The following is a 57,671-nucleotide window of genomic DNA, read 5'->3' on the forward strand; positions in this document are numbered from 1 at the left end:
GGGCCTGTCGGCGAGGTGGGCGGCCGCGCCGGGGGTCGGGGCCGGGGGGGCGGTCGCGGGGGGGGCGTTGCGTTGGCCGGGCGGAGGGGACGTGAGGGGGGTGGGGGGGGCCGTGGTGGGCGGCCCCGACACGACCCAGAAGGGCTCCTAGTCCGTGCCAACGACACGCCTCAGCACCGAACCCACCGCCGTCCTCGTCCTCGAGGACGGACGACGATTCCGGGGACAGGCCTACGGCGCCCGAGGCCGCACCCTGGGCGAGATCGTCTTCGCCACCGGCATGACCGGGTACCAGGAGACGCTGACCGACCCGAGCTACGCCGGCCAGATCGTCGTGCAGACCGCGCCCCACATCGGCAACACCGGGACCAACGACGAGGACATGGAGTCGCGCCGCATCTGGGTCGCCGGCTACGTCGTCCGCGACCCCTCCCGCGTCGTCTCCAACTTCCGCGCGCAGCGCTCCCTCGGCGACGACCTCGAGACCGACGGCATCGTCGGGATCTCCGGCGTCGACACCCGGGCGATCACGCGCCACATCCGCTCGGCCGGCTCGATGCGCGCCGGCGTGTTCTCCGGCGAGGACCTCGCCCTCCCCGAGGAGGAGCAGCTCGCTCTCGTCCTCGGCGGCCGGCAGATGCAGGGGCTCAACCTGTCCTCCTCGGTCTCGACCGACGAGCAGTACACGGTGCCCGCCCGCGGCGAGCGCGTCGGCTCGGTCGCGGTCATCGACCTCGGGGTGAAGACCTCGACGGTCAACTACCTCGCGGAGCGCGGCTTCGACGTGCACGTGCTGCCCGAGTCCGTGACCGCCGAGCAGGTGCTCGCGCTCGACCCGTCCGCGCTCTTCTTCTCCAACGGCCCCGGCGATCCCGAGGCCTCGGACCGCCACGTCGAGCTGCTGCGCACCACCCTGCGCGCCGACCTGCCGTTCTTCGGCATCTGCTTCGGCAACCAGCTGCTCGGGCGCGCTCTCGGCTTCGGCACCTACAAGCTCCCGTTCGGCCACCGCGGGATCAACCAGCCCGTGCTCGACAAGCTCACCGGCCGCGTGGAGATCACCTCGCAGAACCACGGGTTCGCCGTGGACGCGCCGATCGAGGGCGAGCTGGACTCGCCCGAGGGCTTCGGCCGCGTCGAGGTCAGCCACTACTCCCTCAACGACTCGGTCGTGGAGGGCCTGCGCTGCCTCGACATCCCCGCCTTCTCGGTGCAGTACCACCCGGAGGCGGCGGCCGGCCCGCACGACTCCAACCACCTCTTCGACCGCTTCCGCGAGATGGTCGTGCAGCGCACGGCCGGACGCGGGGCCTCGGAGCCCACCGACATCCCCACGACCAGCAGCATCGGAGAGCAGAAGTAATGCCGCGCAGGGAAGACATCCAGAGCGTCCTGGTCATCGGCTCCGGCCCGATCGTCATCGGACAGGCCGTCGAGTTCGACTACTCCGGCACCCAGGCCTGCCGCGTGCTGCGTGCCGAGGGGGTGCGCGTGATCCTCGTCAACTCCAACCCGGCGACGATCATGACCGATCCCGACTTCGCCGACGCCACCTACGTGGAGCCGATCACGCCCAAGGCGATCGAGGCGATCATCGCCAAGGAGAAGCCGGACGCGATCCTGCCGACCCTCGGCGGGCAGACGGCCCTGAACGCGGCCATCCAGCTGCACGACCTCGGGATCCTCGAGAAGTACGGCGTCGAGCTCATCGGCGCGAGCTTCGAGGCGATCAACCGCGGCGAGGACCGCCAGATCTTCAAGCAGCTGGTGCTGGACGCGGGCGCCGACGTCGCGAAGTCCTACATCGCGCACACCGTCGACGAGGCGATCGAGTACGCCGAGGACCTGGGCTACCCCCTCGTCATCCGCCCGTCGTTCACCATGGGCGGCCTGGGCTCCGGCTTCGCCTACACCCGCGAGGAGCTGGTGCGGATGGTCGGCGACGGCCTGCACCAGAGCCCCACCACCGAGGTGCTCCTGGAGGAGTCGATCCTCGGCTGGAAGGAGTACGAGCTCGAGCTGATGCGCGACACGGCCGACAACACGGTCGTCGTCTGCTCGATCGAGAACGTCGACCCCGTCGGCGTGCACACGGGCGACTCGATCACCGTCGCACCGGCGCTGACCCTCACCGACCGCGAGTACCAGAAGCTGCGCGACATCGGCATCCGGATCATCCGCGACGTGGGCGTGGACACCGGCGGCTGCAACATCCAGTTCGCGATCGACCCGGCGGACGGCCGGATCATCGTGATCGAGATGAACCCGCGCGTCTCCCGCTCCTCCGCCCTCGCCTCCAAGGCGACGGGCTTCCCGATCGCCAAGATCGCCGCGAAGCTCGCCATCGGCTACCGCCTGGACGAGATCCCGAACGACATCACCAAGGTGACGCCGGCGAGCTTCGAGCCGACGCTGGACTACGTGGTCGTGAAGGTCCCGCGGTTCGCGTTCGAGAAGTTCCCGGCCGCCGACAAGACGCTGACCACCACCATGAAGTCGGTGGGCGAGGCGATGGCGATCGGCCGCAACTACGCGCAGGCGCTGCAGAAGGCGCTCCGCTCGCTCGAGAAGCGCGGCTCGTCGTTCCACTGGGGCGCGCAGGAGCGCTCGGTCGAGGAGCTCCTCGAGATCGCGAGGACCCCGACCGACGGCCGCATCGTCACCGTGCAGCAGGCGCTGCGCCTGGGAGCCTCGGTGGAGCAGGCGTTCGAGTCCACGAAGATCGACCCCTGGTTCCTCGACCAGATCGTGCTGATCAACGAGATCGCCGACCTGGTGCGCGAGCACGACGGCCTCGACGCCGGACTCCTCCGCCTGGCGAAGGACCACGGCTTCTCGGACGCGCAGATCGCCGAGCTCCGCGGGCTCGACGAGGCGGAGGTCCGCCGCACCCGCTACGCGCTGGACGTGCGCCCGGTCTACAAGACCGTCGACACCTGCGCGGGCGAGTTCCCGGCGCTCACGCCGTACCACTACTCCTCGTACGACGAGGAGACGGAGGTCGTCGCCGCCGACCGCCGCAAGGTCGTCATCCTGGGCTCCGGCCCCAACCGCATCGGCCAGGGGGTCGAGTTCGACTACTCCTGCGTGCACGCCTCGTTCGCGCTCTCGGACGCGGGCTTCGAGACGATCATGATCAACTGCAACCCCGAGACGGTCTCGACCGACTACGACACCTCGGACCGCCTCTACTTCGAGCCGCTGACTCTCGAGGACGTGCTCGAGGTCATCCACGCGGAGTCGCAGTCCGGCGAGCTCGTCGGCGTCGTCGTGCAGCTGGGCGGCCAGACGGCGCTCGGGCTCGCCGCGGGCCTCGAGGCGGCCGGCGTGCCCATCCTCGGCACCACCCCCGCGAACATCGACCTCGCGGAGGAGCGCGGCGCGTTCTCGCGGATCCTCGACGAGGCGGGGCTTCTCGCTCCGCGCAACGGCACCGCGACCGACCTCGACGGCGCTCGTGAGGTCGCGGTGGAGATCGGCTACCCGGTCCTCGTCCGTCCGTCCTTCGTCCTCGGCGGGCGCGGCATGGAGATCGTCTACGGAACGCCCCAGCTCGAGGACTACTTCGAGCGGATGGCCGGCGAGGGGATCATCGACGAGGCGCACCCGCTGCTGGTGGACCGCTTCCTCGACGACGCGATCGAGATCGACGTCGACGCGCTCTTCGACGGCGAGCAGCTCTACATCGGCGGCGTGATGGAGCACATCGAGGAGGCCGGCATCCACTCCGGCGACTCGGCGTGCACGCTCCCGCCGGTGACGCTCGGCCGCCGCCAGATCGACCAGGTGCGGGAGGCGACCCTCGCGATCGCGCAGGGCGTCGGCGTCCGAGGACTGCTGAACGTCCAGTTCGCGATCGGCCAGGGCGTGCTCTATGTGCTCGAGGCGAACCCCCGGGCCTCGCGCACCGTGCCGTTCGTGTCGAAGGCGCTGGGCATCCCGCTCGCGAAGGCCGCGTCGCGCCTGATGGTGGGCGAGACCATCGCCGCGCTGAAGGCCGAGGGCCTGCTGCCCGAGCGCGACGGCTCCGACGTCCCGATGGACTCTCCCATCGCGGTGAAGGAGGCGGTCCTGCCGTTCAAGCGCTTCCGCACCAAGGAGGGCCAGATCGTCGACTCGCTGCTCGGGCCCGAGATGCGCTCCACCGGCGAGGTCATGGGGATCGACCGCGACTTCCCCCGCGCCTTCGCGAAGAGCCAGGACGCCGCCTACGGCGGCATGCCGGCGAGCGGGACCGTCTTCATCTCGGTCGCCGACCGCGACAAGCGCTCGATCGTCCTGCCCGCGCTGCGCCTGCGCCAGCTCGGCTTCGACATCCTCGCGACCGAGGGCACGGCCGAGGTGCTGAACCGCAACGGGATCCAGGCCCGCGTGGTCCGCAAGTACAGCGAGACCGCCGAGGGCGACGCGCCCTCCATCGTCGAGCTGATCGCCCGCGACGAGGTCGACGTGGTGATCAACACGCCCAGCGGAGGAGCGACCCGCGCCGACGGCTACGAGATCCGCGCCGCCGCGGTCGCCGCGGACAAGCCGCTGTTCACCACGATCGCCCAGCTCGCGGCGGCGGTCGCCTCGCTCGACGCGGCGAACGAGCCCTTCGAGGTGACGAGCCTGCAGGACTACGCCCTGCGCCGCGCGGAGCGCACCGCGTGAGCGGCGGCGCGGCGGGCACCGCCTCCTTCGGCTCGCGCCTCGAGGCGGCGTTCGCCGCGCACGGCCGGCTCTGCGTCGGGATCGACCCGCACGCGTACCTGCTCGACGCGTGGGGCCTCGCCGACGACGCGGCCGGGCTCGAGAGCTTCGGCCGAACGGTCGTCGAGGCGGCGGCCGGCCGTGCGGGCGTCGTCAAGCCGCAGATCGCCTTCTTCGAGCGGCACGGCTCGGCGGGCTACGCCGCGCTCGAGCGCGTGCTCGCCGACGCCCGCGAGGCCGGACTGCTGGTGATCGCCGACGTCAAGCGCGGCGACATCGGCACGAGCGTCACCGCCTACGCCGAGGCGTGGCTCCGGCCGGGCTCGCCGCTCGAGGCGGACGCCATGACCGCGGCGGCCTACCAGGGGCTCGGCTCCCTCGAGGGGATGCTGACCCTCGCCGAGGAGGCGGGCAAGGGCGTGTTCGTCCTCGCAGCCACCTCCAACCCCGAGGCCCGCCCCGTGCAGCGCGCCCTCGTGCAGGACGGCGGCCGGGCGGGATCCACCGTGGCACGCGCGGTCGTGGCGGACGTGGCATCCTGGAACGACGCTCACGCTCGCGCGTCGATCGGCTCGATCGGCGTGGTGCTCGGCGCCACGGTCGCCCTGGGCGACTTCGGCATCGGCATCGACGAACCTCTGCACCCCGCACTCCCGGTGCTCGCGCCCGGCTTCGGCCACCAGGGCGCGGCCGTCGCGGACGCGCAGCGGCTGTTCGGCGCGCTGAGCGCCGCCACCATCGTCAGCGAGTCGCGGAGCGTGCTCGGCGCCGGCCCCTCGGGGATCGCGGCCGAGATCACCCGCCGCGCGACCGACATCCAGGAGACCCTTGTCCGCTGAAACCGTCAGCCCCGATCCCGGCGCCTCCTCGCGCCCGGAGGCCGTGCGCCGTCCCTCGCCGCCCGAGGTCGACCGGCGCGCCGCCTCCGAGGCCGCGATCGCGGCGCGCCGTGCCCGCGCCGCCGTCAAGAAGGCCGTCGCCGCCGGACGCCGCCCCGCGACCGCCGTGCTCGCGGCGGCCCAGGCCGAGCCGCTCGGGGTCGAGGGGCGGATGCGCGTCAGCGAGCTGCTCCGCGCCGTGCCCGCACTCGGCGTGGTGAAGACGCCCCGGGTGATGGACCAGCTGCGGATCGCCGAGTCGAAGCGCCTCGGCGGGCTCGGCCGGCGCCAGGTCGAGGGCCTGTCGTCGTTCCTGGAGGAGCGGGAGTCGCGGCAGCGCCGCCCCGGCCGCAACCGCCTGCTCGTCCTCGCCGGTCCGACCGCGGTCGGCAAGGGCACCGTGTCGACCTACATCCGCGAGAACTACCCGGACGTCCTGCTCTCGGTCTCGGCCACCACCCGGGCCCCGCGTCCGGGCGAGGTGGACGGCGTCAGCTACTACTTCGTCGACGACGCCGAGTTCGACCGGATGGTCGCGGCGGGGGAGTTCCTCGAGTACGCCGTCGTCCACAACGCTCACCGCTACGGCACGCCCCGCGGCCCCATCGACGCCGCGCTGGAGCAGGGCCGGCAGGTGATGCTCGAGATCGACATCCAGGGTGCCCGCCAGGTGCGCGAGCGGATGCCGGACGCGCGGCTGGTCTTCCTCCTGCCGCCGAGCTGGGACGAGCTGGTCCGCCGGCTGGTCGGCCGCGGCACCGAGAGCGCGGAGGAGCAGGAGCGCCGTCTGGCCACCGCGAAGGTGGAGCTGGCCGCGCAGGACGAGTTCGATTTCGCCGTCGTCAACAGCACCGTGCCCGAAGCGGCCCGCGAGGTCGTAGAATTGATGTCGCCTCGTGCCGACGGCGCGCCCGCTGACCCGGGCCGCTGAGACCGGGCCACCGACCACCTCCGGGCCGACGCCCCGGGTCCCACCGGGCACACGCCCCTCGGAGCCCGCGAGCCGTGTTGCTCCGGAGCCGCAGATCGGCGCTGATGCGCCTGCAAGGAGACACCCATGGCCAACAACCTCGGCATCATCGACCCGCCCATCGACGAGCTCCTCTCGAAGGTCGACTCCAAGTACGCGCTGGTGATCTTCGCCTCCAAGCGCGCCCGCCAGATCAACGACTACTACGCCGACCTCCACGAGGGCAGCCTGTTCGACAACGTCGGCCCGCTGGTCGACTCCACCATCGACGACAAGCCCCTCTCGGTCGCACTGCACGAGATCAACGAGGACAAGCTCGTCGCCAAGCCCCTCGCCGAGTAGTCCCCTCCGGGTGGGCTCCTCTCTCGAGGCCGGCCGACGGCTCAACGTCGTCGTCGGCATCACCGGCGGCATCGCCGCGTACAAGGCCGTCGGAGTCGTCCGCGCGCTGGTCCTCGCGGAGCACGACGTGCACGTCGTCGCGACCGAGGCCGCGCTGCGCTTCGTCGGCAAGCCCACCCTCGAGGCCATCTCGCGGAACCCGGTGCACACCGAGCTCTACGAGGGCGTCGCCGAGGTCCGGCACGTGGCCATCGGCCAGGCCGCCGACCTCATCGTGATCGCGCCCGCGACGGCGCACACGCTCGCCAAGCTCGCCGCCGGCCTCGCCGACGACCTGCTCGGCAACACGGTGCTCGCGAGCACCGCCCCGCTCGTGGTCGCCCCCGCGATGCACACCGAGATGTGGGCGAACGCCGCCACCGTCGCGAACACGGCGGTGCTCCGCTCCCGCGGCGTGCACGTCGTCGGCCCCGCGGTCGGCCGCCTCACCGGCGCCGACTCGGGCCCCGGCCGCATGGAGGAGCCCGAGACGATCGTGGCGGAGGCCCTCGCCGTCCACGCCCGCTCCGCCTCCGCCCGCCGCGACCTCGCGGGCGTGCGCGTCCTCGTGACCGCCGGCGGAACCCGCGAGCCCCTCGACCCGGTGCGCTTCGTCGGCAACCGCTCCAGCGGCAGGCAGGGCGTCGCGCTCGCGCTGGCCGCTGCGGCCCGGGGCGCGGAGGTCACCCTCCTCGCCGCGAACCTCGACGTGCCGGCGCCGGAGGGCGTCACGGTCCTCCCGGTGGGCACCGCGCTCGAGCTGCGCGAGGCCGCTCTCGCCGCGGCCACCGGCGCGGACGTCGTGATCATGGCCGCGGCCGTCGCCGACTACCGGCCCGCCGCGGTCGCCGACGCGAAGATCAAGAAGGAGCAGCAGGGCGACCGTCTCGTCCTCGAGCTCGTCAAGAACCCGGACGTCCTCGCCGAGATCTCCGCCTCCCGGCGGGAGGGGCAGATCGTCGTCGGCTTCGCCGCGGAGACCGAGCCGGACCGGGACGCGATGCTCGCGCTCGGCCGCGCCAAGATCGCCCGCAAGGGCTGCGACCTGCTCGTCCTCAACAGGGTGGGCTGGGCCGAGGGTTTCCAGAGCGACAGCAACGCCGTCGTGGTCCTCGATCGGGCCGGCGATATAGTTGGCGAGGCCTCGGGCAGCAAGGCGGAGGTGGCCGATCGCGTCCTCGACGCGGTCGTGCGCTAGCCCCGCCGGTCCGCCCGCCCAGGCGCCGATCGCCTGCCGCCCGGCATCGCGCCCGCCAGGCCACTCCCGGTACGAACGACCCCGGTCCGCACGAGCCGGGACGAGAAGAGAAGCATGACCTCCGGTCCCCTCCGCCTGTTCACCTCCGAGTCCGTCACCGAGGGCCACCCGGACAAGATCTGCGACCAGATCTCGGACCGCATCCTCGACGCCCTGCTCCGCGAGGACCCGCACAGCCGGGTCGCCGTCGAGACGCTGGTCACGACGGGGCTCGTGCACGTCGCGGGCGAGGTCTCCACGAGCGGCTACGTCGAGATCCCCAAGATCGTGCGCGACACGATCGTCGAGATCGGCTACGACTCCTCGGAGAAGGGCTTCGACGGCCGCTCCTGCGGCGTCTCGGTCTCGATCGGCCAGCAGTCGCCCGAGATCGCGGCGGGCGTCGACACGGCGCTCGAGGTCCGCTCCTCCGAGGCGGGCGAGGACGCCTTCGACCGCCAGGGCGCGGGCGACCAGGGCCTGATGTTCGGCTTCGCGACCGACGAGACCCCCGAGTACATGCCGCTGCCGAGCTGGCTCTCGCACCGCCTCGCCGAGCGCCTGGCCGCCGTCCGCAAGTCGGGCGAGCTCGACTACCTCCGGCCCGACGGCAAGACCCAGGTCACCATCGGCTACGACGGCACGACGCCGTCCACCATCGACACCGTCGTCCTGTCCACCCAGCACGCCGAGCACGTCAGCACCGAGACGATCCACGCGGACATCGCGGCGCACGTCATCCGCCCCGTGCTCGAGACGGTCGACCTGGACTCCTCCGCCGTGCGCCTGCTGATCAACCCGACCGGCCGCTTCGAGATCGGCGGGCCTCAGGGCGACGCCGGGCTCACCGGCCGCAAGATCATCGTCGACACCTACGGCGGAGCGTCCCGCCACGGCGGCGGCGCGTTCTCGGGCAAGGACCCGTCGAAGGTGGACCGCTCGGCCGCCTACGCCATGCGGTGGGTCGCCAAGAACGCGGTCGCCGCGGGGCTCGCCTCGCGGCTGGAGGTGCAGGTCGCCTACGCCATCGGCAAGGCGGCCCCGGTCGGCCTCTACGTCGAGACCTTCGGCACCGGCACCGTCTCGGACGAGACGATCACCGAGGCGATCCGCTCGGTCTTCGACCTGCGCCCGGCCGCGATCATCCACGCACTCGACCTGCTCCGCCCGATCTACGCGCAGACCGCGGCCTACGGCCACTTCGGCCGGGAGCTCCCCGACTTCACCTGGGAGCGCCTCGACCGGGTCGACGACCTGCGCTCCGCCGCGGGCCTCTCGTAGCGGGCGCGGCGGCGATGGCGACGAGCGGAGCCGTCGCGCGCGTGCTCCTGGACTCGCCCCTCCCGCAGCTCGACCGGCTCCTGGACTACGCGGTGCCGGAGGCGCTGCGCGGCGAGGTGGTCCCCGGCGTGCGCGTGCGGGTGCCGTTGCGGACCGGAGGCCGGATCGCCGACGCGTTCGTCGTCGAGACGGGGGAGGGGACCGAGCACGCCGGAGCGCTCAGCGGCATCGAGGAGCTGGTCTCGCCGCTCGTCGTGCTGACCCCGGAGGTCTGGGCCCTCGCCCGCCGGGTGGCCGACCGCGCCTCCGGAGGCGCGAGCGACGTGCTGCGCCTGGCCGTGCCGCGCCGCCACGTCCGCGTCGAGAAGGCGCGACTCGCCGCGGGTCCCGCTCCTGCGGCGCCCGCGGTCGAGGCGGGCGGCGTGACGGGCTACCCCGACGCCTCCTTCGCGGGACTCGCCGAGGGGGCCCGGCTGGCGGTCGGCGCCGTGCCGGCTCCGGTGAGGCTCGACTCGGGCGCGTGGGTCGGCGGCTGGGCCGTCACGCTCGCCGAGCTCGCCCGGGACACGCTCGCCGCGGGCCGCGACGCGATCCTGGCCGTCCCCGACTACCGCGACCAGGAGCAGCTGGAGCTCGCTCTCGCCGCCCTCGTCCCCGCGGATGCGGTGGTGCGCCTCGATGCGCGGCAGAAGGGCGCCGAGCGCTACTCCGCCTTCGTCCGCTGCCTCGATCCCGGGCCGCGGGTCGTCGTCGGCAACCGCTCCGTCCTCTACGCGCCCTCCTCCGCCCTCGGCCTGATCGCGCTCTGGGACGACGGCGATCCGCTCTTCGCCGAGCCGCTCGCACCCTACGCGCACGCCCGCGACGTCGCCCTGGTGCGGCAGGAGCAGAGCGGCGCCGGCCTCGTCCTGCTCGGCAACACGCGCACGGTCGAGGTCGAGCGGCTCGTCGAGATCGGCTTCGCGACCGAGGTGGAGCCGCGGCCGAGCCGCCGCCCGCACGTCGTGCCGACCGCGCAGCAGTGGGCGGCCGACGAGCACGACGCGGCAGCGCGCATCCCCTCCTCCGCCTGGCGGGAGGCGCGGAAGGCCCTCGACTCCGGTCCCGTGCTGGTCCAGGTCGCGCGCCCCGGCTACGCGCCGGTGGTCGCCTGCGCCCGCTGCCGGACCGTCGCACGCTGCAACCGCTGCCAGGGTCCGCTCGGCGTGCACTCCGAGGGCGGGCGGCCGAGCTGCGGCTGGTGCGGCCTGATCGCGGCCGACTGGACCTGCTCCGTCTGCGAGGCGACGGCTCTGCGCCTCGTCTCCCTCGGCGCGGGCCGCACCGCGGAGGAGCTCGGACGCGCCTTCCCGGGTGCCAAGGTGATCGTCGCCGACGGGCAGCGCCCCGTGCTCACCCTCCCCGACGAGCCCGCGCTCGTCGTGGCCACGCGCGGGGCGGAGCCGCGGGCCGACGGCGGCTACCACGCCGTCCTGCTGCTGGACGGCGAGCGGATGCTGGCCCGCGAGAGCCTGCGGGTCGCCGACGACGCGCTCCGCACCTGGTCGAACGCCGCGGCGCTGGCCCGCCCGGGCGCGCCGGTCCTCCTGGTCGGGGTCGGCGGTCGGCTCGCGACCGCCCTGGCGACCTGGCGGCAGGCCGAGTACCTCCGGGCCGAGCTCCAGGAGCGGCGCGCTCTGCGCTTCCCGCCCGCGGTGCGCCTGGCCACGGTGAGCGGCGACGCGCACGCGGTGGAGGAGGCGCTCGACGCGCTCGACGAGGACGACCGGCACGAGGTCCTCGGTCCTGTCGGGCTCGAGGACGGCTCCGTCCGGGCGATCGTCCGGTTCGACTACGCTCGCGGTGCGGATGTGGCCGCGCGCCTCCGCTCCGCCGTGATCCGCAACGCCACGCGCCGTCGTCGCCCGCCGACCACGCCCGGCCGCTTCCGGCCGGCCCCCCGGCTCCGGGTCCGTCTCGACGACCCCGACATCCTCTGACTCCCCAGGAGACCCCCGTGCGCCTCGTCTTCGCCGGCACGCCCGCCGCCGCCGTTCCGACCCTCCGCGACCTCGCCGCCTCCGCGCACGAGGTCGTCGCCGTGGTCACCCGGGAGGACGCCCCGGTGGGCCGCAAGCGCGTGCTCACCCCCTCGCCGGTCGCCGTCGCGGCCGAGGAGCTGGGGATCCCGGTGATCCGGGCGAACCGCCTCGACGAGGACGTGACCGATCGGATCGCGGGCCTCGCCCCCGACCTCGGCGTGATCGTGGCCTACGGCGGCCTCGTCCGGCAGCGCCTGCTGGCGGTGCCGCGCCTGGGCTGGATCAACCTGCACTTCTCCCTGCTGCCGCGCTGGCGCGGGGCGGCTCCCGTCCAGCGGGCGCTGATGGCGGGCGACACGCGGATCGGCGCGAGCGTCTTCCAGCTGGTCGCCGAGCTCGACGCCGGTGACGTGTACGCCGAGCTCGCCGTCGACGCGGGGGAGCGCACCGCGGGCGAGCTGCTGACGGAGCTGGCCGGGAGCGGCGCCGGCCTCACCCTCGGCGTGGTCGACGCGCTGGAGGAGGGCACGGCCGTCGCGACTCCTCAGACCGGAGAGGCGACCCCCGCTCCCAAGCTCGATGCCGCCGACGGCCGGATCGACTGGAGCCTCCCGACCGCGCGGGTCCTCGCGCTCGTGCGCGGAACGACTCCCGAGCCCGGGGCCTCGACCGCGGTGGGGGACGCGCGCCTCAAGGTGCTCGCGGTCCGCGCGGCCGAGGGGGACCTCGCTCCCGGCGTCGTCCGCCTCGACTCGGGGCGCGCCCTCGTCGGCACCGCGGACGGAGCGGTGGAGCTGGTCACCGTCCAGCCCGCCGGCAGGACCCCGATGGCCGGCGCCGCCTGGGCCCGCGGCCTGCGCGAGAGCACGGTGCTCGCGTGAGCGCCCGGCGCGAGGCCGCTCCCGCCCGCCGGGTCGCCTACGACGTCCTGCTCGCGGTGAGCGGGTCGGACGCCTACGCCAACCTGGTCCTGCCCGCGCGGATCAGCGCCGCCGGCCTCTCGCCCGCCGACGCGGGACTGGCCACCGAGCTCTGCTACGGCACCCTGCGGATGTCCGGCTACTACGACCGCGTGGTCGCCCTCGCGGCCGGCCGGTCCGTCGAGAGCATCGATGCGCCGGTGCTCGACGCGCTGCGCCTGGGCGTGCACCAGCTGCTCGCGACCCGCGTGGCCCCGCACGCCGCGGTGAACGAGAGCGTCGCGCTCGTCGCGGCCGGCTCCTCGCGGGGAGCGGTGGCCTTCGCCAACGCCGTGCTGCGCGCGGTCTCGCGCTCGAGCGCCGGCGAGTGGCGCGAGCGGGTCTCCGCGGCCGCGGTCTCCGGCGACGACCGGATCGCCGCGCTGAGCTCCCACCCCGTGTGGATCGTGCGCGCCCTGCGACGGGCGCTGGCGGCGGAGGGGGCGGCCGACGAGCTCGACGCGCTGCTCGCCGCCGACAACGCGGCTCCGCGGGTGAACCTTGTGGCTCTGCCGGGCCTGGCGTCTCCCGGCGAGATCGCCGACGCCGAATCCGACCGGTTCTCGCCGGTCGGCATGACCAGCACCGGCGGCGACCCGGAGGCGTTCCCCGCGGTGCACGAGGGCCGCGTGCGCGTGCAGGACGAGGGCTCCCAGCTCGCCGCTCTGGCGCTCTCCCGGGCACGGCCGGTCCGCCCGGGCGAGCGCTGGCTCGACCTGTGCGCGGGACCCGGCGGCAAGGCGGCGCTGCTCGCGGCGGAGGCGCGCGCAGGCGGGGCGGCGCTGCTCGCCAACGAGGTGGTCGCGGGCCGCGCGGGCCTGGTGCGGCAGGCGCTGGCCGCCGTCGATCCGTCGGTCGAGGTGCGCACCGGCGACGGGCGCGACCTGGGCGACGAGCAGCCGGGATCGTTCGACCGCATCCTCCTCGACGCGCCGTGCACCGGTCTCGGTGCGCTGCGGCGGCGGCCGGAGGCGCGCTGGCGCAAGTCCGCGGCCGATGTGGAGCCGCTGGCCGCCCTCCAGGGCGAGCTGCTCGACTCCGCGGTGAGGGCTCTCGCTCCCGACGGGCTGCTGGCCTACGTGACCTGCTCGCCGCACCTCGGCGAGACCCGGCGCGTGCTCGCCCTCGCGCAGGAGCGGCACGAGCTCGAGCTCGTCGACACGCCGGCCGTGCTGCGCGCGGTGACGGCGGACCCGCTCCCGCTGCCGGACGGCCCCCTCCACGTGCAGCTCTGGCCGCACCGGCACGGCACCGACGCCATGTTCGTCCAGCTCCTCCGCCGCCGGCCCCTCGAGGCGGCGTCCGGAGACGCCTGAACCCTCCGGAGCGGGAACGCGCTCGGCCGGGCGGACGCGGAGGACGCTCCGATCTAGGCTGGACGCATGCCCGCACGGATCAACCCCAGCATCCTCTCCGCCGACTTCGTGAACTTCGAGGCCGAGCTGCAGCGCATCGCCGGAGCCGACCTGGTGCACGTCGACGTGATGGACAACCACTTCGTGCCGAACCTCACCTTCGGGCTGACCATGGTCCAGCGCCTCCAGGACGTCTCGCCCCGCCCGCTCGACCTGCACCTGATGATCGACGACCCCGACCGGTGGGCCCCCGACTACGCCGAGACCGGCGCCTACTCCGTGACCTTCCACGCCGAGGCCGCGCGCGACGCCGTGGCACTCGCGCGGCGCCTGCGCGAGATCGGCTCGCGGGCGGGGATCGCGCTCAAGCCGGGCACGATGGTGGACGACTACCTCGACCTCCTGCCCGAGTTCGACCAGGTCCTCGTGATGACGGTCGAGCCCGGCTTCGGGGGCCAGTCCTTCATGGAGGAGACGATGCCCAAGCTGCGCACCCTCCGGAACGTGGTGGACCGCACCGGGCTCGACGTCTGGCTCCAGGTCGACGGCGGGATCGCTCCCGGCACGATCGAGATCGCAGCGGAGGCGGGAGCCGACACCTTCGTCGCGGGCTCCGCGGTCTTCGGCGCGGACGACCCGGAGGCCGCGATCGCGTCGCTGCGCGAGACGGCGACCGCTCACCTGCACCGGCACTGAGGCGGCCCGCGTCCGGCCGCCGTATAGACTTCCCCGGTGAAAACTTTCGACGACCTCTTCGCTGAGCTGGGCGAGAAGGCCGCCGCCCGTCCCGAGGGTTCGGGCACCGTCCGCGAGCTCGACGCCGGCGTGCACTTCATCGGCAAGAAGATCGTCGAGGAGGCCGCCGAGGTGTGGATGGCCGCCGAGTACGAGGGCGACGAGCGCACCGCCGAGGAGATCTCGCAGCTGCTCTACCACCTGCAGGTGCTCATGCTCGCCAAGGGACTGACGACGGCCGACGTCTACCGGCATCTGTGAGCCCCGCCCCGCTCGCCGGGGTGCGCCTCCGCTCCGCGCCGTCGCGCCCGCACGCTCCCCGAGGAGCCGTGCCGCCCCCTGAACAGCCGTCGAGTCATGAAGGACGTCCCGTGACCACCACCCCCGCCCCGGCGCTCCTGCGCGTCGCCGTCCCCAACAAGGGCTCCCTCTCGGAGACCGCCGGTCAGATGCTCGCGGAGGCCGGCTACACCGGCCGTCGCGACCCGAAGGAGCTGCACGTCGTCGACGAGCGCAACGGGGTCGAGTTCTTCTACCTGCGCCCGCGCGACATCGCCACCTACGTCGGCTCCGGCGCTCTCGACGTCGGGGTCACCGGCCGCGACCTCCTGATCGACTCCGGCTCCGAGGCGCGCGAGATCGCGAGCCTCGGCTTCGCGAACTCCACCTTCCGCTTCGCCGGGCCCGCTGGCCGCTACGACGAGCTCGCGCAGATCGACGGCCTCCGCGTGGCGACCAGCTACCCGGGCCTCGTGGGCCGCTTCCTCCGGGAGCACGGCGTCGAGGTGACGCTGATCCGCCTCGACGGCGCGGTCGAGTCCGCGATCCAGCTCGGCGTCGCCGACGTCATCGCCGATGTCGTCGAGACCGGCACCACGCTCCGCAAGGCCGGCCTCGAGATCTTCGGCCCGGTCATCCTGGATTCGACCGCCGTCCTGGTCTCCGCCGCGGGGGAGCCCGAGGGCATCCCGGTGCTGCTGCGCCGCCTGCAGGGCGTGCTGGTCGCCCGCGAGTACGTGCTGCTCGACTACGACTGCCCTGTCGCGCTCCTGGAGAGCGCCACGGCGATCGCCCCGGGCTTCGAGTCGCCGACGGTCTCGCCGCTGCACGACGCCGAGTGGGTGGCCGTCCGCGTGATGGTGCCGCGCTCGGACATGAACCAGGTGATGGACCGCCTGTACGACCTGGGCGCCCGCGCGATCCTGGTCACCTCCATCCACGCCGCGCGCCTGTAGAGGGGGAGCCGATGAGTCTCGCCGTCCGCGTCATCCCCTGCCTCGACGTCGCCGCCGGCCGCGTCGTGAAGGGCGTCAACTTCCGGAACCTGCGCGATGCGGGCGACCCCGTCGAGCTCGCCCGCCTCTACTTCGAGCAGGGCGCCGACGAGCTGACCTTCCTCGACGTCACCGCCACGGTCGACGACCGCTCGACCACCTACGACGTGGTGCGGGCGACCGCCGAGCAGGTCTTCATCCCGCTCACGGTCGGCGGAGGCGTGCGCAGCGCCGAGGACGTCTCGCGACTGCTCGCGCACGGCGCCGACAAGGTGGGCGTCAACTCCGCCGCGATCGCCCGGCCCGAGCTCCTCGGCGAGATCGCCGACGTCTTCGGCGCGCAGGTGCTCGTGCTCTCGCTCGACGTCAAGCGGAGCGACGCCACGGCGTCCGGCTTCGTCGTCACCACTCACGGCGGACGCCGCGAGACCGAGCTCGACGCCCTGGCCTGGGCGGCCGAGGCCGTCGAGCGCGGCGCCGGGGAGCTGCTGGTCAACTCCATCGACGCCGACGGCACCAAGCAGGGCTTCGACCTCGAGCTGATCGCCGCGATGCGCGAGCTGAGCTCCGTGCCGGTCATCGCCTCCGGAGGCGCCGGCGCCGTCGAGCACTTCGCTCCGGCCGTCGACGCGGGAGCCGACGCCGTGCTCGCCGCCTCCGTCTTCCACAACCGCGAGCTGACGATCGGCGACGTCAAGCGCTCGCTCGCCGCCTCCGGGATCGAGATCCGATGACCCCCGCCGAGCTCGACGCCGTCCTGGACCGCGCCGCCTTCGATCCGACCGGGCTCCTGCCCGCGATCATCCAGCAGCACGACACCCGCGAGGTGCTCATGATGGGCTGGATGGACCGCGAGGCGCTCCGGCGGACCCTCACCGAGGGCCGCGTCACCTTCTGGTCGCGCTCGCGTCAGGAGTACTGGCGCAAAGGCGACACGTCCGGGCACGCGCAGTACGTGCGGGGTGCCGCCCTCGACTGCGACGCCGACACCCTGCTGGTCCAGGTCGAGCAGATCGGCGCCGCCTGCCACACGGGCGAGCACGCCTGCTTCGACGTCGACCCCCTCGTGCCGTTCACCGGCCTCGGCCCGGTGGAGTGAGCATGAGCGGACGGCGGCTGAAGTACTCGGCGATCCTCGGGGTCGTGCTCCTCGCCGCGCTCGAGCTGACCTCCTCCACCCAGACCTGGTCCACGCTGACCCTGGCGGCGATCGAGGGGGAGGGCCAGCGGATCGACGTGGCCGGGACCGTCGCCGCGCCCGCGCTCTCCGCCCTGGCGCTCGCAGGCCTCGCCCTCGCCGCGGCCCTCGCCATCGCCGGCCCCGTCTTCCGGATCGTGCTCGGTGTGCTCCAGGCCGTCCTCGGCGCCTCGGTGGTGCTCGCGGCCGCGACGGCACTGGGTGACCCCGTGCGCGCCGGCGCCTCGCTGGTCACGGAGGCGACCGCCATCGCGGGGGAGCAGTCCGTCGCGGCGCTCGTGGCCTCGTCCTCCGCGACGGCCTGGCCCGTCGTCGCCCTGGTCTGCGGCGTGCTCACCGCGCTGCTCGGGATCGGCGTCCTCGCGACCTCGCGCCGCTGGCCGGGAGCGGCGCGGAAGCGCGCGTCCCGCTTCGAGCCCGCCGACGGCTACGGCCACGGCGCGTCGACCGTGCAGACGGACGACGGCGACATCGATCCGGTCGTCTCGTGGGACGAGCTCTCGCGCGGCGACGACCCCACCTCGGGCCGCTGACACCGGCCGGGGACGTGTCCGGCGGTCCGGCATCCCCGCCTCCTGCAGGCGGCTGCGCAGGCGAGTCCGGGGCCGGGCGCTCAGGCGCCTCACGCTAGACTGCTCTGGTCCCGATGCACCCCCAGGAGGAGACCCATGAGCACCGAGCACGACGACGACAACCACGGCCACTCGCCCGCAGCGTGGACGGCCGTCGTCATCATGCTGGTCGGATTCACGATCGGCACGATCGCGTTCTGGTTCGACGTGCCCCTGGTGGTCTGGCTCTCGGCCGGCCTGGTCGTGGTGGGTCTGCTCGTGGGCATGGGCATGGCCAAGGCGGGCTACGGCGTCAACGGCGCGAAGGCGAACCCGAAGGCGCGCGCCTAGGTGCTCGCCGACCTCACCGCCGGCGCCCTGGCCGACGCGGCCCGGCGCCGCAAGAGCGCCCCGCTCGAAGCCGTCGAGCGCCGCGCGCTCGCCCAGGCGCCCGCCCTCGACGCCCTGGCCGCTCTGGCCCCCGCCGAGCGCGTCAGGATCATCGCCGAGGTGAAGCGCGCCAGCCCGTCGCGCGGAGCCCTCGCCGACATCCCCGTCCCCGCCGAGCTGGCCGGACAGTACGAGCTCGGGGGAGCGAGCGCGATCAGCGTCCTCACCGAGGAGCGCCGCTTCAAGGGGTCCCTCGCGGACCTCGAGGCGGTCCGCGAGCGCGTGTCGATCCCCGTCCTGCGCAAGGACTTCGTCGCCGAGCCGTACCAGGTCCTCGAGGCCCGCGCGGCCGGAGCCGACCTGGTCCTCCTCATCGTCGCCGCGCTCGAGCAGCCCCTGCTCGCCGAGCTGCACGCCCTCGTCCTCGAGCTGGGGATGACCCCGCTCGTCGAGACGCACTCGGCCGACGAGCTCGAGCGGGCCGCCGACCTCGGCGCGCGGCTCATCGGCGTGAACGCCCGCGACCTCTCCACCTTCCAGCTCGACCGCGACCTCTTCGGCCGCCTCTCCGAGCGCTTCCCCGACGACGCGGTGAAGGTGGCCGAGTCGGCCGTCCTCACCGCCGACGACGTCGCGCACTACCGCGGCTCCGGAGCCGACGTCGTCCTCGTGGGCGAGGCTCTCGTCACCGGGGGCGACCCCGTCTCCACCCTCGCCGGCTTCCTGGCGCACTGACCACACCGATAGGCGGTACCCCCATGGCACTCCGGGATGAACTCGGCCCCTACTTCGGCGAGTTCGGCGGACGCTACGTCCCCGAGTCCCTCGTCGAGGCCCTCGACGAGCTGAGCGCCGAGTACGAGCGCACGAAGGTCGACCCCGCGTTCGCGGCCGAGCTGATGGAGCTGCACCGCAGCTACACCGGTCGTCCGTCGATCATCACCGAGGTGCCGCGGTTCGCCGAGCACGCCGGCGGTGCGCGGATCATCCTCAAGCGCGAGGACCTCAACCACACCGGCTCGCACAAGATCAACAACGTGCTGGGCCAGGCGCTGCTCACCAAGCGGATCGGCAAGACCCGCGTCATCGCCGAGACGGGAGCGGGCCAGCACGGCGTCGCGACCGCCACGGCCGCCGCCCTGTTCGGCCTCGACTGCGTGGTCTACATGGGCGAGGTCGACACCGAGCGCCAGGCCCTCAACGTCGCCCGCATGCGCCTGCTCGGCGCCGAGGTGATCCCCGTGACGACCGGCTCGCGCACCCTCAAGGACGCGATCAACGACGCGATGCGCGACTGGGTGACGAACGTGGGCACCACGAACTACATCTTCGGCACCGTCGCGGGCCCGCACCCGTTCCCGGCCCTCGTCCGCGACTTCCAGAAGATCATCGGCGAGGAGGCGCGCGAGCAGGTCCTCGAGCTCACCGGCTCGCTGCCCACCGCGGTCACCGCCTGCGTCGGCGGCGGCTCCAACGCGATGGGGATCTTCCACGCCTTCCTCGACGACCCCGAGGTCCGCCTCGTCGGCTTCGAGGCCGGCGGCGACGGGATCGAGACCCCCCGCCACGCGGCGACCATCAGCAAGGGCCGCCCCGGCGTCCTGCACGGCGCCCGCAGCTTCCTCCTCCAGGACGAGGACGGCCAGACCGTCGAGTCGCACTCGATCTCGGCCGGCCTCGACTACCCGGGCATCGGCCCGGAGCACGCATGGCTCTCGAGCATCGGCCGCGCCGACTACCGCGCGGTCACCGACTCGGCCGCGATGGACGCGCTCATGCTGCTCAGCCGCACCGAGGGGATCATCCCGGCGATCGAGTCCGCGCACGCGCTGGCCGGCACGCTGGAGCTCGGGCGCGAGCTCGGCCCCGAGGCCACCATCCTGGTCAACCTCTCGGGCCGCGGCGACAAGGACATGACGACCGCTGCGCACTACTTCGGCCTCATGGACCAGGGCGCGGTGCAGTCGTGAGCGGCCGCGGACCGAGCGTCGCCGAGACCGTCCGGCGCCGGAACGAGGAGGCGGCGGGCGCCCTGATCGGCTACCTCCCCGTCGGGTTCCCCGACCTGCCGACCAGCATCGACGCCGCCGTGGCCATGGCGGAGAACGGCGTCGACGCGATCGAGCTCGGTCTGCCCTACTCCGATCCGGTGATGGACGGACCCGTCATCCAGGAGGCGACCCAGGCCGCCATCGCGGGCGGCTTCCGCCTCCGCCACGGCTTCGAGGCCGTCCGCGAGATCCGGGCGCGCGTCGACGTGCCGGTCCTGGTGATGACCTACTACAACCCCGTCCTGCAGTACGGGGTCGAGCGCTTCGCGACCGATCTGGCCGAGGCCGGCGGGTCCGGCCTCATCACGCCCGACCTGATCCCGGACGAGGGCGCCGAGTGGCTCGCCGTCTCCGAGCGGCTCGGACTCGACCGCGTGTTCCTCGCGGCGCCGTCCTCGACGGACACGCGTCTGCGCCAGGCCGTCGACTCGAGCCGTGGATTCGTCTACGCGGTCTCGACGATGGGCATCACCGGCGCGCGCACCGACGTCGACTCCGCGGCCCGCACCCTGGTCGACCGCCTCCGCGCCGCCGGCTCCGAGAGCGCGTGCGTCGGCCTGGGCATCTCGACCGGCGAGCAGGTCGCCGAGATCCTCGCCTACGCGGACGGCGCCATCGTCGGATCCGCCCTGGTGCGGGCGCTGGCGTCCGGCGGGGTCGACGCGGTCGCCGAGACCTCCCGCGGCCTCGCCGAGGGCACCCGCCTGCGCTCCGCGCGCTGACACCCTCCCGCTACAATCGGGATGCCCACCGGGGCGCGGCCGAGCCGCGCCCGGGGGACCCCCTCCTTCGAAAGGTCGAGTACCGGTGTCCGTACCGCTGAGCATTCCGAGCCCCCCCGACGCGTGGAGTCAGTACGACCTCACGATCGGCACCTTCACGCTCGCGATCCACACCTACGCGCTCTGCATCCTCGCGGGGATCATCGTGGCGACGATCATGACGAACCAGCGCCTCAAGCGCCGCGGCGCGGAGCCGTGGGTCGTGCTCGACATCATCATCTGGGCGGTGCCGCTCGGCATCGTCGGCGCCCGCGCCTACCACGTGCTCACCCATCCCGGCGACTACTTCTACGACGGCGCCGACCCGTGGGAGGTCGTCCGCATCTGGAACGGCGGCAACGCCATCTTCGGCGGGCTGATCGGAGGCGCGGTCGGCGCGTTCATCGGCTGCCGCTGGACAGGAGTGCGGTTCTGGACCTTCGCCGACGCCCTCGCCCCCGGCATGCTCGCCGCGCAGGCGCTCGGGCGCCTGGGCAACTGGTTCAACCACGAGCTCTTCGGCCTGCCCACGACCCTGCCCTGGGGCCTCGAGATCGAGACCACCAACCCGGCCTTCCCCGTCGGCCTCCCGGCGGGCACGCTCTTCCACCCGACCTTCCTCTACGAGATCCTCTGGAACGTCGTCGGCATCGCGGTCATCCTCCTGCTCGAGCGCCGTCTCAAGCTGCAGTGGGGCACCGTCTTCGCCGCCTACCTGATCTGGTACGGGATCGGCCGCGTCTGGTTCGAGTCCATCCGGATCGACCCGAGCGAGTTCTTCTGGGGCATCCGCACCAACGTCTGGGCCGCGCTCATCGCCGTGGTCATCGGCCTGGTCCTCGTGGTGATCCAGAAGCGCGAGCACCCGGGCGCCGAGCCCTCGGCCTACCGGCCGGGTCGCGAGTGGACGCCCGCCCCGGCTGCGGTAGAATTCGAGGACGTCGAGTCCGACTCCGACGACACCACCACCCCTGCTTCCGGCACCGACGCCGAGAAGCCGACGGTCTCCCGCACCTGACGGAGGTCGCGGAGCCTCCGCGACCGCCTCCCGGGTGCCCGACACCTCCACGACCGCCCCATCGCGGCGCAGCCACGAGCGCTGCCGCGGGCGGGTCGTCGTGCAGGCACCGCCGACGGCGCGCGACGCTCGCGCCACGGCAGAACCCTGCGGCCCTCCCGATCGGGGAGCCGCTCCTCCTCCACCACCGCGGGCCAGCGACGTCCCGATCAGCCATCACCCCCGTGAGGACGGTTCCCATGGCCTCCGCCCAGCCCTCGACCCCGGCCCGCGCCGTGCCCTTCCTGGGCATGCCGCCGGCGCAGGGGATGTACGATCCGGCCGCCGAGAAGGACGCGTGCGGTCTCGCGATGGTCGCCACCATGCGCGGCACCGCCGGCCACGACATCATCGACGCCGCGCTGAACGCGCTGCGCAACCTCGAGCACCGCGGCGCCGTCGGCTCCGACGCGGGAACGGGCGACGGCGCGGGGATCATCACGCAGATCCCGGACGAGTTCCTCCGCGCGGTCGCTCCCTTCGAGCTCCCGCCGCTGGGCCAGTACGCGGTGGGCAACGCCTTCCTCCCGGTGGACGTGTTCGAGCGCGAGCGGGTCAAGTCGACGATCGCCGACATCGCCCGCGAGGAGAACCTCGCCGTGGTCGGCTGGCGCTCCGTGCCCGTGCAGCCCGACGAGATCGGCACGCTCGCCCGGGCCGCCATGCCGGCGATCGAGCAGCTGTTCATCCGGAGCGAGCTGACCGACGAGAGCGGCACGCCCCTCTCCTCCGTGCGCCTCGACCGCCTGACCTTCCGCCTGCGCAAGCGCGTCGAGCGCGAGCTCGAGGTCTACTTCATGTCGCTCTCGAGCCGGACGCTCGTCTACAAGGGCATGGTGACGACGCTCCAGCTGGAGCCGTTCTACCCGGACCTGTCCGACGAGCGCTTCGCGTCGAAGCTCGCGCTGGTGCACTCCCGGTACTCCACCAACACCTTCCCGTCGTGGCCGCTCGCTCAGCCGTTCCGGATGATCGCGCACAACGGCGAGATCAACACGGTGCAGGGCAACCGCAACTGGATGCGCGCACGCCAGTCGCAGCTGAAGAGCCGCGAGCTGGGCGACCTGGCCCCGCTGTTCCCGATCGTCTCGCCCGGCCGCAGCGACTCCGCCTCGTTCGACGAGACCGTCGAGCTGCTCAACCTGGCCGGCCGGTCGCTCCCGCACGCGGTCATGATGATGGTGCCGGAGGCCTGGGAGAACCAGGACGGCGCGCTCGACCCGAAGCGCCGCGCGTTCTACGAGTACCACTCGATGCTCATGGAGCCGTGGGACGGCCCGGCCGCGATCGTCTTCACCGACGGCGAGCTCGTCGGCGCCACCCTCGACCGCAACGGGCTCCGCCCCGGCCGCTACGTCGTCACCGACGACGGGCTCGTGGTGCTCGCCAGCGAGATCGGCGTGCTCGACATCGATCCCGCGAAGGTGGTCCGCAAGGGACGCCTGCAGCCCGGCCGCATGTTCCTGGTCGACACCGAGCAGGGCCGCATCGTCGAGGACGAGGAGATCAAGGGGCAGCTCGCCGCCTCCGGTCCGTTCGAGGAGTGGCTCGAGAAGGGCCGCATCAACCTCAAGGACCTCCCCGAGCGCGAGCACATCGTGCACACGCCCGCCTCGGTCAACCGCCGCCAGCGCACCTTCGGCTACACCGAGGAGGAGGTCCGCCTCCTCCTGCTGCCGATGGCGCGCGCCGGTGCGGAGCCGCTCGGAGCGATGGGCTCGGACACCCCCGTGGCCGTCCTGTCCAAGCGCCCCCGCCTGCTCTTCGACTACTTCACGCAGGCCTTCGCGCAGGTGACGAACCCGCCGCTGGACTCGATCCGCGAGGAGGTCGTGACCTCGCTCCGCCTGGGCCTCGGCCCCGAGCGCAACCTGCTGACCGCCGGTGCCGAGCATGCGCGCCAGGTCGTCCTCGACTTCCCGGTCATCGACAACGACGAGCTCGCGAAGATCCAGCACATCGCGCCGCGCCCGCTGAGCCACATCACCACGACGATCCGCGGCCTGTACCGCGTCGACGCGGGACCCCGCGCGATGCAGGACCGCATCGACGAGATGTGCGACGAGGCCGACGAGGCCATCGCCGCGGGAGCGCAGTTCCTGGTGCTCTCGGACCGCGACTCCACCAAGGACCTCGCGCCGATCCCGTCGCTGCTGATGCTCGCCGCCGTGCACCACCACCTCATCCGCACCGAGAACCGGATGCGAGTGGGGCTCGTGGTCGAGGCGGGCGACGTCCGCGAGGTGCACCACGTGGCGACGCTCATCGGCTACGGCGCCTCCGCGGTCAACCCGTACCTGGCGATGGAGACCTGCGAGGACCTCGTCCGCAGCGGCATGCTGTCGGACGTCTCGCCGGAGAAGGCCGTGAAGAACGTGATCAAGGCGCTCGGCAAGGGCGTGCTGAAGATCATGTCCAAGATGGGCATCTCCACCGTGTCGAGCTACGCCGGGGCGCAGACCTTCGAGGCCGTCGGCCTCAGCCAGGCGTTCGTCGACCAGTACTTCACCGGCACCGTCTCGAAGCTCGGCGGCATCGGCATCGACGTCGTCGCCGAGGAGAACGCCGCGCGTCACCGCGCCGCGTACCCCGAGGACGGCGCGATCGTCGCGCATGAGCGCCTGGCGGTCGGCGGCGAGTACCAGTGGCGCCGCGACGGCGCCCCGCACCTGTTCAACCCGGACACGGTGTTCCGCCTGCAGCACTCGACGCGCAACCGCCGCTACGACGTCTTCCGCGAGTACACGAAGATGGTCGACGACCAGGCGAGCTCGCTGATGACCCTCCGCGGCATGTTCAAGCTCGACACCGCGGGGCGCACGCCGATCCCGATCGACGAGGTCGAGCCGGTCGAGGCGATCGTGAAGCGCTTCTCGACGGGCGCGATGAGCTACGGCTCCATCTCGCCGGAGGCGCACGAGACGCTCGCCATCGCGATGAACCGCCTCGGCGCCAAGTCGAACACGGGCGAGGGCGGCGAGGACACCGAGCGGCTGCTCGACCCGGAGCGCCGCTCCGCGATCAAGCAGGTCGCCTCGGGCCGCTTCGGCGTCACGAGCATGTACCTCACCCACGCCGACGACATCCAGATCAAGCTCGCTCAGGGCGCCAAGCCCGGCGAGGGCGGTCAGCTGCCGCCGACGAAGGTGTACCCGTGGATCGCGCGCACCCGGCACGCGACCGCCGGCGTCGGCCTGATCTCGCCGCCGCCGCACCACGACATCTACTCGATCGAGGACCTCAAGCAGCTGATCTTCGACCTCAAGCGGGCGAACCCGTCGGCGCGCATCCACGCGAAGCTGGTCAGCCAGTCGGGCATCGGAGCGGTCGCCGCCGGCACCGCGAAGGCCCTCGCCGACGTGATCCTCGTCTCGGGTCACGACGGCGGCACCGGCGCGAGCCCGGTGAACTCGCTCAAGCACGCGGGCACGCCCTGGGAGCTCGGCCTGGCCGAGACCCAGCAGACGCTGATGCTCAACGGCATGCGCGACCGTGTGGTCGTGCAGGTCGACGGCCAGATGAAGACCGGTCGCGACGTCGTCATCGGCGCGCTGCTCGGAGCCGAGGAGTTCGGCTTCGCGACGGCTCCGCTGATCGTCGAGGGCTGCATCATGATGCGCGTCTGCCACCTCGACACCTGCCCGGTGGGCGTCGCGACGCAGAACCCGGAGCTGCGCCAGCGGTTCTCCGGCAAGCCCGAGTTCGTCGTCAACTTCTTCGAGTTCATCGCCCAGGAGGTGCGCGAGTACCTCGCGCAACTCGGCTTCCGGAGCGTCGACGAGATCGTCGGCCACCGCGAGCTGCTCGACGTCGACCAGGCGATCGAGCACTGGAAGGCGAGCGGGCTCGACCTGACGCCGATCCTCGTCGGACCGGTCTTCACGGCGGAGGAGCCGCGCCGCCACGGCCGCGCGCAGGAGCACGAGCTCGAGCACCACTTCGACAACGAGCTGATCCGCCTCGCGGCGAACGTGCTCGACCACCGCGGCACCGTGCGGATCGAGCGCGAGATCAAGAACACCGAGCGCGCCGTCGGCACCATGCTGGGCCACGAGGTCACCGTCCGATTCGGCGAGAACGGCCTGCCGGCCGACTCCATCGTCGTGTCGCTCCGCGGCTCGGCCGGGCAGTCGCTCGGAGCGTTCCTTCCCGCCGGCATCACGCTGCGGCTCGAGGGCGACTCCAACGACTACGTCGGCAAGGGCCTCTCGGGCGGCCAGATCGTGGTGCGGCCGGACCGCCGCAGCACCTTCGACGCCTCGACGAACGTGATCGCGGGCAATGTGATCGGCTACGGGGCGACCCAGGGCACGATGTTCATCCGCGGGATGGTCGGCGAGCGCTTCCTGGTCCGCAACTCCGGCGCCACCGCGGTGGTCGAGGGAGTGGGCGACCACGCGCTCGAGTACATGACCGGCGGCCTGGCGGTGATCCTCGGCGAGACCGGGCGGAACCTCGGCGCCGGCATGTCGGGCGGCACGGCCTACATCCACGGCCTGCGCAGCGAGCTCGTGAACCGCGACGCGATCGCCTCCGGCGAGCTGACCCTCTCCGAGCTCGGCAGCGCCGACGTGGAGATCCTGCGCGACCTGCTCGAGCGGCACGTCGCGGAGACCGAGTCGACCCTGGCCCAGGGGATGCTCGACGATTTCGACGGAACGGTCTCGCGTTTCGTCAAGGTACTGCCCCGCGACTTCGCCGCGGTGCTCGCGACGCGCGCATCCGCTGTGGAGGAGGGGCTCGACCCCGACGGCGACGTCGTCTGGGGACGGATTCTGGAGGTGACCGGTGGCTGATCCCAAGGGGTTCCTGAAGGTGCAGGACCGGGAGCTGCCCAAGCGGCGTCCCGTGTCCGTCCGCCTGATGGACTGGAAAGAGGTCTACGAGCAGGGCGACTCCGCCGTGCTGCGCCGGCAGGCGGGCCGCTGCATGGACTGCGGCATCCCGTTCTGCCACAAGGGCTGCCCGCTGGGGAACCTGATCCCCGAGTGGAACGACCTGATGTGGCGCGGCGAGGGCCGCCAGGCGATCGAGCGCCTGCACGCGACGAACAACTTCCCGGAGTTCACGGGCCGGCTCTGCCCGGCGCCGTGCGAGTCGTCCTGCGTGCTCGGCATCAATCAGCCCGCCGTCACGATCAAGCAGATCGAGGTCTCGATCATCGATCAGGCCTTCGGCAACGACTGGGTGCAGCCGCACCCGCCGGAGCGCCTGACCGGCAAGACCGTCGCGGTCGTCGGATCCGGCCCGGCGGGGCTCGCCGCCGCTCAGCAGCTCACCCGCGCCGGGCACACCGTCGCGGTCTACGAGCGCGACGACCGCATCGGCGGCCTCCTGCGCTACGGGATCCCGGACTTCAAGATGGAGAAGAAGCACCTCGAGCTCCGCCTGAACCAGATGAAGGCCGAGGGCACCCGGTTCCGCGCGGGCGTCGACATCGGCTCCGACATCACCTGGGACGACCTGCGGGCGCGCTACGACGCGGTCGTGGTCGCCACCGGTGCTCTCGTGCCGCGAGACCTGCCGATCCCGGGTCGCGACCTCGACGGCGTGCACTTCGCCATGGAGTACCTCGTGCAGTCGAACCGCGCGATCGCGGGCGACCGCGTCTTCGAGCAGATCTCGGCCGAGGGCAAGCACGTCGTCGTCCTGGGCGGAGGCGACACCGGAGCGGACTGCATCGGCACCGCCCATCGCCAGAAGGCCGCGTCGGTCACGAACCTGGCGATCGGGCAGCAGCCGCCGTCGCAGCGCCCGGACAGCCAGCCCTGGCCGATGGACCCGACCGTGTTCGAGGTCTCGAGCGCCCACGAGGAGGGCGGGGAGCGGATGTTCCTCGCGTCGACCGTGGAGTTCCTCGCGAACGAGGGCGGCGAGGTCCGCGCGGTGCGCGTGGCCGAGACCGAGTACCTCGACGGGCGCCGCGTCCCCAAGGCGGGCACCGAGCGCGAGATCCCGGCCGACCTGGTCCTGCTCGCCCTCGGCTTCACCGGCCCGGAGGCGGACCACCTCGGCCGCCAGCTCGACGTCCCCTTCACCGAGCGCGGCAACGTCGCGCGCGGCGACGCCTTCGAGACGACCGTCCCCGGCGTCTTCGTGGCCGGCGACGCCGGGCGCGGCCAGTCCCTGATCGTCTGGGCGATCGCCGAGGGCCGCTCCGTCGCGGCCGAGGTCGACCGCTACCTCGAGGGCACGACCCAGCTGCCGGCGCCGGTCGGCCCCGACGACCGGGGCTTCACGCTCTAGTCCCCGGGACGCGATAGTCTCGGCCCGCCAGCAATCAGCTCACCCTCCCCGCTAACGACGCGCCTCCGGGCGCAGAACAACGGAGCACCCCCTCAATGAGACGAGCGAAAATCGTCGCCACCCTCGGCCCGGCAACGTCGTCGTACGAGACCATTCGTGCGATCATCGACGCCGGCGTGGACGTGGCCCGCATGAACCTCAGTCACGGAAGCTACGACGTCCACGAAGGCATCTACCGCATCGTGCGGAAGGCCGCGGACGACGCCGGGCGCGCGGTCGCGATCCTGGTCGACCTGCAGGGTCCGAAGATCCGCCTCGGCAAGTTCGAGGGCGGCCCGTACGCCCTCGCCGAGGGCGACGTCTTCACCATCACCACCGAGGACGTCCTCGGCACGCGCGAGCTCTCGGGCACCACGTTCAAGGGCCTCCCGGACGACGTGAACCCGGGCGACATGCTCCTCATCGACGACGGCAAGGTCGCTGTCCGCGTCACCGCCGTCGAGGGCCCCCGGGTCGTCACCGAGGTCGTCGTCCCCGGCAACGTCTCGAACAACAAGGGCATCAACCTGCCCGGTGTCGCGGTCAACGTCCCCGCCCTCTCCCAGAAGGACGAGGACGACCTCCGCTGGGCGATCCGCCTCGGCGCCGACATCATCGCCCTCTCCTTCGTGCGCAACGCCAGCGACATCGAGCGCGTGCACGAGATCATGGCGGAGGAGGGCCGCAAGGCTCCCGTCATCGCCAAGATCGAGAAGCCGCAGGCGGTCGACAACCTGCAGGAGATCATCGACGTCTTCGACGGCATCATGGTCGCCCGCGGCGACCTCGGCGTCGAGCTTCCCCTCGAGGCGGTGCCGATCGTGCAGAAGCACGCCGTCGAGCTCGCCCGCCGCTGGGCGAAGCCGGTCATCGTCGCGACCCAGATGCTCGAGTCGATGATCGAGAGCCCCCGCCCCACCCGGGCCGAGGCCTCGGACGTCGCGAACGCCATCCTCGACGGCGCGGACGCGGTCATGCTCTCGGGCGAGACCAGCGTCGGAGCCTGGCCCGTCGTCACCGTGCAGACCATGGCCCGCATCGTCGAGTCCACCGAGGAGCACGGCCTGGAGCGCATCCCCCCGCTGGGGAGCAAGCCCCGCACCCAGGGCGGATCCGTCACGCTGGCCGCCGCCGAGGTCGCCGAGTTCGTCGAGGCGAAGTTCCTCTGCGTGTTCACCGAGTCGGGCGACTCGGTCCGCCGCATGACGCGCCTGCGCCACGGCATCCCGATCATCGGCTTCACCCCCGAGCCCGCCGTCCGGCGCCGCATGGCGCTGAACTGGGGCGTCCAGTCCTTCGTCACGCCGCGCGTCAACCACACCGACGCGATGTTCGCGCAGGTGGATGCGGTGCTGCTCCGCGAGGGCCTCGCCCAGGCGGGCGAGACCGTGGTCGTCGTCTCCGGATCGCCCCCCGGGCGTGCCGGCACGACGAACGACATGCGGGTGCACATCGTCGGCTCGTCCAGCTCGGCCGACAGGGCCGAGAACTGGGACCACTGAGTCCAGCACCCCCGGAGGGCCCGGTCGCGCGAGCGGCCGGGCCCTCCGGCGTTCCCCGGCGGCCCGCGTGGAGAAACGCGACTCCGCGGGCGGATACCGTGGACCCATGCGACTCGGCGTGCTCGACATCGGCTCCAACACGGTCCACCTGCTCCTCGTCGACGCGCACCCCGGCGCCCGCCCGGTGCCCTACCGCTCGCACAAGCGGAGCCTCGCTCTCGTGGCGCACCTCGACGAGGCGGGGGAGATCACCGAGCGGGGCCAGCGCGAGCTGATCGCGTTCGTGACCGAGGCCGCCGAGGTCGCCCGCGAGCACCGCGCGGAGGACCTGCTGGCGTTCGCGACCTCGGCGATCCGCGAGGCCGGCAACGGCGCGGCGGTCCTCGACCGGGTCCGCGCCGAGACGGGCGTGCACCTCCAGGAGCTCGGCGGCGAGGCGGAGGCGTCGGCCACCTTCCTCGCCGTGCGCCGCTGGTTCGGCTGGGGCGCGGGCTCGATCCTGGACCTCGACATCGGCGGCGGCTCGTTCGAGCTCTCGATGGGCGTGGACGAGGTGCCCGAGCTCGCCGTGTCGGTCCCGCTCGGAGCGGGGCGGGTGACGCGGGACCTGCTGGTCGGCGATCCCGCCTCGGCCACGAGCGTGAAGGCCGCCCGGCGTCACGCCCGCGAGGTGCTCGCGGAGCCCGTCCGCGGCTTCCTCGCCCTGGGGCGCCCCGACCTGGTCGCAGGCACGTCGAAGACCTTCCGGTCTCTGGCGCGGATCACCGGCGCCGCTCCGAGCGCCGCCGGTCCGCTGGTGCGCCGCGAGCTGCACCTGGTCGACCTCCGGCTGTGGTCCGCCCGCCTCGCCGCGATCAGCGCGGCCGACCGCTCAGCGCTGCCCGGCGTCTCCGCTCTGCGGGCTCCGCAGCTGCTCGCGGGCGCTCTCGTCGCGGAGGCGGCCATGGACGCCCTCGGCATCGAGACGCTGGTGATCTGCCCCTGGGCCACCCGCGAGGGGCTGATCATCCGCCGCTTCGAGCTGCTCGACGCGCAGATCCAGCGCGAGGACGTTCAGCTCAGCGCGATGCTGTAGGACAGCGACCGCCGGCCGCCCGGCTCGAGGACGATCTGGCGCGGCTTGTCGACGATGTCGCCGTCCCAGCCCTCGGGGGTCGGGACGCTCCGCCACGGCTCGAGGCAGACGAACGGGGCCCCGACGGGCTTCCACACGCCGACCACGTCGAAGTCCCCGGTGTCGACGACGATCGCGCGGGCGGCGCCGTCGGCCTCGAGCCGGAGGGTCCGCCGGCGCGGCTCGTCGAAGATCATCACGCCCTCCTCGAAGTGCGCGTCGTCCACTGTCAGGACCCCGTCCTCGAGCGGCGCCGGGTGGCGCGCCTCGAGCAGCAGGTTCTCCGGAGCGCGGCGGTACCCCTCCGGCTCGGGCTGCGCGAAGCGGATGCGGTGCTCGCCGCGGCCCTCGGGCAGCGGCAGCGCGAAGGCCGGGTGGTTCCCGAGCGAGAAGCCCAGCGGAGAGGGACCCCTGTTCTCGACGGTCTGGGTGATCCGGAGCGAGGCGCCGGTCACGGCGTAGGCGATGAGGAGCGTCCAGTCGAAGGGGAACACCGCGCGCGTGGCGTCGTCGCTCCGGAGCCGGAACACCGCCTCGTCCGCCGAGACGCCCGCGAGCTCGAAGACCCGGTCCCGCGCGAAGCCGTGCTGCCCCATCCGGTGGTCCGCGCCGTCGTGATGCAGCGTGTCGCCGGGGAGGCGCCCGATGATCGGGAACAGGACGGGAGCGTGCCGGCGCCACTCCGGGCCGGCCTGCCACAGGTACTCGCGGCCCTCGTCGTCGCGGAGGGACGTCATCTCGGCCCCGGCGGTCGTCAGGGCGAGGCGCAGGCTCTCGCTGCCGAGGGTGAGGACGGTGGGCGCGGGGGAGTCGCTGCTGGTCATCCTTTGATTCTGCCCGTCACGCGGTGCGGGCGGGGGTGTCGGCGGCGCGTGGCAGCATGGGGCGGTGCCTCCCGAGTCGATCCCTTCCTCCTGGCGCGCCCGCGTCGGCGAGCTCAGCGGACCCGCCGAGGCCGAGTCGCCGCCCGTCCTCACTCCGATCGGGCTGCAGTTCGAGCTGCGCCGGCTGGTGCGCCGGGCCGACGATCCCTGGCGGGCGCCGGCGAGCGAGCGCGTCACGGCGAAGACCTACGACGCCGCCGAGCGCCGCGACCACCGTCTGGCCACCCGCCCCGTCGTCCGCGGGCGCGGGGGCGCCTGGAACCGCACCACCCTCACCTGGAAGTCGCTGAACTTCCAGACCCACCGCCTCTCGCTCGACCCCGCTCACCAGCGCTGGTTCGCCGAGTTCGCGGCCCTGCACCGCGCCACGCGCACCGTCCACCTGGGGCAGGACCCCGACTGGATCCACCTCGACGACTACGAGAGCCCGCTGCTCTGGCGGCTGCTCGAGCAGGCGCAGGCCGCCGGGATCCCGCTGCTCGCCCCGGAGAAGGGCGCGGTCCGTCTCGCCGGTCCCGCGCATGTGGCGGTGACGGTCTCGGCCGAGGAGGGAGGCCTGCGGCTGCGGCCCGTCCTGCGGATCGACGGCGCGGAGCACGCGCCCGAGTCAGCGCGTCCGGTCGCCCGGCACGGCGTCTACGCGGTCGAGGGCGGCGATCCGTCCTCGCTCCTGCTCGCGCCCGCGTCCCTGCCCTTCGACGACGAGGAGCTGCGGCTCCTCGACCACCCCGAGGAGACGGAGGTCCCGGCGGAGGACGTGCCCGAGTTCGTCGGCGAGCACCTCCCCGCCCTCCGCGGCCGCGTCGCGGTGCGCGAGGAGGGCGTCGACCTCGTCCTGGACGATCCGGAACCCCCGCGCCTGGTCTGCACGGTCTCGTTCGAGCCGCGGCGCGCCGTCAGGGTGGGCTGGCACTGGCGCCGCTCGCCCGATCGCGCGGGCGAGCTCGACGGCACGGCCGACGCGGCTCTCGAGCGCGCGGTGCTCCGCCGGGTGCGCTCGGTGCTCGGCGAGGCCGGGTCCGCTCTCGTGCCGGAGCCGGGGACGAGCGCGGTCCTGCGCGGGGCCGAGGCGGCGGTGTTCGTGGTGGAGCAGCTCCCGCAGCTGGAGGGGATCGGCGGGGTCCGGCTCGAGCGCGAGGGCGCGGCCCCGGACTACCGCCTGCTGACCGGACCGCTCACGCTCACGATCACCGCGGTCGACACCGAGAGCGCCGACTGGTTCGACCTCGGCGTCGTCGTGACCATCGGCGACGCGACCGTGCCGTTCCTGCCCCTCTTCCGCGCTCTGGCCGCGGGCGGCGACCGCATCCGCCTGGTCGACCACTCCTACCTCTCGCTCGCGCACCCCGGCCTCGACCGGCTCCGGGAGCTGCTGACCCGGGCGGACGAGCTCGAGGAGTGGGAGACGGGACCGCGGCTCGGCCGGCACCAGGCCGGGCTGTGGAACGAGCTGGAGGAGCTCGCCGACGAGAGCGTCCCCTCCGACGCGTGGCGCGCCGTGCTCGACTCCGCGCTGGCCGCCGGGTCGCCGGAGGACGTGGAGCCACCGGAGGGCCTGACCGCCCGGCTGCGTCCGTACCAGCGGGCGGGCTACGCCTGGCTCGTGCACCGCCTCCGTCACGGGCTCGGCGGGATCCTGGCCGACGACATGGGTCTCGGCAAGACCCTGCAGGCGCTGGCCATGATGCTCGACGCGGTCGAGGAGGCGGGCCGCGCCGGGATCCGCCGTGCGCCGTTCCTCGTGGTCGCCCCCACCTCGGTCGTGCCGGGCTGGCGCTCGGAGGCCGAGCGCTTCGCGCCCGCCCTGCGCGTCCACGTCGTCGCGAGCTCGCGGGAGGGCGCGCTCGACGCGATCCCGGCCGACGCGGACGTGGTCCTCACCAGCTACGCGGTCCTGCGCCTCGGCGGCGAGCGCTGGGCGTCGAGGACGTGGTCGGCGCTGATCCTCGACGAGGCCCAGTTCGTCAAGAACCCCGCCTCACAGACGCACCGGGCCGCCCGCGGGGTCGGCGCGCCCGTCACGCTCGCGCTCACCGGCACACCGCTGGAGAACTCGCTCGACGAGCTCTGGGCGGTCCTCGCCCTGGTGGCGCCCGGGCTCCTGCCGCCGCTGCGCCGCTTCCGCGAGGAGTACACCCGGCCGATCCTGCACGCGGAGGCGCCCGTCGGCATCGCCTCGCCCGATCTGTCCGAGGGACGGACCGTCAGCCACACCGAGGGCGCGCGCCGCCGCCTCGAGAGACTGCGCCGACGACTGCGTCCGTTCCTGCTCCGCCGCACCAAGGAGGCGGTGGCGCCGGAGCTCCCCGAGAAGCAGGAGCAGACGATCGAGGTCGCGCTGACCCCCGCCCACCGGGTGCTCTACGACGGCTACCTCCAGCGCGAGCGGCGGAAGCTCCTGGGTCTGGTCGACGACCTCGACCGGCAGCGCTTCACGGTGTTCCGATCGCTCACCCTCCTGCGCCTGCTCGCGCTCGACGCGTCCCTGGTCGACCCGGCCTACCGGCACGTCCCGTCCGCGAAGCTCGACGTGCTCGTCGAGCAGCTCGACGACGTGATCGCGGAAGGCCGTCGGGTCCTCGTCTTCAGCACCTTCACCTCGTACCTGGAGCGGGCGGGGGAGCGGCTGCGCCGGCGCGGCATCCCCTTCGTGCAGCTCGACGGCTCCACGCGGGACCGCGCGGGAGTGATCGAGGAGTTCCGCTCGGGAGCCGCGCCCGTCTTCCTGATCAGCCTGAAGGCGGGCGGCACCGGGCTCACCCTCACCGAGGCCGACCACGTCTTCATCCTCGACCCGTGGTGGAACCCGGCGGCCGAGGCGCAGGCCGTCGACCGCGCGCACCGCATCGGCCAGGAGCGGCGGGTGAACGTGTACCGGCTGGTGGCGACGGACACGATCGAGGAGAAGATCATGCGCCTCCAGGAGCGCAAGGGCCGCCTCAGCACGGCGGTGCTCGACGAGGGCGAGCTCTTCGCCCGGGCGCTGTCGGCCGACGACGTCCGCGAACTGCTGGCCGAGGGACCACGGCCCCACGAAGGGTGACAGAACGGCCAGGCGCGGCCCAGGATACGAGCGCACACTGAGCGGATGAGACGCCGCCGCCCCCGCCCCCGCGCCGACTGGATCGTGGCCCTCGAGAAGGGCGACGACGCCGGGCTCTTCGGACCGGGCAGCGCGGTCTGGGCGGTCAACGGCGGCCTGCCCACGATGATCGCCGGAGTGCGGGCTCTGCTCATGCAGACCCTCCACGCCGGAGCGATGGCCGGTGTGCACGACCACTCCCGCTACCGCGAGGACCCGATGGGCCGCCTCGACAACACGGTCCGCTGGGTCCTGACCACCAGCTTCGGCGACACCGCCGCGGCGAGCGGAGCGGCGCGCTGGGTGACCGGCGTGCACGAGCGGATCGTCGGCTCCTACGAGGACGCCGGCGGGCGTGAGCGCTCCTACTCGGCGCAGGACCCCCGCCTGCTGCTCTGGGTGCACGACGCCTTCACCGACGCGTTCCTCGGCGCCCACGAGATCTGGGGCGGACGGATCCCCGGCGGCCCCGACGCCTACGTGCGCGAGTGGGCCGCCTCCGGCCGGCTGCTCGGAGTGGAGGATCCGCCCGAGAGCGTCTCGGAGCTCCGCGCGCAGCTCGCCGGATTCGCGGGCGAGCTCAAGCCCGACGCACGCGTGCACGAGGCGGTCGGCTTCCTCCGCGACATCCGGCTGCCGGGCGAGGCGGGCGTGGTCTACCCGCTGCTGTTCGCCGGCGCGGTCGCCTCGCTCAGCCCCGAGGTGCGGAGGCTCCTGGGCCTCCGGCGCCCGTGGTGGCCCGCGATCACGGCGAACCGCCTGCTGTTCGTGTTCCTGGGCCGGTATCTCGGCCGGGTCTCGCCGAGCGAGCAGGCCGCGATCGACCGCATCGCCGGCCTCGACCAGGTTCGCACCGGCGCCTGACGCTCTTCCCGTACACCTGTCCGGGAAGTGGTAGACTGACGTCGATGACTCCCGCCCGCCTCGCCTCCGTGCCCGCGGCGGAGTCCCCCTCGGCGCTCGGCTCCGCCGATCCGCGAGCCCGGCGCACCCGCCGCCGCGTGTTCGACGCGGTCGAGCGGCTCGTCATGCAGAGCGACGGCGAGAGGGCCGAGGGCATCGCGGTGAGCGACATCGTGCGCGAGGCCGGGATCAGCCGCAGCTCGTTCTACGCCCACTTCGACGACGCGGCGGGAGTAGCCTCCGCGCTGCTCCGCCAGGACCTCGTGGTCGCCGACGTCGCCGAGGGCGATCCCGCCGACCGCTCCGGAGCCGACGCCCTGCAGCGCGGCTACTCGCGGCTCGTCGAGCGGCTGGTCGACCGCCACGCGTTCCATGCCCGGCTCCGCGCGCGGGCCTCCGCCCGGGTCGCCTCCGACGACGCCGTGCTCGACACGGCGCTCGCCCTGCACCGCGAGGTGCTCGCCCGGGTCGACGTCCCCGCAGCGGTCGACCCCGAGCTCACCGCGGTCTTCGCGGCCGGCGGCGTCCTCTCCGTGGTCGGCGCCTGGCTCGCCGGCTCCCTCGACGGCACCGACGAGGAGCTGGTCGAGCACCTCGTCGCGCTGCTCCCGGCCTGGCTCGCCGCGGCGCCGCTGCGCCCCCTGGACTCCTCACTCCCACCACGCCCCACGACGAAAGGCACGACATGATGACATTCGAGGTCGGCGAGACCCTGGTCTACCCGCACCACGGAGCGGTGACGATCACCGGGCTCGAGAAGCGCTCGGTCAAGGGCGTCGAGAAGACGTTCATGACGATGAACGTGCACACCAGCGAGCTCACCATCACCCTCCCCGTCGAGAACGCCGAGCTCGTCGGCGTCCGCGAGATCATCGACGACGCCGGAGTCCAGGCGGTCTACGACGTCCTGCGCAGCGACGTCGCGGAGGAGGCCAGCAACTGGTCCCGCCGCTTCAAGGCCAACCAGGAGAAGATGGCCAGCGGCAGCGTGTATCGCGTCAGCGAGGTCGTCCGCGACCTGTGGCGCCGCGAGCAGGCGGGCGGCGTCTCGGCCGGCGAGAAGCGGATGCTCCTGAAGGCGCGTCAGATCCTCGTGTCGGAGCTCTCGCTCGCCCTGAAGGGCACCGACGAGGAGGCCTCGGCCAAGCTCGACGAGGTCCTCGCCTCGGCGATCTGAGCCCGCGTCGCGGCGGGTCGGCTCACTCGGGCCGGCACGCCGCGATGATCCTCGCGGCGACCTCGTCCTGCGAGGCGGAGCCGTCGATCCGCACCAGGAGCTCGCGCTCGTCGTAGACCTCCGCCAGAGGAGCCGTCTCGCGCTCGTAGACCTCGATCCGGTTCCGCACCACCTCGGGGTCGTCGTCGGCGCGGTCCTGCTCCTGCGCCCGCACGTGCAGCCGTTCGAGGACCACGTCCGCGTCGGCCGTCAGCAGCACGACGCACGAGAGCGGCGTGCCCCGCTCCTCGAGGAGCTCCGCCAGCGCGTCCACCTGGGCGAGCGTGCGCGGGTAGCCGTCGAGGATGAACCCGTCCCGGGCGTCCTCCTCGGCGATGCGCTCGGCGACCAGGGCGTTCGTCAGCTCGTCCGGCACGTACTCGCCGGCCTCCACGAGCGCCCGCAGGCGCCGTCCGAGGTCGGTGCCGTCGGCGACGTGCGCGCGGAACAGATCGCCGGTGGAGATCGCCGGCACCCCCAGCTCGCGCGACAGCACGGCCGCCTGGGTGCCCTTGCCCACGCCGGGCGGGCCCATCATGATGACGCGCATCGCTCGTCCTCCTCGGTGTCGTCAGGCGATGCTAGCGGTGCGGAGCGGGGTGGCCGGTGCACACCGGGCCCGTAGGCTGGCGGGACGAGCCGAGGAGGAGCGATGCCCGCAGCACCCGGGGCCGAGCAGGCCGCCGCCGATCTGGCCGCGCTCCTGCGCGAGGTCTCCGCCGAGCTCGACGCCCGCGGCATCGCCGACCAGGCCGTCGCCGAGCTGCGGACGCCGCGCGCGATCCTCGGCTTCCGCCGCAAGCCGGTGATGGCGCCGGTGACCCGCGCGTGGCGCCTCGGCGTGGTGCTCCTCGGACGCGAGGGCGAGCTCCTCGCGACGGGCTCGGTCACTCGTGCCGTCGCTCCGCTTCACGCCAACAACCAGTCCGAGTCGCAGGAGGCGCGCCGCGAGATCCGGCGCGCCGCCTTCGACGGTCAGTTCCAGGAGGGCGAGATCGTCAACTACGGCTGGCGGCGCCTCGCACTGGACGCCGCAGCGCTCGAGTCGGGCCAGGAGCCGCTGGCCCTGCGCGGCTCCGAGGTGCTCGTGCGCTGGGCGCCCGGTCTGGGAGAGCAGGGACTGATGCCGCTGCGCCGGTACCTGGCCGACCGCCTCGACCTCCTCGAGGCCGACTAGCGCCGGGTCACTCCTCCTCGGCCACCGGGTGGAACCACGGCGGGTAGACGGCGACGCGGGGAGAGGCGTCGATGCCCTCGAAGAGAGCCTTGACGCGGTTGCGGGCGGCGACCGACGCCACGCCGACCGTCGCGACGCCCTCGAGCGGGAAGCGCTCGGGCACGAGCGCCTCGGCGCTGCGCAGGGCCGGCTCGTCGACCAGGAGGCGCGCGAAGGTGCGCACGAGCGCGTCGCCCTCGGTGAAGCGCGTGAGGACGTGGGAGGCGTCGCCGTCGCTCAGGACCGGGGCGGAGGCGAGCGAGCCCACCAGGACGACGTACTGCGAAGCGGTGGTCTCGTGGGCGCTCGGCGACCAGTGCGGAGCGACCCGCTCGCCGCGCAGGTCGGCCCAGAGGGCGGCGTCGGGGGAGAGGAAGAAGGGCACGAAGCCGGCGACGCTGACGCCGTCCTTCACCTGCACGGCACGGCGGTGCTCGCGGGTGGTCTCGGCGCTGACGTCGATCGCGGGGCGCTCCTGGAGCTGCTGGTCCGCCAGGATCGCGCCGGCGGCGACGATCGCCTCGAGGTTGTCGAGGTGGGTGACGTGGTAGATCCGCTGCGCGGCGATGTCGACCTTCGGCAGGGGCTTCTCGCGCGCCGTGCCGCGGGCGGCGGCACGGGCCGTGGCCGCACGGGAGGTCCCGGGCACGCGCGCGGGGGCGCGGGTGGCACGGCCGACCTGCTCGGGGAGCTTCTTCGGGGTGCAGACGTCGCAGAGCGCGATGTCGAGGCCGTGGATGCATTCGGTGGGCACTCTGGATTCCTTCTGCGCGCGGGCTCGGGGTTCCGCCGCAGGGACGACGTTACGCGACCGGGGCCCCCGCGCGTCCCGGCGGCGGGGATCTGCGGAGCCGCGGCGTCCGCCCGGGCATCCTCTGGGAGGCGCCGGAGCCCCGCTCCCCGCCGCGTAGCGTGAGCGGGATGAAGCGCGTGCCGCCCGCCGAGGGCCAGGAATCCGTCTGGGACTACCCGCGACCCCCGAGGGTCGAGACCACCACCGAGCACGTGGTCGTGCGGCTGGGCGGCGTCGGCGTCGCCGAGTCCCGTGACGCTCTCCGCGTCCTCGAGACGAGCCACCCTCCCGTCTACTACCTCCCCGTGTCCTCGTTCGCGCCCGGGGTGCTCGAGCCCGCGCCCGGCCGCAGCATCTGCGAGTTCAAGGGCGCGGCCTCCTACCTCACCGTGCGCGGGGGAGGAGGAGCGGTCGCGGAGGCGGCGGGCTGGACGTACCCCGAGCCGATGGCCGGCTTCGAGGCCCTCGTCGACACGGTCGCCCTCTACCCCGGCCGGATGGACTCCTGCACGGTCGACGGCGAGACGGTCCAGCCGCAGCCGGGCGACTTCTACGGCGGCTGGATCACCTCGCGTGTGGTCGGTCCGTTCAAGGGCTCGCCGGGCACGATGTTCTGGTGAATCAGACAGGGGAGGGCGGACCGAGCGGGTCCTGGACGAGGACCGCTCGTGCGGCGTCGATCCCCGAGGCCTCCAGCGTCCATTCCGGCCGCACCAAAGTCTCCGGCGTGACGCGGAACCGCAGCTCCTCGACCGGCGCACCGTCCGGACCGACGATCCGGTGCGTCCCGTTCGGCCGGTAGCCGAGGGCCTCCGACACCCGGATCGAGCGGGTGTTCCAGGAGAGGGCGGCGCTCTCGGCGACCTCGGCTCCGAGGTGGTCGAAGGCGAGGAGGAGCACGGCGGCGCGCATCTCCTGCCCGAGGCCGCGGCCCTGCGCCGAGCGGGTGAGCCACGAGCCCGAGGTCAGGGTGCGGGTGGTGGCGAAGGACTCGGCGACCACGTCCTGGCAGCCGACGACCCGGCCGTCCTCGACCACGGCGAACGCGACGCGCCACGACTCCCGCGTCGTCTGCGCGCGCTGCGACCAGTGGAAGCGGGCGAGCTCGCCGGGCAGGCGCTCCGGCGGCGCCTCGGCCCAGGGGGAGGGGAACGGCGAGCGGCCGCTCTCGTGCACGCCCGCGAGGGCCGCGTCGGCGAGAGGGCCGAGGTCGGCGTCGCGGACCGGATGCAGCTCGAGCCGCGGCGTGCGCAGCTCCAGCGAGAACAGGGGCCAGGGGTCGGTGCTCATCCGACGACGCTAGCGAGCGGAGGCGCGCACCGCGCGACCAGGCGGGTACCGGTGGTGGGACTCGAACCCACAAGCCCTCTCGGACAGAGCATTTTGAGTGCCCCGCGTCTGCCATTCCGCCACACCGGCTCATCACCAGCCCGTCGAGAATACCGTAGGCTCATCGGCGTGACTGACCAGGAACCCTCGTCGACCGCACCCCGTCGGGTCGTCGTCGCCGAAGACGAATCCCTCATCCGCCTCGACATCGTGGAGATCCTCCGCGACAACGGCTTCGAGGTCGTCGGCGAGGCCGGCGACGGCGAGACCGCTGTGGCCCTCGCCACCGAGCTGCGCCCCGATCTCGTCATCATGGACGTCAAGATGCCCCAGCTCGACGGCATCTCGGCGGCCGAGCGCCTCTCGAAGGCGCACATCGCGCCCGTCGTCCTGCTCACCGCCTTCAGCCAGAAGGAGCTCGTCGAGCGCGCCAGCGAGGCCGGAGCGCTCGCCTACGTCGTGAAGCCCTTCACGCCCAACGACCTGCTGCCCGCGATCGAGATCGCCCTCTCGCGGTACGCCCAGATCCTCACCCTCGAGGCCGAGGTCGCCGACATGGTCGAGCGCTTCGAGACCCGCAAGCTCGTCGACCGCGCCAAGGGCCTGCTCAACGAGAAGATGGGGCTCACCGAGCCCGAGGCGTTCCGCTGGATCCAGAAGGCCTCCATGGACCGCCGGCTCACCATGCACGACGTCGCGCAGGCGATCATCGAGCAGCTGAGCACGAAGAAGGCCTAGCGCGAGGCCGGGCCCGAGGGCCCACGGCCTCAGGGCCAGAGGCGGGTGCGCTCCCACGGGGAGCCGCCCGCCTCCGTCGTTCCCGGGCGGTACTCGAGACGGGTGTGATCCTGCTCCGGCGCGGTCGAGCCCTGCCAGAACTCGATGCGCTCGGGCACGACGCGGTAGACGGCCCACTCCCGGTCGAGCGTCGCGGGCGAGCAGCCCACGGCGACGCTGGTCTGGAGCGTGACGAGGCCGAAGTCCTGCGCGCTGCGCATCGGCTCGCTCTGGCGTCCGACGAGCAGGGCGGTGCGAGCGGCCTCGGAGCGGCGGCGGAAGTCGTCGGCCGACTCCTGCGCGGAGGCGCGCTCGACCCGGCCCTCGACCCGGACCTGACGGCCCTGGACCGGCCAGAAGAAGGTCAGCGCGGCGTGCGGGTTCTCCTCCATGGCGCGTCCCTTGGGGCTGGTGGCATGGGTGGAGAACGCCCAGCCCGCCTCGTCGATCTCGCGCAGCACGAGCACGCGCGCCGAGACGGTGCCGTCGTCGGAGGCGGTGGAGAGCGTGGCGCCGTGGGGGAGGAGCTGGCCCGCGTCCTTCGCCTCCTCGAGCCACTGCGCGAACAGCTCGAGAGGATCGGCCGGAGCCGCCTCCGCATCGAACGAGGGCAGCTCGGAGGGCATGGACGGGAGGCTCTTGAGGAGATGGCGAAGGCTCATCCGCTCAGTGTCGCCCTTCGGGCACCACCGGGCACAGTCGCGCGCCGTCGCTTGACAGTGCCGCTCGCCGCGGTGCCGGGTCCCCGAGCGGCGCGGCCGACCGGTCGATCCCCCGTCGCTCGCAGGCACGGGCGGTCCCGACGGCGGTCGCGGTCCTGGGCGTGGTCGTCGCCCTCCGCTCCCGCGAGGGGGACCCGTCCGCTCCCGTCAGCGGGCGTCGCGGATGATGTTGGTGATCCGCACGGTGGAGAGGCGGCGCCCCTCCTGGTCGCGCACGACGATCTCGTGGGTGGTGAGGGTGGACCCCAGGTGGATCGCGTCGCAGGTGGCGATCACGAAGCCCGAGTGGACCGAGCGGCTGTGGCTCGCGTTCAGCTCGATGCCCATCGCCAGGCGGTCCGCGCCGGCGTGCACGTTCGCCGCGATCGAGCCCATCGACTCGGCGAGCACGACGTGTGCGCCGCCGTGCAGGATGCCGACCGGCTGCCGGTTGCCCTCGACGGGCATCGAGGCCACCGAGTGCTGCGGGGTGAGCTCGTGCCAGAGGATCCCCATCCGCTCGGCGAGCTCGCCCATGCCGCGGCCGATCCCGGCGACCAGGTCGAGCGCGGGCGGGCGGATCCAGGCGGTCGTGGTGGGGGTCGGCTCGGTCACGTCGCTCCTCGCGCTGGAGCCTCGGAGCGGCCCTGACCGGCGGGCGCGAGCGGGCCGATCCGGTGTCGGAGGCGCTGTGTAGTCTGGCCCTGTGTCAGATCCGGAACAGCCTACCCTCCTGCTCGTCGACGGCCATTCCCTGGCGTTCCGGGCGTTCTACGCGCTCCCGGTCGACAGCTTCCAGACCCGCGAGGGCCAGCACACGAACGCCATCCACGGCTTCCTCTCGATGCTGATCCTGCTGCTGAAGAACGAGAAGCCGACCCACCTCGGCGTCGCGTTCGATATCTCCCGCTACTCGTTCCGCACGCGCGAGTACCCGGAGTACAAGGGCACCCGCGGCGAGACGCCGCCCGAGTTCAAGGGCCAGGTCCCCCTCCTCGAGGAGGCGCTGTACGCCATGAACATCCGGACCGTCTCGAAGGAGGACTTCGAGGCCGACGACATCCTCGCGACGCTCGCGCGCCAGGGGGCCGAGGCCGGCTTCCGCGTGCTGGTCGTCTCGGGCGATCGCGACACCATCCAGCTGGTGACCCCGGACGTCACCCTGCTCTATCCCTCCACCCAGGGCGTCTCGCAGCTCACCCGCTACGACCGCGACAAGGTGTTCGAGAAGTACGGCGTCGAGCCGCACCAGTACCCCGAGATCGCCGCGCTCGTCGGCGAGACCAGCGACAATTTGCCCGGCGTCGACAAGGTCGGCCCCAAGACGGCCGCGAAGTGGGTCAACCAGTACGGCACGGTCGCCGACATCATCGCCCACGCCGACGAGATCAAGGGCGTGGTCGGCGAGAAGCTGCGCGAGCAGAAGGAGAACGCGCTCCGCAACCGCCGCCTCAACCGGCTGGTGACGGACGTCGAGCTCCCCCTCGGGCCGCACGATCTGACGCGCCGTCCGATCGATCCCGACGCGGTCCGCGAGATCTTCAGCCGCCTCGAGTTCAAGACCCTGCAGGAGCGGGTCCTCACGATCGCCGCGGAGGAGGGCGTCGACGGCGCCGCCGCGGCCCTGGCGGGCGACGTGGTCACGACCTCCGCGCCCGCCGTCCGCACCCTGGTCGACGAGGAGCTCGCGCACTGGCTCGACCGCGTGTCGGCGAAGGGCACCGCGCCCGTCGCCGTGCAGGTCCTGCTCGGAGCCGGCGGGCTCGAGGGTGTGGGTCTCGCGGTCGAGAAGGAGACGGCGTTCGTCCCGTGGGCCGCCGAGCGGCCCGACTACACCGCGCTCGAGCAGTGGCTGGCCGGGCCCGCCCCCAAGTACTTCGCCGACGCGAAGCCCCAGATCAAGGCGCTGCGGAGGGCCGGACTCCCCGTCGCGGGGCTCGCGTTCGACACCCGCGTCGCCTCCTGGCTGGTGCAGCCCACCGGGCACCCGGCCACGCTCGCGGCGCAGGTCGCGCAGCACCTCGACGAGACCATGGCGCAGGGCGACCCGAACCAGCTGGTCCCCACCGTCGAGCCGATGGGGCCCGCCACCGAGGCCTGGTACGCGTACCGGCTCGTCGCTCCGCTGCGCGAGCGGCTGGGCGAGGGGATGCTCTCGGTACTCGTCGACATCGAGCTGCCGATCGTCCAGGTCCTCGCGACGATGGAGCTCACCGGCGTCGCGATCGACGCCGACGTGCTGGCGCGCCTCCGCGCCGAGCTGACCGTCTCGGCCGCCGACCTCGCGAGCCGCGCGTTCGCCGAGATCGGCCACGAGATGAACCTCGGCTCGCCCAAGCAGCTGCAGCAGGTCCTCTTCGAGGAGCTCGACATGCCGCGCACCCGGGCCACGAAGACGGGCTACACCACCGACGCCTCCGCCCTCGCCGACCTGCAGGAGTCCCACCCGCACCCGTTCCTCGGGCTGCTCCTCGAGCACCGCGACGCGACCAAGCTCAAGCAGATCATCGAGACGCTCGAGAAGTCGGTCACCGCCGACGGCCGGATCCACACCAGCTACGACCAGACCGGCACGGCCACCGGCCGGATCTCCTCCAACGACCCGAACCTGCAGAACATCCCCGTCCGCAGCGAGGTGGGCCGCCGCATCCGCACCGCCTTCGTCCACGGAGCGAACGCGAGCACCCTCCTCACTGCCGACTACTCGCAGATCGAGATGCGGATCATGGCGCACCTGTCCGGCGACGCCGGGCTGATCGAGGCCTTCCACTCCGGCGAGGACCTGCACCGCTTCGTCGGATCGCGGATCTTCGGCGTCGATCCGGGCGACGTCACCTCGGCCATGCGCAACAAGGTCAAGGCGATGTCGTACGGCCTCGCCTACGGCCTGAGCGCCTTCGGCCTGTCGAAGCAGCTGCGCATCTCGAGCGCCGAGGCCAAGCAGCTGATGACCGACTACTTCGTCCGCTTCGGCGCGGTGCGCGACTACCTCCGCAGCGTCGTCGAGCAGGCCCGCGAGACCGGCTACACCGAGACGATCTTCGGACGCCGGCGTCCGTTCCCCGACCTGCAGAGCGCGAACCGCGTCCTCCGCGACAACGCCGAGCGGGCGGCGCTCAACTCGCCGATCCAGGGCTCGGCCGCCGACATCATGAAGCGCGCGATGATCGGCGTGCAGGCCGACCTCGACGAGCAGGGGCTCGGCTCGCGGATGCTCCTCCAGGTGCACGACGAGCTGATCTTCGACGTCGCCCCCGGCGAGGAGGAGCCGCTCGAGGCGATCGTCCGCGGCCGGATGGCGGGAGCCGCCGACCTGAGCGTCCCGCTCGAGGTGCAGGTGGGCCACGGGTCCGACTGGGACGTCGCCGCGCACTGAGCCGGCCGCAGCGCCTGGCTAGGCTCGGAGGCATGAGCACCGACACCCCCCGCGAGCCCACCGCCGTCGACGCCGTCGCCGAGCGCTGGGTCGACACGCTCGTCGACCTCGACCCCACCCTCGGCACCGCGATCGGACGCAGCGGCGCGAACGGCCGCCTGGGCGACTACTCGCCGGCCGGTCTCGAGCGCGCCCGGGCGGCGACCGCCTCGGCCCTCGCCGAGCTCGAGGCCGCCGACCCCGTGGACGACGTCGACCGCGTCACGGTCGCCGACCTCGGCGCCGAGCTCCGGCTCTCCCTGGAAGGGCACGACGCCGGTCTGCCGCTGCGGGACCTCAACGTGATCGCGTCCCCGGCGCAGGAGCTGCGCGACGTCTTCGACCTGATGCCGACGGACGAGGTCGCCGACTGGGAGGCGGTCGCCGAGCGGCTGCTGGCCGTGCCGGCCGCCCTCGAGGGCTACGCGGAGACCCTGCGCGAGGGGATGCGCACCGGCGTGGTCCCGGCCCGCCGCCAGGTCGAGCTCGTCGCCGAGCAGGCGCGGAAGATCGCCGCTCCCCGGGGGTTCTTCGCCGAGCTGGCCGCGGAGGCCGCTCCCGCCGCCGGATCCCTGCCCGCGTCGCTCGCTCAGCGACTGGAGGACGGCGCCCGCCGTGCCTCGGCCGCCTACGGGTCGCTCGCGCAGTTCCTCCGGGGCGAGCTCGCCCCCGCCGCGACCGAGCAGGACGCCGTCGGCCGGGAGCTGTACGCGCTGCACTCCCGCCGCTTCCTCGGCGCTGTCGTCGACCTCGACGAGACCTACGAGTGGGGGATCGAGGACCTGGCCCGCATGACGTCCGAGCAGGAGGCGATCGCGCGCGAGATCCTGCCCGGCGCCTCCGTCGCCGAGGCGATCGCCCACCTCGAGGCGGACCCGGCCCGCACTCTGCACGGCGTCGACGCTCTGCAGGCCTGGATGCAGGAGACCAGCGACCGCTCCGTCCGCGAGCTCGCCGGCACCGCCTTCGACATCCCGGAGGAGGTGCGCCGCCTCGAGTGCAGGATCGCGCCGACCCAGGAGGGCGGCATCTACTACACCGGTCCGAGCGACGACTTCTCGCGCCCGGGGCGGATGTGGTGGTCGGTCCCGGCCGGAGTCACCGAGTTCGCCACCTGGCGGGAGCTGACCACGGTCTACCACGAGGGCGTCCCGGGCCATCACCTGCAGATCGGCCAGGCCGTCCACAACCGCGCCCGCCTCAACACCTGGCGCCGTCAGCTCGCCGGGACCTCCGGCCACGCCGAGGGCTGGGCGCTCTACGCGGAGCGGCTGATGGAGCGCTTCGGCTACCTCGACGACCCGGCCGACCGCCTGGGCATGCTCGACGGCCAGCGGATGCGCGCGGCGCGCGTCGTGCTGGACATCGGCGTGCACCTCCAGAAGCCGATGCCGGGCTCCGGCACCGTCTGGACCGCCGAGTCGGCCCTCGAGTTCATGCGGGCCAACGTGAACATGGACGACGCGTTCGTGCGCTTCGAGGTGAACCGGTACCTCGGCTGGCCGGGGCAGGCTCCGTCCTACAAGATCGGGCAGCGGATCTGGGAGCAGCTGCGCGACGAGGCGGAGGCGCGCGAGGGCGCCGCGTTCTCGCTCGCGGCCTTCCACCGGAGGGCGCTCGACCTCGGCGGCGTCGGTCTCGACACCCTCCGCTCCTCCCTCGCCGGCTGACTCCGGAACCCGCGCCTGGACGGGCGCGGCGAGATTGCCGTGCGCCTCCCGGGGCGTCTAAGCTGGGGTGTCACATCTGTGGCGCCGCCGTGCCCGCGGCGCGCGAGGAAGGCCGGTCCTCCGGCCGGCCGAGCGCGGCTCCCGGGCCGGAGGCACATCCCTCACCACCGCAGTGGTCACCACTCCGCCGAGCCGCGAGGCCCGCAGGCGGCCGCCGCCCGAGACCCATCCATCCTGGAGCATCCCTTAATGACAACCGCAACGACCGACAAGGCAACCAAGCAGGTCGCGATCAACGACATCGGGTCTGCTGAAGACTTTCTTGCCGCGGTCGAAAAGACTCTGAAGTTCTTCAACGACGGAGACCTCATCGAAGGCACCGTCGTGAAGATCGACCGCGACGAGGTCCTCCTCGACGTCGGCTACAAGACCGAGGGCGTCATCCCCTCGCGCGAGCTCTCCATCAAGCACGACGTCGACCCCTCCGAGGTCGTCAACGTGGGCGACAGCGTCGAGGCCCTCGTCCTCCAGAAGGAGGACAAGGAGGGTCGCCTGATCCTGTCCAAGAAGCGTGCGCAGTACGAGCGCGCGTGGGGCGACGTCGAGAAGATCAAGGAGTCGGACGGCGTCGTCACCGGCTCGGTCATCGAGGTCGTCAAGGGCGGTCTCATCGTCGACATCGGCCTCCGCGGCTTCCTCCCGGCCTCGCTCATCGAGCTGCGCCGCGTCCGCGACCTCACGCCGTACCTCGGCCAGGAGATCGAGGCGAAGATCCTCGAGCTCGACAAGAACCGCAACAACGTGGTCCTGTCGCGTCGCGCGCTCCTCGAGCAGACCCAGTCCGAGAGCCGCACCACGTTCCTGAACAACCTGCACAAGGGTCAGGTCCGCAAGGGCGTCGTGTCGTCGATCGTCAACTTCGGTGCGTTCGTCGACCTCGGCGGCGTCGACGGTCTCGTCCACGTCTCCGAGCTCTCCTGGAAGCACATCGAGCACGCCTCCGAGGTCGTCGAGGTGGGCCAGGAGGTCACCGTCGAGATCCTCGAGGTCGACCTCGACCGCGAGCGCGTTTCGCTCTCGCTCAAGGCGACCCAGGAGGACCCGTGGCAGGTCTTCGCCCGCACCCACGCGATCGGACAGGTCGCGCCGGGCAAGGTCACGAAGCTGGTCCCGTTCGGTGCCTTCGTCCGCGTCGCGGACGGCATCGAGGGCCTCGTCCACATCTCCGAGCTGTCGGGCAAGCACGTCGAGCTCGCCGAGCAGGTCGTGTCGGTCGGCGAAGAGGTGTTCGTCAAGGTCATCGACATCGACCTCGACCGTCGCCGCATCTCCCTCTCGCTCAAGCAGGCGAACGAGAACGTCGACCCCGAGGGCACCGAGTTCGACCCGGCGCTCTACGGCATGGCCACGGAGTACGACGACCAGGGGAACTACAAGTACCCCGAGGGCTTCGACCCCGAGACCAACGAGTGGCGCGAGGGCTTCGAGTCGCAGCGCGAGGCCTGGGAGCAGGAGTACGCCGCTGCTCAGGCGCGCTGGGAGGCCCACAAGGCCCAGGTGGCCAAGTCGCAGGAGGAGGCGGCCACCGTCTCCGAGGGCGTCTCGGTCGGCGCCGGCTTCACCAGCGAGTCGACCACCGGCGGCACCCTCGCCGACGACGAGTCGCTCGCCGCGCTCCGCGAGAAGCTGTCCTCGAACAACTGATCGCGAGCACATCGCATCGAACGGCCGGTCCCCTCGGGGGCCGGCCGTTCGGCGTTCCGGGCGACGGCGCTGGGTAGGGTGGCCGGGTGCATCTCGTCGCCCTCACCGGAGGCATCGCCTCGGGCAAGTCCACCGTCGCCCGCCGTCTCGCCGAGCACGGAGCGGTGGTGGTCGACGCCGACGTCCTCGCGCGCGAGGTCGTCGAGCCGGGGGAGCCGGCGCTGGCGGCGATCGCCGAGCGCTTCGGCCCGTCCGTGATCCGCGCGGACGGCGCGCTGGACCGCCCGGCGCTCGGCGCGATCGTCTTCTCGGACGCGGCGGCCCGCGCCGACCTCAATGCGATCACCCATCCGGCGGTGACGCTCCGCTCGCAGCGGCTGTTCGCGGAGGCCGCCGAGGCGGACCCGGACGCGGTGGTCGTCTACGACGTCCCCCTCCTGGCCGAGGGCCGAGGAGCGGGGGAGTTCGACGAGGTGGTCGTCGTGCACGCGCCGCAGCACCTCCGCATCGAGCGTCTCGTCGCCCGCCGGGGACTGACCGAGGAGGAGGCGCGTGCGCGGGTCTCTTCGCAGGCGAGCGACGAGGAGCGCCTCGCCCTCGCCGACGTCGTGATCGACTCCTCCGGCACGCTGGAGGAGACGCTCGCTCGGACCGACGCGCTGTGGGAGCGGCTCGCCCGCTGACGGTCCTTCCCCGACACCCGCCCTCGTGACCGAGCGGCCCGGCCGGAGAGCGCACCCCCGTTCGCCGCCAGCGCACGCGCCGTCCGGTGTCGGTGGTCGCGGCTACGCTTCGAACCATGGAGCCAACCCGTGCCGTGCACCCGTTCGAGGTCATCAGCGAGTACAAGCCGAGCGGTGACCAGCCCGGCGCGATCGCCGATCTGAGCGCCCGCATCAACGCCGGCGAGACCGATGTCGTCCTGCTGGGCGCCACCGGGACCGGCAAGTCCGCGACCACGGCCTGGCTCGTCGAGGCCGTGCAGCGCCCCACGCTCGTGCTCGCGCACAACAAGACCCTCGCCGCGCAGCTCGCCAACGAGTTCCGCGAGCTGTTCCCCAACAACGCCGTCGAGTACTTCGTCTCGTACTACGACTACTACCAGCCCGAGGCCTACGTCCCGCAGACCGACACCTTCATCGAGAAGGACAGCTCGGTCAACGCCGAGGTCGAGCGGCTGCGCCACTCCACCACGAACTCGCTCCTGAGCCGCCGCGACGTGATCGTGGTGTCGACCGTCTCGTGCATCTACGGCCTCGGCCAGCCCGAGCAGTACCTCGAGGCGATGGTGGCGCTCCAGGTCGGCCAGCGGGTCGACCGGGACCGCCTCATCCGCAAGTTCGTGTCGATGCAGTACGCGCGCAACGACGTCGACTTCGCCCGCGGCACCTTCCGGGTGCGGGGCGACACGATCGAGATCATCCCGATGTACGAGGAGCTCGCGATCCGGATCGAGATGTTCGGCGACGAGATCGAGGCGCTCTACACGCTCCACCCGCTCACCGGCGACATCGTCCGGAAGCTCGACTCCGTGTCGGTCTTCCCCGGCTCGCACTACGTCGCCAGCCAGGACGTCATGCACCGTGCGATCGACACCATCCAGCAGGAGCTCGAGGTGCGCCTGGCCGACCTCGAGAAGCAGAACAAGCTCCTCGAGGCGCAGCGCCTGCGGATGCGCACGACCTTCGATCTCGAGATGATGCAGCAGATCGGATTCTGCTCCGGCATCGAGAACTACTCCCGCCACATCGACGGCCGCGAGTCGGGCGAGGCCCCGCACTGCCTGCTCGACTACTTCCCGGACGACTTCCTCGTCGTGATCGACGAGTCGCACGTGACGGTGCCGCAGATCGGTGCGATGTACGAGGGCGACGCGTCCCGCAAGCGCACGCTGGTCGAGCACGGCTTCCGCCTGCCCTCGGCGATGGACAACCGGCCCCTGAAGTGGGAGGAGTTCAAGTCGCGCGTCGGTCAGACCGTCTACCTCTCGGCGACCCCGGGCCGCTACGAGATGGGCATCGCCGACGGCATCGTCGAGCAGATCATCCGCCCGACCGGCCTGATCGACCCCGAGATCGTCGTCAAGCCGACGAAGGGCCAGATCGACGACCTGCTCGAGGAGATCAAGCGCCGCACCGAGCGCGACGAGCGCGTGCTCGTCACGACGCTGACGAAGCGCATGGCCGAGGAGCTCACCGACTTCCTCACGGAGGCCGGCGTCCGCGTCCGTTACCTGCACTCCGATGTCGACACCCTGCGCCGCGTCGAGCTCCTCTCGGAGCTGCGGGCGGGCGTGTACGACGTCCTGGTCGGCATCAACCTGCTGCGCGAGGGGCTCGACCTGCCGGAGGTCTCGCTCGTGGCGATCCTCGACGCCGACAAGGAGGGCTTCCTCCGCTCGTCCACGTCGCTGATCCAGACGATCGGCCGTGCGGCGCGCAACGTCTCGGGCGAGGTCCACATGTACGCCGACAAGGTGACGGACTCGATGCGGCTCGCGATCGACGAGACCGACCGCCGACGCGAGAAGCAGGTCGCCTACAACCTCGACCACGGCATCGACCCGACGCCGCTGCGGAAGAAGATCGCCGACATCACCGACGCCCTCGCCCGCGAGGGGGCCGACACCGCCAAGCTGCTCGCCGGGCGCGACGCCAAGAAGAAGAGCCCGACGCCGAACCTGCGCCGTCAGGGTCTCGCCGCGAACGGCGGCAACGACCTCGAGGCGATCATCTCCGACCTCAACGGGCAGATGCTCCAGGCGGCGGGCGAGCTCAAGTTCGAGCTCGCGGCCCGGCTGCGGGACGAGGTCCAGGAGCTCAAGCGCGAGCTCCGCCAGATGGAGAAGGCCGGGCACCTGTCCTGATCGGAGGCGCTGATCCGCAAGGGGAGGGGCCCGCGGATCAGCGCCCAGCGAACGCCACGGGCGATGTCGGTGGCTCCGCATACACTTTCGGAGTGTCGATCCTGAACGCCGTTACGGACCCCTCCTCCACCCCCTCTCCCTCCTTCCACCGCTTCGTCTCCTCGCTCGACGAGTCGTCCTCGAAGCTGGTGGTGAGCGGCGCGCGGGTGCACAACCTGCAGAACGTCGACCTCGAGATCCCGCGCGACTCGATGGTGGTGTTCACCGGTCTCTCGGGCTCGGGCAAGTCCTCCCTGGCCTTCGACACGATCTTCGCGGAGGGCCAGCGGCGCTACGTCGAGTCCCTCTCCGCGTACGCCCGCCAGTTCCTCGGGCAGGTGGACCGGCCGGACGTCGACTTCATCGAGGGCCTCAGCCCCGCGGTCTCGATCGACCAGAAGTCGACGAACCGCAACCCGCGCTCCACCGTCGGCACGATCACCGAGATCTTCGACTACATGCGTCTGCTGTGGGCGCGCATCGGCGTCCCGCACTGCCCCATCTGCAGCGAGCGGATCTCCGCGCAGACCGTGCAGCAGATCGCCGACCAGCTGATGGAGCTCGAGACCGGTACCCGCTACCAGATCCTCAGCCCCGTCGTCTCGCAGAAGAAGGGCGAGTTCGTCGACCTCTTCAAGGAGCTGACCGCGGGCGGCTACTCCCGCGCCATGGTGGACGGGAAGCTCGTCCAGCTGAGCGAGCCGCCGGTGCTCAAGAAGCAGTACAAGCACGACATCTCCGTCGTGGTCGACCGGCTCGTGGCCGGCCCCGACATCCTCGGGCGCCTCACCGACTCGCTCGAGACGGCCCTGCGGCTCACCGACGGCATCGTGCAGATCAACTACGTCGACGGCGAGGGCGACGGCGCCTGGACCACCTACTCCGAGAAGCTGTCCTGCCCCAACAACCACCCGATCTCGCTGACCGAGATCGAGCCGCGGACCTTCTCCTTCAACGCGCCCTTCGGCGCCTGCCCGGAGTGCTCGGGCCTCGGCACGCGCATGTCGGTCGACGACGAGCTGCTGCTCGGCGACCCCGACCTGAGCATCGCCGAGGGCGTCATCATCCCCTGGACCACCCAGGGCAAGGGCCTGTTCCAGTACTACGAGAAGCTGCTCGACGGCCTCTCCCGCGACCTCGGCTTCACGCTCACCACCCCGTGGAAGCGCCTCAGCACCGAGGTGCAGCAGGCCGTCCTCCACGGCGACAACTTCGAGGTCAAGGTCAAGTGGAAGAACCGCTACGGCCGCGAGATGAGCTACACCTCGGGCTTCGAGGGCGTCGTGCCCTACATCGAGCGCCAGTTCGTCCAGGCCGAGACCGACGTCCAGCGCACCCGCTGGTCCGAGTTCCTCCGCGAGGTGCCCTGCCCCGTGTGCAAGGGCTCCCGCCTGAAGCCCGAGGTGCTCGCCGTGCTCGTGCACGGGGCGAGCATCGCGGACGTGGCCGACCTCAGCCTCGGCGACGCCCAGGACTTCATGAGCCGGCTCGAGCTGACCGACCGCGAGGCGCACATCGCCGCGCAGGTGCTGCGCGAGATCCGCGCGCGCATCGACTTCCTCATCGAGGTCGGGCTCAACTACCTCAACCTCTCGCGCGCCGCCGCCTCCCTGTCGGGCGGCGAGGCGCAGCGCATCCGCCTGGCGACCCAGATCGGCTCCGGGCTGACCGGCGTGCTCTACGTGCTCGACGAGCCGAGCATCGGCCTGCACCAGCGCGACAACCGCCGCCTGATCGACACCCTCATCAAGCTGCGCGACCTGGGCAACACGCTGATCGTGGTCGAGCACGACGAGGACACCATCCGCACCGCCGACTGGATCGTCGACATCGGCCCGGGTGCCGGGGTCAACGGCGGCAAGGTCGTGCACTCCGGCTCCTACGAGTCGCTGCTCGAGAACACGCACTCGCTGACCGGCGACTACGTCTCGGGCCGCAAGGCGATCGAGGTCCCGAAGAAGCGGCGGAAGATCGACCGCAAGCGGATGATCAAGGTCGTCGGGGCGAACGCCAACAATCTCCGCAAGGTCGACGCGGAGTTCCCGCTCGGCACGTTCGTCGCGGTCACCGGGGTCTCCGGCTCCGGCAAGAGCACCCTCGTGAACGACATCCTCTACCGCGTGCTCGCCAACCAGCTCAACGGCGCCCGCAAGGTGCCGGGCAAGCACACGCGCGTCACCGGCCTCGAGAACCTCGACAAGGTTGTGCATGTCGACCAGAACCCGATCGGCCGCACGCCGCGCTCGAACCCCGCCACCTACACGGGCGTGTTCGACCGCATCCGCAACCTCTTCGCCGAGACCACCGAGGCGAAGGCGCGGGGGTACCTGCCCGGCCGCTTCAGCTTCAACGTCAAGGGCGGCCGCTGCGAGGCCTGCTCGGGCGACGGCACCATCAAGATCGAGATGAACTTCCTGCCCGACGTCTACGTGGCGTGCGAGGTCTGCGGGGGAGCGCGCTACAACCGCGACACCCTGACCGTGCACTACAAGGGCAAGAACATCGCCGAGGTGCTCGACATGCCGATCGCCGAGGCGGCCGACTTCTTCGAGCCGATCACGGCGATCCACCGCTTCCTCCGCACGCTGGTGGAGGTGGGCCTCGGCTACGTCCGCCTCGGGCAGAGCGCGACCACGCTCTCCGGCGGCGAGGCGCAGCGCGTCAAGCTGGCGACCGAGCTCCAGCGCCGCTCCAACGGCCGCAGCGTCTACGTGCTCGACGAGCCGACGACGGGCCTGCACTTCGAGGACGTCCGCAAGCTCCTCCTCGTCCTCAACGGCCTGGTCGACAAGGGCAACACGGTGATCACCATCGAGCACAACCTCGACGTCATCAAGTCGGCCGACTGGCTGATCGACATGGGTCCCGAGGGCGGCGCCGGCGGCGGACAGGTGGTCGCGGTGGGCACCCCCGAGCACGTGGCGAAGGTCGAGGGCAGCCACACCGGCATGTTCCTCGCCGAGATCCTCGGCTGACGCGAGCGAGAGGCATGGCGCAGACAGTCGACTTCCGGCCGAAGCCGGGTGAGATCCCGACCCTCCCGGGCGTGTACCGCTTCACGGACGCCCGGGGGCGGGTGCTCTACGTGGGCAAGGCCAAGAACCTCCGCGCGCGGCTGAGCAACTACTTCGCCCCGCTGCCGAGCCTGCACGAGCGCACCCGGCGGATGGTCACCTCGGCCTCCGGCGTCGAGTGGACCGTCGTCGGCACCGACGTCGAGGCCCTGCAGCTCGAGTTCACCTGGATCAACGAGTTCGATCCCCCCTTCAACGTCAAGTTCCGCGACGACAAGTCCTACCCCTACATGGCGGTGACGCTCGGCGACGAGGCCCCGCGGGTGATGGTCACGCGGAACGCCAAGATCAGGAAGGCCCGCTACTTCGGGCCCTACCCGAAGATCTGGGCGATCCACGAGACGATCGACCTGATGATCAAGGCGTTCCCGATCAGGACCTGCAACGACTCCAACTACAAGCGCGCCATGCAGAGCGGCAAGCCCTGCTTCGCGTCGCAGATCGGCCGCTGCGGCGGGCCCTGCTCCCACCGCGTCACCTTCGCCGAGCACCGCGAGATGGTCGACCGCTTCGTCGCCTTCATGGGCAGCCACGACCGCCGGATGATCGGCGAGCTCGAGAAGGAGATGCGCGAGGCCGCCGCGGCGATGGAGTACGAGCGCGCCGGCAAGCTTCGCGATCAGGCCGCCGCCCTCGACGCGGTCCTCGCCAAGAGCGCGGTCGTGCTCAAGGACAACGTGGACGTCGACCTCTACGCGATCGTCCACGACGAGCTCGCCGCCTCCGTGCAGCAGTTCCGGGTCCGCGGCGGGCGCATCCGCGGCGAGCGGGGCTGGGTCGTCGACAAGGAGCTCGACATGAGCACGGCGGAGCTCGTCGACACGGCCCTCCAGGCCGCCTACGAGACCGGCGACGTCCCGCCCCGGGAGGTCGTCGTGCCGGAGCTGCCCGAGGACACCGAGGCGCTCGAGGAGTGGCTGAGCGGACTGCGCGGCACGAACGTGCGCCTCCGAGCGGCCCAGCGCGGAGACAAGGCCGCCCTCCTCGAGACGGCGACGCAGAACGCGAAGCACTCGCTGATGCTCTACAAGACCCGCCGCTCCGCCGACTTCACCGCTCGGACGCAGGCTCTGGAGGACATCCGCGACGCCCTCGGCATGAGCGAGGCGCCGCTCCGGATGGAGTGCTACGACGTCTCCCACCTCAGCGGCACCAACATCGTCGCCTCGATGGTGGTCTTCGAGGACGGGCTCGCGCGGAAGGACCAGTACCGGCGGTTCTCCGTCGCGGAGTCGACGGACGACACCGAGTCGCTGCACCAGGTGCTCACCCGCCGCCTCGCGTACCTCCGCGAGCCGGTCGAGCCCGCGGCGGTCGACCCCGAGACCGGCGAGGCCAAGCGGCGCAAGTTCTCGTACCCCCCGCAGCTGCTGATCGTCGACGGCGGCCAGCCGCAGGTCGCAGCCGCGCAGCGCGCGCTCGACGAGTCCGGGGTGACCGGCATCACCCTCTGCGGGATCGCCAAGCGCCTCGAGGAGATCTGGCTGCCGGACTCCGACTTCCCCGTCATCCTGCCGCGCAACAGCGATGCGCTCTTCCTCTTCCAGCGCATCCGCGACGAGGCGCACCGCTTCGCGATCACCCACCAGAGGACGCGTCGCAAGCGCGACATCTCGTCGCAGCTGGCCGAGGTGCCCGGGCTCGGAGGCACGCGAGTCCGCGACCTGCTGAAGCACTTCGGATCCGTCGCCCGGCTCCGCGAGGCGGGCGAGGCCGAGATCGCCGAGGTCAAGGGTATCGGCCCGACGCTGGCGGGCGCGATCCACGCGCACCTGCATCCGGACGGGTCCGCCGTCGGGGGCACGCCCTAGGCTGGAGGCCCGCGCTCCGGGGGAGAGCGGCCGGTGCCCGGCACCGAGGACACGAGCAGACACGAGCACGGAGAGCGCATGAGCACGGAGAGCGAGCAGCAGGACGTGCTGATCGTCACGGGGATGTCCGGAGCGGGCCGGTCCACGGCCGCGAACGCGCTGGAGGACCTCGGCTGGTACGTCGTCGACAACCTGCCGCCGCAGATGCTGCGCCCGCTGGTCGACCTGGCGCAGCGTGCAGGGGACACGCTGCCGAAGATCGCGGCGGTCGTCGACGTCCGCGGACGCGACTTCTTCGAGGACCTCGGCGACATCGTCCGCGAGCTGCGCGCCGGGGTCGACCTCCGAGTGGTGTTCCTCGAGGCCACCGACGCCGCGCTCGTCCGCCGCTTCGAGCAGGTGCGCCGTCCGCACCCGCTGCAGGGCCGGGGGACCCTCCTCGACGGCATCTCCGCCGAGCGGACGCGCCTCGCTCAGCTGCGGGAGTCGGCCGACATCGTCATCGACACCTCGGACCTCAACATCCACCAGCTGGCCACCAGCATCACCGAGCGCTTCGCCGAGGCCGGCCGCGCGGGCCTCCAGGTCACGGTGATGAGCTTCGGCTTCAAGTACGGGCTGCCGACGGACGCCGACATGGTGGCCGACGCGCGGTTCCTGCCGAACCCGTACTGGATCCCGGAGCTGCGTCCGCACACGGGTCTCGACGAAGAGGTGAGAGACTACGTGCTGGCCCAGCAGGGCGCCGAGGAGTTCATCGACTCCTACTCCCGGGCCCTGCGCCCCGTGCTCGACGGCTACCAGCGCGAGAACAAGCGCCACGCGACCATCGCGATCGGCTGCACGGGAGGCAAGCACCGCTCCGTCGCGGTCGCGGGCCGTGTCGCGGCCCGTCTGGCCGAGCTGCCGGGCGTCGCCGTCAACGTGGCGCACCGCGACCTCGGCCGAGAATGATCCCCGCGCGCTCAGCCGCGCACCCGACGTAAGGAAGACTCCGTGGCCCTCACCGCAGACGTCAAGGGCGAACTGGTCGCGATCGTCTCGCGCAAGAACACCGTCCGTGCCGCCGAACTGGCGACCATCCTCCGCTTCTCCGGAGGACTGCACATCATCTCCAACCGCCTCGCGGTCGAGGTCGAGCTCGACTCCGCCCCGCTCGCGACCCGCGTGCGCCGCGACCTCGCCGAGCTGTACGGCGTCCGCAGCGAGGGCAGCATCGTCTCGGCCGGCGGATCCCGGAGGACCACGAGCTGGCTGGTGCGCGTCGTCGAGGGCGGGGACACCCTCGCCCGGCAGACCGGCCTCCTCGACCAGCGGGGCCGGCCCGTCCGCGGCCTGCCCAACCGCCTCACGACCGGCTCCCGCGAGGAGCTCGCCGCCCTGTGGCGCGGCGCCTTCCTCGCCCAGGGCTCGCTGACCGACCCGGGCCGCTCCGCGGCGCTCGAGATCATCTGCCCCGGCAACGAGGCGGCCATGGCGATCGTCGGAGCCGCCGGACG

Annotated in this window: 47 protein-coding genes and 1 tRNA gene (1 of these 48 running past the window's edge); 41 read left to right on the top strand and 7 right to left on the bottom strand. The window is 72.4% G+C overall.

Annotation, left to right across the window (positions count from 1 at the left end; all coding sequences use genetic code 11):
* Nucleotides 1-154: 154 nt before the first annotated feature.
* The 25 genes from carA to C5B92_RS02845 all read left to right on the top strand — a co-directional run bounded on the left by carA (nucleotide 155) and on the right by C5B92_RS02845 (nucleotide 30,653).
* Nucleotides 155-1,363 carry a glutamine-hydrolyzing carbamoyl-phosphate synthase small subunit gene (gene carA, locus C5B92_RS02730; RefSeq protein ID WP_104225321.1) on the top strand — a complete coding sequence of 403 codons (1,209 nt, stop codon included), beginning with the start codon at nucleotides 155-157 and terminating at the stop codon, nucleotides 1,361-1,363.
* Nucleotides 1,363-4,653, top strand: coding sequence for a carbamoyl-phosphate synthase large subunit (carB, locus tag C5B92_RS02735; protein WP_104350040.1), 3,291 nt, complete (start codon nucleotides 1,363-1,365; stop codon nucleotides 4,651-4,653). Before carA ends, carB begins: the two co-directional genes overlap by 1 nt.
* Entirely contained in the window at nucleotides 4,650-5,531 is an 882-nt protein-coding gene (gene pyrF, locus C5B92_RS02740) for an orotidine-5'-phosphate decarboxylase (protein ID WP_104289019.1), read from the top strand. The genes carB and pyrF overlap by 4 nt, the downstream gene beginning before the upstream one ends.
* A 43-nt stretch (nucleotides 5,532-5,574) precedes the next feature.
* On the top strand, nucleotides 5,575-6,501 hold the full coding sequence (gmk, locus tag C5B92_RS02745; RefSeq protein WP_181028723.1) for a guanylate kinase: 927 nt from the start codon (nucleotides 5,575-5,577) through the stop codon (nucleotides 6,499-6,501).
* A gap of 126 nt (nucleotides 6,502-6,627) precedes the next feature.
* Nucleotides 6,628-6,882, top strand: coding sequence for a DNA-directed RNA polymerase subunit omega (rpoZ, locus tag C5B92_RS02750; protein ID WP_104221835.1), 255 nt, complete (start codon nucleotides 6,628-6,630; stop codon nucleotides 6,880-6,882).
* Between the two features lie 10 nt (nucleotides 6,883-6,892).
* Nucleotides 6,893-8,119, top strand: coding sequence for a bifunctional phosphopantothenoylcysteine decarboxylase/phosphopantothenate--cysteine ligase CoaBC (coaBC, locus tag C5B92_RS02755; protein WP_104292131.1), 1,227 nt, complete (start codon nucleotides 6,893-6,895; stop codon nucleotides 8,117-8,119).
* A gap of 114 nt (nucleotides 8,120-8,233) precedes the next feature.
* Nucleotides 8,234-9,439 (top strand): methionine adenosyltransferase, encoded by a 1,206-nt coding sequence (gene metK, locus C5B92_RS02760; protein WP_104221839.1) that lies wholly within the window; start codon nucleotides 8,234-8,236, stop codon nucleotides 9,437-9,439.
* A 14-nt stretch (nucleotides 9,440-9,453) separates the two neighbouring features.
* On the top strand, nucleotides 9,454-11,418 hold the full coding sequence (locus tag C5B92_RS02765; protein WP_104350041.1) for a hypothetical protein: 1,965 nt from the start codon (nucleotides 9,454-9,456) through the stop codon (nucleotides 11,416-11,418).
* Nucleotides 11,419-11,435: 17 nt separating this feature from the next.
* Nucleotides 11,436-12,341, top strand: a complete 906-nt coding sequence (locus tag C5B92_RS17135; RefSeq protein ID WP_104353136.1) for a methionyl-tRNA formyltransferase — start codon at nucleotides 11,436-11,438, stop codon at nucleotides 12,339-12,341.
* Nucleotides 12,338-13,735 (top strand): RsmB/NOP family class I SAM-dependent RNA methyltransferase, encoded by a 1,398-nt coding sequence (locus C5B92_RS02775; RefSeq protein WP_258061240.1) that lies wholly within the window; start codon nucleotides 12,338-12,340, stop codon nucleotides 13,733-13,735. The genes C5B92_RS17135 and C5B92_RS02775 overlap by 4 nt, the downstream gene beginning before the upstream one ends.
* 66 nt (nucleotides 13,736-13,801) lie before the next feature.
* Nucleotides 13,802-14,470, top strand: a complete 669-nt coding sequence (rpe, locus tag C5B92_RS02780; RefSeq protein ID WP_104232661.1) for a ribulose-phosphate 3-epimerase — start codon at nucleotides 13,802-13,804, stop codon at nucleotides 14,468-14,470.
* Between the two features lie 36 nt (nucleotides 14,471-14,506).
* On the top strand, nucleotides 14,507-14,770 hold the full coding sequence (locus C5B92_RS02785) for a phosphoribosyl-ATP diphosphatase (protein ID WP_055791842.1): 264 nt from the start codon (nucleotides 14,507-14,509) through the stop codon (nucleotides 14,768-14,770).
* Nucleotides 14,771-14,880: 110 nt separating this feature from the next.
* The gene (gene hisG, locus C5B92_RS02790; protein ID WP_104221851.1) at nucleotides 14,881-15,744 is read left to right on the top strand and encodes an ATP phosphoribosyltransferase; all 864 of its coding nucleotides are present in this window, start codon (nucleotides 14,881-14,883) and stop codon (nucleotides 15,742-15,744) included.
* 11 nt (nucleotides 15,745-15,755) lie between these two features.
* Nucleotides 15,756-16,517, top strand: a complete 762-nt coding sequence (gene hisF, locus C5B92_RS02795; protein WP_104350043.1) for an imidazole glycerol phosphate synthase subunit HisF — start codon at nucleotides 15,756-15,758, stop codon at nucleotides 16,515-16,517.
* Complete coding sequence (gene hisI, locus C5B92_RS02800) at nucleotides 16,514-16,882, top strand: phosphoribosyl-AMP cyclohydrolase (protein WP_104237502.1); 369 nt, start codon at nucleotides 16,514-16,516, stop codon at nucleotides 16,880-16,882. Before hisF ends, hisI begins: the two co-directional genes overlap by 4 nt.
* Nucleotides 16,883-16,884: 2 nt before the next feature.
* A complete protein-coding gene (locus C5B92_RS02805) occupies nucleotides 16,885-17,514 on the top strand; it encodes a Trp biosynthesis-associated membrane protein (protein WP_104350044.1) in 630 nt (209 codons plus the stop codon).
* Nucleotides 17,515-17,649: 135 nt separating this feature from the next.
* The gene (locus C5B92_RS02810; protein ID WP_104221860.1) at nucleotides 17,650-17,883 is read left to right on the top strand and encodes a DUF6704 family protein; all 234 of its coding nucleotides are present in this window, start codon (nucleotides 17,650-17,652) and stop codon (nucleotides 17,881-17,883) included.
* The gene (trpC, locus tag C5B92_RS02815) at nucleotides 17,884-18,657 is read left to right on the top strand and encodes an indole-3-glycerol phosphate synthase TrpC (RefSeq protein WP_104350045.1); all 774 of its coding nucleotides are present in this window, start codon (nucleotides 17,884-17,886) and stop codon (nucleotides 18,655-18,657) included.
* Nucleotides 18,658-18,680: 23 nt separating this feature from the next.
* Nucleotides 18,681-19,892, top strand: a complete 1,212-nt coding sequence (trpB, locus tag C5B92_RS17490; RefSeq protein WP_104225310.1) for a tryptophan synthase subunit beta — start codon at nucleotides 18,681-18,683, stop codon at nucleotides 19,890-19,892.
* On the top strand, nucleotides 19,889-20,695 hold the full coding sequence (trpA, locus tag C5B92_RS02820) for a tryptophan synthase subunit alpha (RefSeq protein WP_104232657.1): 807 nt from the start codon (nucleotides 19,889-19,891) through the stop codon (nucleotides 20,693-20,695). The genes trpB and trpA overlap by 4 nt, the downstream gene beginning before the upstream one ends.
* Nucleotides 20,696-20,780: 85 nt before the next feature.
* On the top strand, nucleotides 20,781-21,752 hold the full coding sequence (gene lgt / locus C5B92_RS02825; RefSeq protein ID WP_258059820.1) for a prolipoprotein diacylglyceryl transferase: 972 nt from the start codon (nucleotides 20,781-20,783) through the stop codon (nucleotides 21,750-21,752).
* A gap of 239 nt (nucleotides 21,753-21,991) precedes the next feature.
* Entirely contained in the window at nucleotides 21,992-26,587 is a 4,596-nt protein-coding gene (gene gltB, locus C5B92_RS02830) for a glutamate synthase large subunit (RefSeq protein ID WP_104274197.1), read from the top strand.
* Nucleotides 26,580-28,037, top strand: a complete 1,458-nt coding sequence (locus C5B92_RS02835) for a glutamate synthase subunit beta (protein ID WP_104232655.1) — start codon at nucleotides 26,580-26,582, stop codon at nucleotides 28,035-28,037. Before gltB ends, C5B92_RS02835 begins: the two co-directional genes overlap by 8 nt.
* A gap of 95 nt (nucleotides 28,038-28,132) precedes the next feature.
* Nucleotides 28,133-29,578, top strand: coding sequence for a pyruvate kinase (pyk, locus tag C5B92_RS02840; protein WP_104221869.1), 1,446 nt, complete (start codon nucleotides 28,133-28,135; stop codon nucleotides 29,576-29,578).
* Nucleotides 29,579-29,684: 106 nt separating this feature from the next.
* Nucleotides 29,685-30,653: an exopolyphosphatase gene (locus C5B92_RS02845; protein ID WP_104232654.1), complete on the top strand. Its 969-nt coding sequence runs from the start codon at nucleotides 29,685-29,687 to the stop codon at nucleotides 30,651-30,653.
* Here C5B92_RS02845 and C5B92_RS02850 read toward each other — a convergent pair.
* On the bottom strand, nucleotides 30,632-31,516 hold the full coding sequence (locus tag C5B92_RS02850; protein ID WP_104221873.1) for an aldose 1-epimerase family protein: 885 nt from the start codon (nucleotides 31,514-31,516) through the stop codon (nucleotides 30,632-30,634). The two genes, C5B92_RS02845 and C5B92_RS02850, sit on opposite strands and share 22 nt — an antisense overlap.
* A 64-nt stretch (nucleotides 31,517-31,580) precedes the next feature.
* On the opposite strand from C5B92_RS02850, the gene C5B92_RS02855 reads away from it, so the two are divergent.
* From C5B92_RS02855 to C5B92_RS02870, 4 genes are read left to right on the top strand one after another with little or no spacing between them, the layout of a single operon-like run.
* On the top strand, nucleotides 31,581-34,619 hold the full coding sequence (locus tag C5B92_RS02855; RefSeq protein WP_258061241.1) for a DEAD/DEAH box helicase: 3,039 nt from the start codon (nucleotides 31,581-31,583) through the stop codon (nucleotides 34,617-34,619).
* A gap of 45 nt (nucleotides 34,620-34,664) precedes the next feature.
* Nucleotides 34,665-35,522, top strand: coding sequence for an oxygenase MpaB family protein (locus tag C5B92_RS02860; protein ID WP_104255373.1), 858 nt, complete (start codon nucleotides 34,665-34,667; stop codon nucleotides 35,520-35,522).
* 44 nt (nucleotides 35,523-35,566) lie between these two features.
* The gene (locus C5B92_RS02865; protein WP_104221877.1) at nucleotides 35,567-36,250 is read left to right on the top strand and encodes a TetR/AcrR family transcriptional regulator; all 684 of its coding nucleotides are present in this window, start codon (nucleotides 35,567-35,569) and stop codon (nucleotides 36,248-36,250) included.
* Nucleotides 36,250-36,738: a CarD family transcriptional regulator gene (locus C5B92_RS02870; RefSeq protein WP_068257183.1), complete on the top strand. Its 489-nt coding sequence runs from the start codon at nucleotides 36,250-36,252 to the stop codon at nucleotides 36,736-36,738. The genes C5B92_RS02865 and C5B92_RS02870 overlap by 1 nt, the downstream gene beginning before the upstream one ends.
* A 22-nt stretch (nucleotides 36,739-36,760) precedes the next feature.
* Here the strand turns inward: C5B92_RS02870 and C5B92_RS02875 are convergent, their stop codons facing one another.
* Entirely contained in the window at nucleotides 36,761-37,327 is a 567-nt protein-coding gene (locus C5B92_RS02875) for an adenylate kinase (RefSeq protein WP_104221879.1), read from the bottom strand.
* A gap of 102 nt (nucleotides 37,328-37,429) precedes the next feature.
* Between C5B92_RS02875 and C5B92_RS02880 the strand changes: the two genes are divergently transcribed.
* A complete protein-coding gene (locus C5B92_RS02880) occupies nucleotides 37,430-37,954 on the top strand; it encodes a hypothetical protein (RefSeq protein ID WP_104255372.1) in 525 nt (174 codons plus the stop codon).
* A gap of 7 nt (nucleotides 37,955-37,961) precedes the next feature.
* On the opposite strand, the gene C5B92_RS02885 is transcribed toward C5B92_RS02880, so the two are convergent.
* Nucleotides 37,962-38,747, bottom strand: a complete 786-nt coding sequence (locus C5B92_RS02885; RefSeq protein WP_104221883.1) for a DarT ssDNA thymidine ADP-ribosyltransferase family protein — start codon at nucleotides 38,745-38,747, stop codon at nucleotides 37,962-37,964.
* Between the two features lie 167 nt (nucleotides 38,748-38,914).
* On the opposite strand from C5B92_RS02885, the gene C5B92_RS02890 reads away from it, so the two are divergent.
* Nucleotides 38,915-39,406, top strand: a complete 492-nt coding sequence (locus tag C5B92_RS02890) for a DUF427 domain-containing protein (RefSeq protein WP_104350046.1) — start codon at nucleotides 38,915-38,917, stop codon at nucleotides 39,404-39,406.
* A gap of 1 nt (nucleotide 39,407) precedes the next feature.
* Here C5B92_RS02890 and C5B92_RS02895 read toward each other — a convergent pair whose 3' ends face one another.
* Together C5B92_RS02895 and C5B92_RS02900 are read right to left on the bottom strand one after the other, a co-directional pair.
* Nucleotides 39,408-40,076 (bottom strand): GNAT family N-acetyltransferase, encoded by a 669-nt coding sequence (locus tag C5B92_RS02895; RefSeq protein WP_104255370.1) that lies wholly within the window; start codon nucleotides 40,074-40,076, stop codon nucleotides 39,408-39,410.
* A 46-nt stretch (nucleotides 40,077-40,122) separates the two neighbouring features.
* Nucleotides 40,123-40,205: transfer RNA gene (locus C5B92_RS02900), tRNA-Leu, on the bottom strand.
* Nucleotides 40,206-40,244: 39 nt separating this feature from the next.
* Between C5B92_RS02900 and C5B92_RS02905 the strand changes: the two genes are divergently transcribed.
* Nucleotides 40,245-40,853: an ANTAR domain-containing response regulator gene (locus C5B92_RS02905; RefSeq protein WP_104221889.1), complete on the top strand. Its 609-nt coding sequence runs from the start codon at nucleotides 40,245-40,247 to the stop codon at nucleotides 40,851-40,853.
* A 29-nt stretch (nucleotides 40,854-40,882) separates the two neighbouring features.
* On the opposite strand, the gene C5B92_RS02910 is transcribed toward C5B92_RS02905, so the two are convergent.
* Nucleotides 40,883-41,554 (bottom strand): pyridoxal 5'-phosphate synthase, encoded by a 672-nt coding sequence (locus C5B92_RS02910; RefSeq protein ID WP_104232645.1) that lies wholly within the window; start codon nucleotides 41,552-41,554, stop codon nucleotides 40,883-40,885.
* Nucleotides 41,555-41,761: 207 nt separating this feature from the next.
* Nucleotides 41,762-42,208 carry a PaaI family thioesterase gene (locus C5B92_RS02915; RefSeq protein WP_374952910.1) on the bottom strand — a complete coding sequence of 149 codons (447 nt, stop codon included), beginning with the start codon at nucleotides 42,206-42,208 and terminating at the stop codon, nucleotides 41,762-41,764.
* A 91-nt stretch (nucleotides 42,209-42,299) separates the two neighbouring features.
* On the opposite strand from C5B92_RS02915, the gene polA reads away from it, so the two are divergent.
* The 9 genes from polA to whiA form a co-directional block, all read left to right on the top strand.
* Complete coding sequence (polA, locus tag C5B92_RS02920; protein ID WP_104350047.1) at nucleotides 42,300-44,969, top strand: DNA polymerase I; 2,670 nt, start codon at nucleotides 42,300-42,302, stop codon at nucleotides 44,967-44,969.
* A gap of 32 nt (nucleotides 44,970-45,001) precedes the next feature.
* On the top strand, nucleotides 45,002-46,678 hold the full coding sequence (locus tag C5B92_RS02925) for a DUF885 domain-containing protein (RefSeq protein WP_104255368.1): 1,677 nt from the start codon (nucleotides 45,002-45,004) through the stop codon (nucleotides 46,676-46,678).
* 249 nt (nucleotides 46,679-46,927) lie between these two features.
* Nucleotides 46,928-48,382, top strand: coding sequence for a 30S ribosomal protein S1 (gene rpsA / locus C5B92_RS02930; protein ID WP_104221897.1), 1,455 nt, complete (start codon nucleotides 46,928-46,930; stop codon nucleotides 48,380-48,382).
* An 86-nt stretch (nucleotides 48,383-48,468) separates the two neighbouring features.
* A complete protein-coding gene (coaE, locus tag C5B92_RS02935) occupies nucleotides 48,469-49,065 on the top strand; it encodes a dephospho-CoA kinase (protein ID WP_104255367.1) in 597 nt (198 codons plus the stop codon).
* A gap of 116 nt (nucleotides 49,066-49,181) precedes the next feature.
* Nucleotides 49,182-51,248: an excinuclease ABC subunit UvrB gene (gene uvrB / locus C5B92_RS02940; RefSeq protein WP_104221901.1), complete on the top strand. Its 2,067-nt coding sequence runs from the start codon at nucleotides 49,182-49,184 to the stop codon at nucleotides 51,246-51,248.
* A gap of 188 nt (nucleotides 51,249-51,436) precedes the next feature.
* Nucleotides 51,437-54,262, top strand: a complete 2,826-nt coding sequence (gene uvrA / locus C5B92_RS02945) for an excinuclease ABC subunit UvrA (protein ID WP_244229661.1) — start codon at nucleotides 51,437-51,439, stop codon at nucleotides 54,260-54,262.
* 14 nt (nucleotides 54,263-54,276) lie between these two features.
* Nucleotides 54,277-56,172, top strand: a complete 1,896-nt coding sequence (gene uvrC / locus C5B92_RS02950) for an excinuclease ABC subunit UvrC (protein WP_104255366.1) — start codon at nucleotides 54,277-54,279, stop codon at nucleotides 56,170-56,172.
* Nucleotides 56,173-56,250: 78 nt separating this feature from the next.
* Nucleotides 56,251-57,126 (top strand): RNase adapter RapZ, encoded by an 876-nt coding sequence (rapZ, locus tag C5B92_RS02955; protein ID WP_097166020.1) that lies wholly within the window; start codon nucleotides 56,251-56,253, stop codon nucleotides 57,124-57,126.
* 42 nt (nucleotides 57,127-57,168) lie between these two features.
* Nucleotides 57,169-57,671 carry the 5' portion of a DNA-binding protein WhiA gene (gene whiA, locus C5B92_RS02960; RefSeq protein ID WP_104221905.1) on the top strand. It continues 478 nt past the right edge of the window, so the window shows 503 of its 981 coding nt (coding positions 1-503); the start codon lies at nucleotides 57,169-57,171; its stop codon lies beyond the right edge, outside the window.

The organism is Rathayibacter sp. AY1A4, assembly GCF_002930955.1.
In the GTDB taxonomy this organism is placed as follows: domain Bacteria; phylum Actinomycetota; class Actinomycetes; order Actinomycetales; family Microbacteriaceae; genus Rathayibacter.

Coding starts and splice junctions, on each gene's coding strand:
- hisI (WP_104237502.1), top strand. CDS start 16,514: ATGACCCCCGCCGAGCTCGACGCCGTCCTGGACCGCGCCGCCTTCGAT.
- carB (WP_104350040.1), top strand. CDS start 1,363: ATGCCGCGCAGGGAAGACATCCAGAGCGTCCTGGTCATCGGCTCCGGC.
- C5B92_RS02810 (WP_104221860.1), top strand. CDS start 17,650: ATGAGCACCGAGCACGACGACGACAACCACGGCCACTCGCCCGCAGCG.
- rpsA (WP_104221897.1), top strand. CDS start 46,928: ATGACAACCGCAACGACCGACAAGGCAACCAAGCAGGTCGCGATCAAC.
- C5B92_RS02925 (WP_104255368.1), top strand. CDS start 45,002: ATGAGCACCGACACCCCCCGCGAGCCCACCGCCGTCGACGCCGTCGCC.
- rpoZ (WP_104221835.1), top strand. CDS start 6,628: ATGGCCAACAACCTCGGCATCATCGACCCGCCCATCGACGAGCTCCTC.
- C5B92_RS02880 (WP_104255372.1), top strand. CDS start 37,430: ATGCCCGCAGCACCCGGGGCCGAGCAGGCCGCCGCCGATCTGGCCGCG.
- uvrB (WP_104221901.1), top strand. CDS start 49,182: ATGGAGCCAACCCGTGCCGTGCACCCGTTCGAGGTCATCAGCGAGTAC.
- C5B92_RS02865 (WP_104221877.1), top strand. CDS start 35,567: ATGACTCCCGCCCGCCTCGCCTCCGTGCCCGCGGCGGAGTCCCCCTCG.
- uvrC (WP_104255366.1), top strand. CDS start 54,277: ATGGCGCAGACAGTCGACTTCCGGCCGAAGCCGGGTGAGATCCCGACC.
- C5B92_RS02845 (WP_104232654.1), top strand. CDS start 29,685: ATGCGACTCGGCGTGCTCGACATCGGCTCCAACACGGTCCACCTGCTC.
- pyk (WP_104221869.1), top strand. CDS start 28,133: ATGAGACGAGCGAAAATCGTCGCCACCCTCGGCCCGGCAACGTCGTCG.
- rpe (WP_104232661.1), top strand. CDS start 13,802: ATGCCCGCACGGATCAACCCCAGCATCCTCTCCGCCGACTTCGTGAAC.
- C5B92_RS02765 (WP_104350041.1), top strand. CDS start 9,454: ATGGCGACGAGCGGAGCCGTCGCGCGCGTGCTCCTGGACTCGCCCCTC.
- C5B92_RS02860 (WP_104255373.1), top strand. CDS start 34,665: ATGAGACGCCGCCGCCCCCGCCCCCGCGCCGACTGGATCGTGGCCCTC.
- C5B92_RS02870 (WP_068257183.1), top strand. CDS start 36,250: ATGACATTCGAGGTCGGCGAGACCCTGGTCTACCCGCACCACGGAGCG.
- gltB (WP_104274197.1), top strand. CDS start 21,992: ATGGCCTCCGCCCAGCCCTCGACCCCGGCCCGCGCCGTGCCCTTCCTG.
- C5B92_RS02805 (WP_104350044.1), top strand. CDS start 16,885: ATGAGCGGACGGCGGCTGAAGTACTCGGCGATCCTCGGGGTCGTGCTC.
- C5B92_RS02895 (WP_104255370.1), bottom strand. CDS start 40,076: ATGAGCACCGACCCCTGGCCCCTGTTCTCGCTGGAGCTGCGCACGCCG.
- C5B92_RS02890 (WP_104350046.1), top strand. CDS start 38,915: ATGAAGCGCGTGCCGCCCGCCGAGGGCCAGGAATCCGTCTGGGACTAC.
- rapZ (WP_097166020.1), top strand. CDS start 56,251: ATGAGCACGGAGAGCGAGCAGCAGGACGTGCTGATCGTCACGGGGATG.
- trpB (WP_104225310.1), top strand. CDS start 18,681: ATGGCACTCCGGGATGAACTCGGCCCCTACTTCGGCGAGTTCGGCGGA.
- C5B92_RS02850 (WP_104221873.1), bottom strand. CDS start 31,516: ATGACCAGCAGCGACTCCCCCGCGCCCACCGTCCTCACCCTCGGCAGC.
- metK (WP_104221839.1), top strand. CDS start 8,234: ATGACCTCCGGTCCCCTCCGCCTGTTCACCTCCGAGTCCGTCACCGAG.
- C5B92_RS02875 (WP_104221879.1), bottom strand. CDS start 37,327: ATGCGCGTCATCATGATGGGCCCGCCCGGCGTGGGCAAGGGCACCCAG.
- hisF (WP_104350043.1), top strand. CDS start 15,756: ATGAGTCTCGCCGTCCGCGTCATCCCCTGCCTCGACGTCGCCGCCGGC.
- C5B92_RS02910 (WP_104232645.1), bottom strand. CDS start 41,554: ATGAGCCTTCGCCATCTCCTCAAGAGCCTCCCGTCCATGCCCTCCGAG.